General features: G+C 66.3%; 56 protein-coding genes and 2 tRNA genes (1 of these 58 only partly in view). 40 read left to right on the top strand and 18 right to left on the bottom strand.

Features of this window, described 5'->3' with window-relative positions:
- Both KYN89_RS10160 and KYN89_RS10155 read left to right on the top strand, forming a co-directional pair.
- Positions 1-114, top strand: the 3' portion of a protein-coding gene (locus KYN89_RS10160) for an IS1595 family transposase (protein ID WP_222824986.1). The gene continues 816 nt to the left of window position 1, outside the view; the window shows 114 of its 930 coding nt (coding positions 817-930); its start codon lies beyond the left edge, outside the window; its stop codon occupies positions 112-114.
- Positions 115-237: 123 nt separating this feature from the next.
- The gene (locus KYN89_RS10155) at positions 238-381 is read left to right on the top strand and encodes a hypothetical protein (protein ID WP_222824985.1); all 144 of its coding nucleotides are present in this window, start codon (positions 238-240) and stop codon (positions 379-381) included.
- 109 nt (positions 382-490) lie between these two features.
- Here KYN89_RS10155 and KYN89_RS10150 read toward each other — a convergent pair whose 3' ends face one another.
- Entirely contained in the window at positions 491-631 is a 141-nt protein-coding gene (locus KYN89_RS10150) for a hypothetical protein (protein ID WP_222824984.1), read from the bottom strand.
- Here KYN89_RS10150 and KYN89_RS10145 point away from each other — a divergent pair.
- Positions 630-1,283 (top strand): site-specific integrase, encoded by a 654-nt coding sequence (locus KYN89_RS10145; protein ID WP_222824983.1) that lies wholly within the window; start codon positions 630-632, stop codon positions 1,281-1,283. The genes KYN89_RS10150 and KYN89_RS10145 overlap by 2 nt on opposite strands.
- A gap of 111 nt (positions 1,284-1,394) precedes the next feature.
- Here the strand turns inward: KYN89_RS10145 and KYN89_RS10140 are convergent, their stop codons facing one another.
- Positions 1,395-2,012 carry a DNA-3-methyladenine glycosylase family protein gene (locus tag KYN89_RS10140; RefSeq protein ID WP_010238870.1) on the bottom strand — a complete coding sequence of 206 codons (618 nt, stop codon included), beginning with the start codon at positions 2,010-2,012 and terminating at the stop codon, positions 1,395-1,397.
- 172 nt (positions 2,013-2,184) lie between these two features.
- On the opposite strand from KYN89_RS10140, the gene KYN89_RS10135 reads away from it, so the two are divergent.
- The 28 genes from KYN89_RS10135 to KYN89_RS10000 all read left to right on the top strand — a co-directional run bounded on the left by KYN89_RS10135 (position 2,185) and on the right by KYN89_RS10000 (position 31,059).
- On the top strand, positions 2,185-2,502 hold the full coding sequence (locus KYN89_RS10135; protein ID WP_010238869.1) for a 2Fe-2S iron-sulfur cluster-binding protein: 318 nt from the start codon (positions 2,185-2,187) through the stop codon (positions 2,500-2,502).
- Between the two features lie 75 nt (positions 2,503-2,577).
- Positions 2,578-3,588, top strand: coding sequence for a cysteine synthase A (locus tag KYN89_RS10130; RefSeq protein ID WP_222824982.1), 1,011 nt, complete (start codon positions 2,578-2,580; stop codon positions 3,586-3,588).
- Positions 3,589-3,620: 32 nt separating this feature from the next.
- A complete protein-coding gene (locus tag KYN89_RS10125) occupies positions 3,621-3,962 on the top strand; it encodes a hypothetical protein (protein WP_222824981.1) in 342 nt (113 codons plus the stop codon).
- A gap of 9 nt (positions 3,963-3,971) precedes the next feature.
- Positions 3,972-4,742 (top strand): motility-associated ABC transporter substrate-binding family protein, encoded by a 771-nt coding sequence (locus tag KYN89_RS10120; RefSeq protein WP_222824980.1) that lies wholly within the window; start codon positions 3,972-3,974, stop codon positions 4,740-4,742.
- Positions 4,743-5,039: 297 nt separating this feature from the next.
- Complete coding sequence (locus KYN89_RS10115) at positions 5,040-5,570, top strand: division/cell wall cluster transcriptional repressor MraZ (protein WP_010238864.1); 531 nt, start codon at positions 5,040-5,042, stop codon at positions 5,568-5,570.
- Complete coding sequence (gene rsmH, locus KYN89_RS10110) at positions 5,567-6,520, top strand: 16S rRNA (cytosine(1402)-N(4))-methyltransferase RsmH (protein ID WP_222824979.1); 954 nt, start codon at positions 5,567-5,569, stop codon at positions 6,518-6,520. The genes KYN89_RS10115 and rsmH overlap by 4 nt, the downstream gene beginning before the upstream one ends.
- The gene (locus KYN89_RS10105; protein ID WP_222824978.1) at positions 6,513-6,998 is read left to right on the top strand and encodes a hypothetical protein; all 486 of its coding nucleotides are present in this window, start codon (positions 6,513-6,515) and stop codon (positions 6,996-6,998) included. The genes rsmH and KYN89_RS10105 overlap by 8 nt, the downstream gene beginning before the upstream one ends.
- Positions 6,995-8,749, top strand: a complete 1,755-nt coding sequence (locus KYN89_RS10100) for a peptidoglycan D,D-transpeptidase FtsI family protein (protein WP_222824977.1) — start codon at positions 6,995-6,997, stop codon at positions 8,747-8,749. Before KYN89_RS10105 ends, KYN89_RS10100 begins: the two co-directional genes overlap by 4 nt.
- Positions 8,746-10,233, top strand: coding sequence for a UDP-N-acetylmuramoyl-L-alanyl-D-glutamate--2,6-diaminopimelate ligase (locus tag KYN89_RS10095; protein WP_222824976.1), 1,488 nt, complete (start codon positions 8,746-8,748; stop codon positions 10,231-10,233). Before KYN89_RS10100 ends, KYN89_RS10095 begins: the two co-directional genes overlap by 4 nt.
- A complete protein-coding gene (locus tag KYN89_RS10090) occupies positions 10,230-11,699 on the top strand; it encodes a UDP-N-acetylmuramoyl-tripeptide--D-alanyl-D-alanine ligase (RefSeq protein ID WP_222824975.1) in 1,470 nt (489 codons plus the stop codon). Before KYN89_RS10095 ends, KYN89_RS10090 begins: the two co-directional genes overlap by 4 nt.
- Positions 11,700-11,723: 24 nt before the next feature.
- Positions 11,724-12,794: a phospho-N-acetylmuramoyl-pentapeptide-transferase gene (gene mraY, locus KYN89_RS10085; protein ID WP_222824974.1), complete on the top strand. Its 1,071-nt coding sequence runs from the start codon at positions 11,724-11,726 to the stop codon at positions 12,792-12,794.
- Entirely contained in the window at positions 12,791-14,113 is a 1,323-nt protein-coding gene (gene murD / locus KYN89_RS10080; RefSeq protein WP_222824973.1) for a UDP-N-acetylmuramoyl-L-alanine--D-glutamate ligase, read from the top strand. The genes mraY and murD overlap by 4 nt, the downstream gene beginning before the upstream one ends.
- Complete coding sequence (locus KYN89_RS10075; RefSeq protein WP_222824972.1) at positions 14,110-15,330, top strand: FtsW/RodA/SpoVE family cell cycle protein; 1,221 nt, start codon at positions 14,110-14,112, stop codon at positions 15,328-15,330. Before murD ends, KYN89_RS10075 begins: the two co-directional genes overlap by 4 nt.
- Positions 15,327-16,535 (top strand): undecaprenyldiphospho-muramoylpentapeptide beta-N-acetylglucosaminyltransferase, encoded by a 1,209-nt coding sequence (gene murG, locus KYN89_RS10070; RefSeq protein ID WP_222824971.1) that lies wholly within the window; start codon positions 15,327-15,329, stop codon positions 16,533-16,535. The genes KYN89_RS10075 and murG overlap by 4 nt, the downstream gene beginning before the upstream one ends.
- Positions 16,532-17,977 carry a UDP-N-acetylmuramate--L-alanine ligase gene (murC, locus tag KYN89_RS10065; protein WP_222824970.1) on the top strand — a complete coding sequence of 482 codons (1,446 nt, stop codon included), beginning with the start codon at positions 16,532-16,534 and terminating at the stop codon, positions 17,975-17,977. The genes murG and murC overlap by 4 nt, the downstream gene beginning before the upstream one ends.
- A complete protein-coding gene (murB, locus tag KYN89_RS10060; RefSeq protein ID WP_222824969.1) occupies positions 17,974-18,885 on the top strand; it encodes a UDP-N-acetylmuramate dehydrogenase in 912 nt (303 codons plus the stop codon). The genes murC and murB overlap by 4 nt, the downstream gene beginning before the upstream one ends.
- Positions 18,882-19,376 carry a DUF4262 domain-containing protein gene (locus tag KYN89_RS10055; protein ID WP_222824968.1) on the top strand — a complete coding sequence of 165 codons (495 nt, stop codon included), beginning with the start codon at positions 18,882-18,884 and terminating at the stop codon, positions 19,374-19,376. The genes murB and KYN89_RS10055 overlap by 4 nt, the downstream gene beginning before the upstream one ends.
- Complete coding sequence (locus tag KYN89_RS10050) at positions 19,373-20,338, top strand: D-alanine--D-alanine ligase (RefSeq protein ID WP_222824967.1); 966 nt, start codon at positions 19,373-19,375, stop codon at positions 20,336-20,338. Before KYN89_RS10055 ends, KYN89_RS10050 begins: the two co-directional genes overlap by 4 nt.
- A complete protein-coding gene (locus KYN89_RS10045; protein WP_230783944.1) occupies positions 20,289-21,224 on the top strand; it encodes a cell division protein FtsQ/DivIB in 936 nt (311 codons plus the stop codon). The genes KYN89_RS10050 and KYN89_RS10045 overlap by 50 nt, the downstream gene beginning before the upstream one ends.
- A complete protein-coding gene (ftsA, locus tag KYN89_RS10040; RefSeq protein WP_010238836.1) occupies positions 21,224-22,471 on the top strand; it encodes a cell division protein FtsA in 1,248 nt (415 codons plus the stop codon). The genes KYN89_RS10045 and ftsA overlap by 1 nt, the downstream gene beginning before the upstream one ends.
- Positions 22,472-22,611: 140 nt before the next feature.
- A complete protein-coding gene (ftsZ, locus tag KYN89_RS10035; protein ID WP_222824966.1) occupies positions 22,612-24,309 on the top strand; it encodes a cell division protein FtsZ in 1,698 nt (565 codons plus the stop codon).
- 98 nt (positions 24,310-24,407) lie between these two features.
- Positions 24,408-26,024, top strand: a complete 1,617-nt coding sequence (locus tag KYN89_RS10030; RefSeq protein WP_248285172.1) for an SPOR domain-containing protein — start codon at positions 24,408-24,410, stop codon at positions 26,022-26,024.
- 155 nt (positions 26,025-26,179) lie between these two features.
- Positions 26,180-26,686: a type III secretion system chaperone family protein gene (locus KYN89_RS10025; protein ID WP_222824964.1), complete on the top strand. Its 507-nt coding sequence runs from the start codon at positions 26,180-26,182 to the stop codon at positions 26,684-26,686.
- 144 nt (positions 26,687-26,830) lie between these two features.
- Positions 26,831-27,571, top strand: a complete 741-nt coding sequence (locus tag KYN89_RS10020) for a Bax inhibitor-1/YccA family protein (protein ID WP_222824963.1) — start codon at positions 26,831-26,833, stop codon at positions 27,569-27,571.
- Positions 27,572-27,740: 169 nt separating this feature from the next.
- On the top strand, positions 27,741-28,688 hold the full coding sequence (locus KYN89_RS10015) for a hypothetical protein (RefSeq protein WP_222824962.1): 948 nt from the start codon (positions 27,741-27,743) through the stop codon (positions 28,686-28,688).
- Between the two features lie 105 nt (positions 28,689-28,793).
- Positions 28,794-28,869 (top strand) — tRNA-Ala (locus KYN89_RS10010).
- Positions 28,870-29,030: 161 nt separating this feature from the next.
- Complete coding sequence (obgE, locus tag KYN89_RS10005) at positions 29,031-30,125, top strand: GTPase ObgE (RefSeq protein ID WP_222824961.1); 1,095 nt, start codon at positions 29,031-29,033, stop codon at positions 30,123-30,125.
- A 25-nt stretch (positions 30,126-30,150) separates the two neighbouring features.
- Positions 30,151-31,059 carry an NAD-dependent epimerase/dehydratase family protein gene (locus tag KYN89_RS10000; RefSeq protein ID WP_222824960.1) on the top strand — a complete coding sequence of 303 codons (909 nt, stop codon included), beginning with the start codon at positions 30,151-30,153 and terminating at the stop codon, positions 31,057-31,059.
- Here the strand turns inward: KYN89_RS10000 and KYN89_RS09995 are convergent.
- From KYN89_RS09995 to KYN89_RS09950, 10 genes are all read right to left on the bottom strand, one after another.
- Complete coding sequence (locus tag KYN89_RS09995; protein ID WP_346727229.1) at positions 31,056-31,661, bottom strand: hypothetical protein; 606 nt, start codon at positions 31,659-31,661, stop codon at positions 31,056-31,058. The genes KYN89_RS10000 and KYN89_RS09995 overlap by 4 nt on opposite strands.
- Positions 31,662-31,699: 38 nt before the next feature.
- Positions 31,700-32,470, bottom strand: coding sequence for a phosphoadenylyl-sulfate reductase (locus KYN89_RS09990; protein ID WP_222824959.1), 771 nt, complete (start codon positions 32,468-32,470; stop codon positions 31,700-31,702).
- Entirely contained in the window at positions 32,467-32,913 is a 447-nt protein-coding gene (locus KYN89_RS09985) for a DUF934 domain-containing protein (RefSeq protein ID WP_222824958.1), read from the bottom strand. Before KYN89_RS09985 ends, KYN89_RS09990 begins: the two co-directional genes overlap by 4 nt.
- Entirely contained in the window at positions 32,906-34,582 is a 1,677-nt protein-coding gene (locus KYN89_RS09980; RefSeq protein ID WP_222824957.1) for a nitrite/sulfite reductase, read from the bottom strand. The genes KYN89_RS09985 and KYN89_RS09980 overlap by 8 nt, the downstream gene beginning before the upstream one ends.
- Positions 34,582-34,881, bottom strand: a complete 300-nt coding sequence (locus KYN89_RS09975; RefSeq protein ID WP_054524818.1) for a DUF2849 domain-containing protein — start codon at positions 34,879-34,881, stop codon at positions 34,582-34,584. Before KYN89_RS09975 ends, KYN89_RS09980 begins: the two co-directional genes overlap by 1 nt.
- Positions 34,878-35,636 (bottom strand): uroporphyrinogen-III C-methyltransferase, encoded by a 759-nt coding sequence (gene cobA / locus KYN89_RS09970; protein WP_222824956.1) that lies wholly within the window; start codon positions 35,634-35,636, stop codon positions 34,878-34,880. The genes KYN89_RS09975 and cobA overlap by 4 nt, the downstream gene beginning before the upstream one ends.
- 76 nt (positions 35,637-35,712) lie before the next feature.
- Entirely contained in the window at positions 35,713-36,876 is a 1,164-nt protein-coding gene (locus KYN89_RS09965; protein WP_222824955.1) for a mechanosensitive ion channel family protein, read from the bottom strand.
- Positions 36,876-38,129 (bottom strand): cystathionine beta-lyase, encoded by a 1,254-nt coding sequence (gene metC / locus KYN89_RS09960; RefSeq protein WP_248285170.1) that lies wholly within the window; start codon positions 38,127-38,129, stop codon positions 36,876-36,878. Before metC ends, KYN89_RS09965 begins: the two co-directional genes overlap by 1 nt.
- On the bottom strand, positions 38,081-38,929 hold the full coding sequence (locus tag KYN89_RS09955) for a sulfurtransferase (RefSeq protein WP_222824954.1): 849 nt from the start codon (positions 38,927-38,929) through the stop codon (positions 38,081-38,083). Before KYN89_RS09955 ends, metC begins: the two co-directional genes overlap by 49 nt.
- A 42-nt stretch (positions 38,930-38,971) precedes the next feature.
- The gene (locus KYN89_RS09950) at positions 38,972-40,183 is read right to left on the bottom strand and encodes a hypothetical protein (RefSeq protein ID WP_222824953.1); all 1,212 of its coding nucleotides are present in this window, start codon (positions 40,181-40,183) and stop codon (positions 38,972-38,974) included.
- A 126-nt stretch (positions 40,184-40,309) separates the two neighbouring features.
- On the opposite strand from KYN89_RS09950, the gene queF reads away from it, so the two are divergent.
- From queF to KYN89_RS09935, 3 genes are all read left to right on the top strand, one after another.
- Positions 40,310-40,789, top strand: coding sequence for a preQ(1) synthase (gene queF, locus KYN89_RS09945; protein WP_222824952.1), 480 nt, complete (start codon positions 40,310-40,312; stop codon positions 40,787-40,789).
- A 144-nt stretch (positions 40,790-40,933) separates the two neighbouring features.
- Complete coding sequence (locus tag KYN89_RS09940; protein ID WP_222824951.1) at positions 40,934-43,816, top strand: TonB-dependent receptor; 2,883 nt, start codon at positions 40,934-40,936, stop codon at positions 43,814-43,816.
- Between the two features lie 5 nt (positions 43,817-43,821).
- Complete coding sequence (locus KYN89_RS09935) at positions 43,822-44,868, top strand: phytase (RefSeq protein WP_248285169.1); 1,047 nt, start codon at positions 43,822-43,824, stop codon at positions 44,866-44,868.
- A gap of 79 nt (positions 44,869-44,947) precedes the next feature.
- On the opposite strand, the gene KYN89_RS09930 is transcribed toward KYN89_RS09935, so the two are convergent.
- Positions 44,948-45,023: transfer RNA gene (locus tag KYN89_RS09930), tRNA-Thr, on the bottom strand.
- Positions 45,024-45,191: 168 nt separating this feature from the next.
- Here KYN89_RS09930 and KYN89_RS09925 point away from each other — a divergent pair.
- The gene (locus KYN89_RS09925; protein ID WP_222824950.1) at positions 45,192-45,500 is read left to right on the top strand and encodes a TM2 domain-containing protein; all 309 of its coding nucleotides are present in this window, start codon (positions 45,192-45,194) and stop codon (positions 45,498-45,500) included.
- A gap of 3 nt (positions 45,501-45,503) precedes the next feature.
- Here the strand turns inward: KYN89_RS09925 and KYN89_RS09920 are convergent, their stop codons facing one another.
- Together KYN89_RS09920 and KYN89_RS09915 are read right to left on the bottom strand one after the other, a co-directional pair.
- A complete protein-coding gene (locus KYN89_RS09920; RefSeq protein ID WP_222824949.1) occupies positions 45,504-46,385 on the bottom strand; it encodes a hypothetical protein in 882 nt (293 codons plus the stop codon).
- On the bottom strand, positions 46,382-47,704 hold the full coding sequence (locus tag KYN89_RS09915) for a replication-associated recombination protein A (RefSeq protein ID WP_222824948.1): 1,323 nt from the start codon (positions 47,702-47,704) through the stop codon (positions 46,382-46,384). The genes KYN89_RS09920 and KYN89_RS09915 overlap by 4 nt, the downstream gene beginning before the upstream one ends.
- Before the next feature lie 102 nt (positions 47,705-47,806).
- Here KYN89_RS09915 and KYN89_RS15450 point away from each other — a divergent pair, with 102 nt between their 5' ends.
- Both KYN89_RS15450 and KYN89_RS09905 read left to right on the top strand, forming a co-directional pair.
- Entirely contained in the window at positions 47,807-48,643 is an 837-nt protein-coding gene (locus tag KYN89_RS15450; RefSeq protein ID WP_222824947.1) for a PadR family transcriptional regulator, read from the top strand.
- A 78-nt stretch (positions 48,644-48,721) separates the two neighbouring features.
- Entirely contained in the window at positions 48,722-49,180 is a 459-nt protein-coding gene (locus tag KYN89_RS09905) for a hypothetical protein (protein WP_222824946.1), read from the top strand.
- On the opposite strand, the gene KYN89_RS09900 is transcribed toward KYN89_RS09905, so the two are convergent.
- Positions 49,172-50,335, bottom strand: a complete 1,164-nt coding sequence (locus tag KYN89_RS09900) for a glycosyltransferase family 4 protein (protein ID WP_222824945.1) — start codon at positions 50,333-50,335, stop codon at positions 49,172-49,174. The genes KYN89_RS09905 and KYN89_RS09900 overlap by 9 nt on opposite strands.
- Positions 50,336-50,547: 212 nt before the next feature.
- Between KYN89_RS09900 and KYN89_RS09895 the strand changes: the two genes are divergently transcribed.
- The 3 genes from KYN89_RS09895 (at position 50,548) to KYN89_RS09885 (ending at position 54,608) form a co-directional block, all read left to right on the top strand.
- Positions 50,548-51,702, top strand: a complete 1,155-nt coding sequence (locus KYN89_RS09895; protein WP_222824944.1) for a phosphoserine transaminase — start codon at positions 50,548-50,550, stop codon at positions 51,700-51,702.
- Positions 51,703-51,856: 154 nt separating this feature from the next.
- Positions 51,857-53,443: a phosphoglycerate dehydrogenase gene (serA, locus tag KYN89_RS09890; RefSeq protein WP_222824943.1), complete on the top strand. Its 1,587-nt coding sequence runs from the start codon at positions 51,857-51,859 to the stop codon at positions 53,441-53,443.
- A 58-nt stretch (positions 53,444-53,501) separates the two neighbouring features.
- Positions 53,502-54,608, top strand: coding sequence for an ATP phosphoribosyltransferase regulatory subunit (locus tag KYN89_RS09885; RefSeq protein WP_222824942.1), 1,107 nt, complete (start codon positions 53,502-53,504; stop codon positions 54,606-54,608).
- On the opposite strand, the gene KYN89_RS09880 is transcribed toward KYN89_RS09885, so the two are convergent.
- Together KYN89_RS09880 and KYN89_RS09875 are read right to left on the bottom strand one after the other, a co-directional pair.
- A complete protein-coding gene (locus tag KYN89_RS09880) occupies positions 54,605-55,660 on the bottom strand; it encodes a DUF5694 domain-containing protein (RefSeq protein WP_222824941.1) in 1,056 nt (351 codons plus the stop codon). The two genes, KYN89_RS09885 and KYN89_RS09880, sit on opposite strands and share 4 nt — an antisense overlap.
- Before the next feature lie 58 nt (positions 55,661-55,718).
- Positions 55,719-56,427: aldo/keto reductase (locus KYN89_RS09875; protein WP_222824940.1), on the bottom strand; the 709-nt coding region annotated here is incomplete at its 5' end.

Below are 56,427 nucleotides of genomic sequence, written 5' to 3'. Positions count from 1 at the left end.
TATTCCAACCGCACCGCCTGCGGCGTGAACGACGTTGAGCGCACCGACATCGCCCTCAAAGGCATCGCCGGTAAGCGCCTCACCTATCGGCGGACTGACGCACTCGCCGCTTAGTCCGCCATTGGACTTGCCGCGTGTGATCGGGACGAAGCCGAAGCGCTGGATTGATAGCTAAGGCGGACTCGACTCCGGACGTTGGCCGTCGCAATCTCCTAGTTCTCAAGCAAGGAGCGCGACGTGCCAACGATCCCAACCGAAAATCTAATCCTCGGCGAGCTTCAAGACCTCAAAAAGGAAGCGCAAAAGACCAATGAGCTATTGGGGGCTATCTATCAGCATTTGGTCGATTTCATCCCCGACCGGGACAATCCCCTCAAATAGGATGAACTCGGCGTAAAGTTGGGCGCGGGCGAGGGTGGCTTCAACACACTCACCCCGCGCACCATCCCTGCGCGCCCAATCGAGGCAGTCGTAGCGAACAGCCGAGCGCTTACGATCGCTTTCCGTCACCGTCCTCGCGCTCTTTCCGCTTCGCCTTCCCAAGCTCCGTGGTCGGCTCGTTTTTCTTGGGCGGGGTGTTGAGCATCCGCTTTAGCACCTCGTCCTCTTTGTTTTGATCGGTGTCTGTCATGGCTCGTCTCGACTTTAATGCAGCATGTCTAATGCTGGAAGCGCATCCGTCCGACCCGTCTGAAGCTGCGGAAGCAAGAGTCCTCTCCCCAGTCGGTGACGACTTAGCAGGCCTCGTTGGCCACATACTCGTGTCCTGGGGGCAAATGATGGACTCAATGCTTCGCTATACGAATTGCCTCATAGCTTACAACGAGTCTGATCCAATTCGCCAGAAATGGCTCGACTTCAAGCAACTTCGCCGTCGCTATCTTGAAGAAAGCCGGAAGGCGCTGGGAGGAACCGAACTCGCGCTGAAACTGGCTTTAGATGCGGGTGCTAGAGCAAATCATTCGGCCAATTTGAGGAAACAGCTTGCCCATAGCCCACTTTCCTTTGCGACCGAGAATCGTGAGACAGTCATAGTCGCGAGTGTCAAAACAAAATCAGGGAGGCTGAGAACAGTGCCGCTACGCCTCAAACGATTGCAGGGCGCACTCCGAGATATCGAGATCGCTCATGGCCGAATACATCAGCTCGCACTGAGCACGACTGTCCCAGTTCCTTATTCATCGCTTGAAAAATCTCTACTGCAAGAGATTCAGGCCAAGGGTTGGACGCCTCATCCCATCGTAGGAATGCCCTCACCCCCGCCTCAATCATCGCGGGAGTAACCTCAATCTGCACCGGCCTGTCACGCGAGGAATCATCTAGGTTCACTGGACTGCTTTCTCAAGTATATAATGTCCAGGGACATTGACGAACCGTGTCACCCCCCGCGGCGGTCAAAGTGCCGGATTGTCGTAACAATGCCAGGTGAAGATCGCGACCGCGCCCCGATGCGGCCGCCAAGGTTCGGCGAGGGCGCGGGTCGCCTTCTCGTCCGGGCGTTCTTCGTGGCCGAGGATCTTGCCGATCCCCGCCATCACCGCCAGATCGCCCGCAGGCCAGATGTCGGGGCGGCCTTCTGCGAACAGCAGGTAGATTTCGGCCGACCAGCGCCCGATTCCCTTGATCCGGGTGAGCTGGGCAATCGCCTCCTCGTCGTCCTCCGGCAGGTTGTGAAGGTCCAGCTCGCCCGCGTGGACCAGTTCGCACAGGCTGCGCGCATAGCCCTGCTTCTGGCGCGAGAGGCCGCACGCGCGCAGCGTGTCGAAATCGCGTTCGAGCAGGCAGGACGGGGTGAAATCCTCGCCCAGCTCCGCCTCCAGCTTGGTCCACACGCTTGCCGCGGAGGCGACGCTGACCTGTTGGCCGACGATCGTGCGTAGCAGCGTCTTGTACCCGGTCGGGCGGATGCGCGGCTCGGGATAGCCGGCGATCTCTAGCGCGCGCGCCATATCGGGCTCGATCGCGGCCACGCTGTCCAGCCCGCGGCGTATCTGTTGTGCGCTCAGGCCCATGGCCGATCCTTCCGATAATGTGGCCGGGCGCCCCGTACGCTTGGCCAGTTGTCTGTCGCTTTGCTTGCGCATTTGCGTAGCCATCTGCTTGCATTGCCGAAACGCAGCTTTTAGCAGCCGCGTCAACGGCGCGCGCGAGAGCGCCGCCCCGGGACGAGATAAAGGACAGCCAATGCCCAAGCTTACCGTGGTCGACCGCAGTGGAACCGAGCGCACGATCGAGGTCGGCGACGGCCTGACCGTGATGGAGGCGATCCGCGACAACGGCTTCGACGAGCTGCTGGCGCTGTGCGGCGGGTGCTGTTCGTGCGCGACCTGCCACGTTCATGTCGACCCGGCCTTCGGCGACAAGCTGCCCGCGATGAGCGAGGATGAGGACGATCTGCTGGAAAGCAGCGACCACCGCAACGAAACCTCGCGCCTGTCGTGCCAGATCGAGTTCACCTCCGATCTCGACGGGCTGAAGGTCCAGATCGCTCCCGAAGACTGAGGGGCAAGACTGACTTGCAGGCCCGATAGCGGATCGCGGTTGCTGCGCGGGCCGCTCAGGCGCTAAGCGGTTGCCATGAAAGCTCCCGCCCCCCTGCCACGCGCTCTCGACCTTATCGGCAACACCCCGCTCGTCCGGCTCGCAGGGCCGAGCGAGGCGGCTGGCTGCAACATCTACGGCAAGTGCGAATTCGCCAATCCGGGCGGCTCCGTGAAGGACCGCGCGGCGCTGTGGATCATCCGTGATGCCGAGGCACGCGGAGAGCTGAAGCCGGGCGGCACGATCGTCGAAGGAACGGCGGGCAATACCGGGATCGGCATCGCGCTGGTCGCCAATGCACTCGGCTACAAGACGATCATCGTGATGCCCGACAACCAGGCGCGCGAGAAGATGGATACGCTGCGCGCGCTGGGTGCGCAGCTGGTGCTGGTGCCGCCGACCAAATTCGCCAATCCCGGCCACTTCGTCCACACCTCGCGCCGGCTGGCGGAGGAAACCGAGGGCGCGATCTGGGCCAACCAGTTCGACAATATCGCCAACCGCCGCGCGCATATCGACAGCACCGCGCCCGAATTGTGGGACCAGCTTGAAGGCCGGATCGACGGCTTCACCTGCGCTGCGGGGACCGGCGGCACGATCGCCGGAGTCGGGCTGGGGCTGAAGGAAAAGGACGAAAACGTCCGCATCGCGCTGACCGACCCGCATGGCGCGGCGCTGTATAATTACTACGCCAACGGAGAACTGTCGTCCGAAGGCTCTTCGGTGGCCGAAGGGATCGGGCAGGGGCGGATCACCGCCAATCTCGACGGGGCGCCGATCGATACGCAGTTCCGTATCTCCGACGAGGAGGGGCTGACCTGGGTCGCGCGGCTGTTGAAGGAAGAGGGGCTGTGCCTCGGCCTGTCGTCTGGCATCAACGTCGCGGGCGCGGTCGCGCTTGGCCGGCAGCTGGTGGCGGACGGGCGTACGGACGCGCGCGTGGCGACGATCCTGTGCGATAGCGGCTTCCGCTATCTCTCGACGATCTTCAACGCCCAATGGCTGCGCGACAAGGGCTTGCCGGTGTTCGACTGGCTTCGCGATTGACCCGCACCGCGCGGGCACTAGATTCGCTGGCCATGGCCCTGATCCCGCATCCCGAAGCGAAACGCCCCACCGCCGAACCGGTCAACCCGCGCAATGCGGAAGTGATGCAGCGGCTGCGGGTCGGGATCGGCGGGATCGTGATGGTCCTGCTCGTCGTCGGCCTTGCCAATATCATCACCGACCGCGTGTTGCGTACAGAGCAGACCACCGTGCCGCAAGCCGCGCCGACGGTGGAGCCGAGCCCGGCGAAGCCTGCCAGCGATCCGCTGTCCGATGCGGGCGTGGTCCCCGATCTTCCCGAACAGCCCGAGGCGGAACCCGTCCCCGAAGGTCCCGTGCTGCCCGAGCAGGGCGAAGGTGCCCCGGTTGAGTAGGTTCCGGGCTTGAAGAAGGGATGGCTGGCCGTTGGCCTCAGCGCTGCGCTGGGGCTGGGCGCGATGGCTGCCGCCGGCCTGGGTTTCCACGGCTTTCCGGGTGAAGGCCCGGGAGAGCGGGACGGGCGGATCGGCCTGATGAGTTCGCTGCCGCTCTACCGCGCTCCGGAATCGAGCGTGGCCGAAGCGCTCGCCGCGCAGTCGGTGCGGCACCACTGGGTGCGCGCCGTGCTGGAGAAGCGCGGCACGCTCGAGCCGCTCGACGTGCTCGATCCCGACAGCCTGGGGCAGGTCGACCGCCTGCTGCTGGTCCAGCCGCGCGCACTGACCCCGGCGGAGAATGTCGCGCTCGACACCTGGGTGCGTGCGGGCGGAAACGTGCTGCTGGTCGCGGACCCGCTGCTGGTCGGCGAACCGCGCTTTGCGCTGGGCGACCCGCGAAATCCCCAGGCGATCTCGCTCAGCGGCCCGATCCTCGCGCGCTGGGGCCTTGCGCTCGAACCGGGGAAGGATGGGGACGGCGGGGTCCGTTTCGTTTCCATGGGGGATCACGAATTGCCGGTGGCGCTCGGCGGGCGCTTCTCGCTGCGCCCTGCTGCGGGCGGAGGGCAGGGCGAATGCCGCCTGCGTAACGATGCGTTGATCGCGGTGTGCAGCATCGGGGCGGGGCGCGTGGTAGCATTGGCCGACGCGACCCTGTTCGAAAGCGATCCTGCACCTGCCGGGGCCGAGGATATGCTTGCGGCACTTTTGGGGATGGTGCGGGACGACGTCCGCTAGCCTTCTCGAAAATCCATGAATCTGAAAGGCTTGAGCGTCCCGGGTAATCCCCGGGGTTCCGGTCTTTACCCGATCCCAACCTCAGGAATTAACCTTGTACCGCGCCGGAAAATGGCGCAATTTCGTGGTCAGACATTCGAATTCGTAAGGTTTTCAACAACGATTCCTAAATTTCCCCTTTAATCCCCACTCATCCCGCGATAATACAAATCTCGCATCGGACAGGATTCGACCCGCGCGTGGGATTCCACGCGAACCGGGGTGCTTGGCGCACCGCAGGGCGGGGAGGTTTTGTCCTTGGAAAGGCGCTCACAGGGGAAGAGCGAAACCGTGTCGGAGGCGTTTCAGGGATATAGCGGTCAGGCCTTTTCGCTTCGCAGCGAAAAGGGCCGGTTCACGCTGCCTCCCGCCTTCCGCAACGCGGTGAAGGCCTCCACCGAAGATCGCCGGCTGTGCCTCACCAAGCACGAGAAGTGGGATTGCCTGGTCGGCTTCGGCACCAAGCGGGTCGAGGATTTCGAGGCGATCCTCGATCGTGAAGAGGAATCGGCCTACAAGTTCGGGCGCGATTTCGACCGCGACACTCGCGCGATCCAGCTCAACAGCTTCGAGACCATGCCGTTCGACGACAGCGGGCGTTTCATCATGCCCGAATTCCTGCGCGACATCGGCGAGATCGAGGATGCGCTGTTCTTCCAGGGTGGTGGGCGCTTCTTCACCGTCTGGAACCCGGCCAAGCTCTACGAAATGGGCCCCGAAATGGCGATGCCCAAGGCCGCCTGCCGCGCGCTGGAAAAGGACGCGCGCGAGAAGGGCAAGAAGAAGTGAGCGGCCCGTCCCCCCACATCCCCGTCCTGCTCGACGAAGTGGTTGCCGCGCTGCGGCCCGCGCAGGGCGAGCTGATCGTCGACGGCACGTTCGGCGCTGGCGGCTATACCCGCGCCCTGCTCGACGCAGGGGCGACGGTGCACGCCTTCGACCGCGATCCGACCGCGCTGGAGAATGCGCAGGGGTGGCCCGAACTGGCCGAGACCCCGCCGCGCCTCGTCCTGCATCGCCGTGCTTTTGCCGATATGGCGACCGCGCTGGCGGAGCAGGGCATCGCCAGGGTCGATGGCATCGTGCTCGACATCGGGGTCTCCTCGATGCAGCTCGACCAGGCGGAGCGCGGCTTTTCCTTCGCTGGCGACGGCCCGCTCGACATGCGGATGGACCCCGACCTGCCGAGCGCGGCGGACTTCCTCAACAGCGCCGACGAAGCCGAGATCGCCGACGTGATCTACCAGTATGGCGAAGAGCGCCAGTCGCGCAGGATCGCCCGCGCGATCGTCGCCGCGCGCCCGCTGGAGACGACCGGACAGCTTGCCCGGCTGGTCCGCAAGGCGACCGGGCACAAGCCGCACGACAAGAAAGACCCCGCCACGCGCACCTTCCAGGCGATCCGCATCCACGTGAACGGAGAGCTGGCGCAGCTGCGCGGTGCGCTGGCCGCAGCCGAGCGCCTGCTGGCGCCGGGCGGGCGGCTGGTGGTGGTCTCGTTCCACTCGCTCGAAGACAGGATCGTGAAGCGTTTCATGCGGGACGCTTCCGGTCAGGCCGGTGGCGGTTCCCGCCATCTTCCCCTCGCGGAGACGCCGCCGGCCACGTTCGACAAACCGCTCCGTGCCGTGCGCGCGGGCGAGGCGGAGCTGGCACGCAACCCCCGCGCGCGCTCCGCAATCCTGCGTGCGGCCACCCGCACCGATGCCGACCCGAGAGAGGAACTGATCGATGGTTAGAGGTAGCCGTCTGCGGCAGATCGGCTGGGCGATCTGTATCGGCATCGTCTTTGGCGGGTTCATGCTGCTGACCTTCCGGGTCAACGCGGTGAAGAGCGAGGTCGTGCGTGCGGAGCGTCAGATCGTGGCGCTGGAGCAGGAAAAGCTCGCGCTGGAAACCGAGTTCGAAACCCGCGCCAACCAGCAGCAGCTGGCCGACTGGAACGCGATCGAGTTCGGCTATGCCCCGCCGCGCGCGGACCAGTTCCTCGAAACCGAACGCCAGCTGGCGAGTTTCAGCGCCCCGCGCGCGCCCGGCTCCCCCGCTCCGATCCGCTTTGCCCGCGAGATGGAGGCGAGCGATTACCCCGAGCTGGTTTCCCCGCTGGCCGATCACGACGGCGACGGCTCGCAGGACGAAACTTCGAGCAAGGAGGCCGAACTCGCCGCTGCCGCTGCGGGTGATGCCCACCTTGCCCTGGCGAGCCTCGACCGGTGAACGCCTACGCGATCGACTCCATGGTCGCAGCAGGCCCCCTGCGGGTCGCCAACAAGCGGCTTGAAGCTCTGCTGGTCGCGCGCATGCGTGCGCTTTTGCTGATGCCCGCTTTCGGGCTGGTCGCGGTGGTCGCGCTGATGCGGATCGCGTCGTTCGGCGTGCTCGGCGCGCCCGATACGCCGATGTCGATGGAGCAGCGCCTGCTGCCTCCGCGTGGCGAAATTACCGATCGCAACGGCCTGCCGCTGGCGCGCAACTACGATGCCTTCGCGCTGTGGTACAACCCCACGGCGATGAAGGACGGCGGCAGCCCGCTGGTCCACCGCCCGGAGGAAGTTGCAGCAAAGCTGGCCGCGATCTTCCCCGAGCTGGATCAGGCCGATGTCGCCGCCCGCCTTGCCAGCGGGCGCGCGCAATATCTGCGCCGCCGCCTGCTGCCCGAAGAGGCCAACCGAGTGTTCGATATCGGCGAGCCTGCGCTGGAACTGCCGGCGGAAAAGGACCGCTTCTACCCGCAAGGGTCGATGGCGGCGCACGTGCTCGGCTACGTCAAGGATGGCGTGGGCCACCTGGGCATGGAGTCCGTTCTCAACGACCGGCTGACCGACAGCTCGCTGCGCGGCGAGCCGACCGCGATTGCGCTCGACCTGCGGGTGCAGGGCGCGCTGGAGGACGAACTCAACAAGGGCATGCTGTCGGTCAATGCGCGCGGCGCGGCGGGCGTGGTGCTGGATGTCGATACCGGCGAAGTGATCGCGATGGCATCGCTGCCCGCATTTGACCCGAACGATATCAAGACCTCCGACCTGATGATCAGCGATGCCGAGGCGAAGCTCGGCCGGACCCCGCGGGTGTTCAACAGCGTGACCAACCAGGTTTATGAACTTGGCTCCACCTTCAAGCCGCTGACCGTCGCTGCTGCGATCGATGCCGGGATCGTGCGCGACCTGAGCCTGCGGTACGACGCAAAGCCGGTGAAAGTCGCCGGGCGCACGCTTGCGGACAGTCACAACCTCGGGGACACGCTCAATGTGCCCGAAGCGCTGATTCACTCCTCCAACACCGTGACCGCGCGGGTCGCCGACAAGCTTGGCCCCGAACGCCTGCGCGACACGATGCGCGCGCTGGGCCTGGCAGAGCGTCCCTATATCGAACTGCCCGCACGCGGCGCGCCGATCTGGCCGGGCGAGAAATGGTCGCGCGTGACCACCATGACCGTCAGCTATGGCCACGGCATCGCGGTGACGCCGCTGCACCTTGCCTCTGCCTATGCCGCGCTGGTCAATGGCGGGGTCTGGCGTCCGGCCACGCTGTACAAGGTCGAGCCGGGCAAGGAACCTGCCGGTCGGCGCGTTTTCAAGGAAGATACCAGCGCCCGCATGCGCCAGCTGCTGCGGATGATCGCGGTCTACGGCACCGGGCAGAGCGCCGATGCGCCCGGCTACCGCGTCGGCGGGAAGACCGGTTCGGCGGAAAAGCCCTCCGCCGGCGGCTATCGCAAGAAGCTGCTCGTCTCGACCTTCGCCGCCGCCTTCCCGATGGACAACCCGCGTTATGTCGTGGTCGCCATGCTGGACGAGCCCAAGGGCACCACCGCCAGTTCCTTCCAGCGCACCGCCGCGTGGAACGCCGCCCCGATCGTCGGCAAGCTGATCCCGCGCATCGGCCCGCTGCTCGACGTGCGGCCCGACCTCAGCCGTGATATCGACATTTCCGACCTGCGCCCCCTGATCCGGAGCGACATCAAGTGAAGCTGAACCGTCTTCTCGAACAGGCCGGACGCGAGGAACGCGGGGCCGAAGATGCGATCGTGACCGGCTTCGCGATCGATCACCGCAAGGTCGCGCCGGGCACGGTGTTCGGCGCCTTCGCGGGCGCGAAGGTCAATGGCGAGGATTTCATCGACGCCGCCGTGGCAGCGGGCGCGATCGCGGTGGTCGCGCGGCCTGGCGCAAAGGTTGAAGGCGCGCTGCACATCGCAGACGGGAACGTGCGCAAGGCCTTTGCGCAGATTGCCGCGCAGTACTTCACTCCGGTGCCCGAGGCGATCGTCGCGGTCACCGGCACCAACGGCAAGACCTCCACGGTTGAAATGACCCGCCAGCTTTGGCGGATGCTGGGCGAGCGTGCGGCGAGCATCGGCACGCTGGGCGTCACCACCCCGGACGAGAGCGTTTCCACCGGGCTGACCACGCCCGACATCGTGACCTTCCACGCCAACCTGAGCGGTCTGGCGCGCGAAGGCGTCACCCACATTGCCTACGAAGCATCGAGCCACGGGCTCGACCAGTACCGCAACTACGGCGCGCGCGTGGTCGCAGGCGCGTTCACCAATTTCAGCCGCGACCACCTCGACTATCACGAGAGCATGGAAGCCTATTTCGAGGCCAAGATGCGGCTGTTCGACGAGGTGATCGCGGATGACGGCACGGCGGTGATCTGGGCCGATGGCAGCGAGTGGGCCGACAAGGCGCGCACCCGGGCCGAGAAGCGCGGCCTGCGGATCTTCACGGTCGGGCCGGAGGGCGAGGATATCCGGTTGATCGCTCAGGAGCCGAGCCAGCTTGGCCAGAGCGTCGAGATTGCGCGCAATGGTGACCGGCGCACGATCCGCCTGCCGCTGATCGGCCAGTATCAGGCCGCCAATGCGCTGACCGCCGCCGCGCTCGCTCTGGCGAGCGGCGCGGACGAAGCGCGTCTGTGGGATGCGGTCGGGCGGTTGCAGCCTGTTCGCGGACGGCTGGAACGCGCGGTCATCACCCAGTCCGGCGCGCCGGTCTATGTCGATTATGCGCACACGCCGGACGCGCTGGAGGCGGCGATCGCCGCGCTGCGCCCGCATGTGAACGGTCGCCTGATCGTGGTGTTCGGTGCGGGCGGGGATCGCGATACGGGCAAGCGCGGGCCGATGGGCGAAGTCGCCTCGCGCCTCGCGGACGTGGTCATCGTGACCGACGACAATCCGCGCGGGGAAGACCCGGCGGATATCCGCCGCGCAGTCATGCAGGGCGCGGGCGAGAATACGCGCGAAGTCGCCGGGCGGCGCGAGGCGATTGCGCAAGCCATCGAAATCATCGGTCGGGACGATATCGTTCTGATCGCGGGCAAGGGCCACGAAGAAGGCCAGATCATCGGGTCGGGAGACACCATGCGGGTATTGCCGTTCAACGACGTACAGGTCGCGCGCGAGGAAGCATCGCGGATCAATGCCGGATCGCAGGAGACGGGACGATGAGCGTCGCAGCACTCGCCCATCCGCGCATGCGGGCGTGGCCCAAAGTCGCCCGCGACAGCCTGCGGCTCGCCCTGTGGAGCGCCGACGAGATCGCCGAGGCGACCGGCGGGGTTGCTTCTGGCGATTTCCAGTGTGCCGGCGTCGAGATGGACAGCCGCGATGTGCGCCCGGGCGATCTGTTCGTCGCGCTGAAGGGCGAGGCGATGGACGGACACCGCTTCATCGACAAGGCGTTTGCCGCCGGCGCCGCCGCCGCGATCGTCGACCGCCCGATCGACTGGCCGCATGTGCTGGTGGAAGACACCACCGCTGCGCTCCACGCGCTGGCCGCTGCGGCGCGCACGCGCGGCGAGGCGACGCGCATTGCGGTGACCGGATCGGTCGGCAAGACCGGGGTCAAGGAAGCGATCTTCTCCGCCCTCGACCGTGCAAGCCGCGGGCAGGCGCACCGCTCCGTGCGCAGCTACAACAACCACGTCGGCGTGCCGCTGAGCGTTGCGCGGATGAGCCCGCGCGCCCGCTACGGCGTGTTCGAGATGGGGATGAACCACGCAGGCGAGATCGCGCCGCTGGCCGACCATGTGCGGCCCGATGTCGCGGTCATCACCACCATCGCGCCCGCGCATATCGAGAACCTCGGCTCGCTCGAGGCGATTGCCGACGAGAAGGCGCAGATCTTCACCGGCCTCAAGCCCGGCGGCGCGGCGATCATCCCCGCCGACAGCGACCAGTTCGAGCGGCTGAAGGCCCATGCCGAAGCGGCGGGGGCGGAAGTCTTCTCCTTCGGGCGTGCCGATCACGCGCGTGTCCGCCTGCTCGACGCGATCCCTGCGGCCAATGGCGGAGCCTCGCTGGTCACCGCGCAGATCGACGACACACGGCTGTGCTATTCGGTCGCCGAGCCGGGCGAACACTGGATCGCCAATTCGCTGGCGGTGATGGCGTGCATCTATGCGGTCGGCGGCGATCTGGGCGCGGCGGGTATCGCGCTGGGTGAGATGGGCGGCCTGAAGGGTCGCGGTGCGCGCCATGCCATCACGGCGGCGGGCGGCCGTGCGCTGCTGATCGACGAAAGCTACAACGCCAACCCCGCCTCCATGCGCGCAACGCTGACCCAGCTGGGCCAGACCCCCGCCAGCCGCCGCGTCGCAGTTCTGGGCGCGATGGGCGAGCTGGGCGAATTCAGTACACGCTTCCACGAGGCGCTGCTCGAACCGATCGAGGAAGGCCAGGTCGATTACGCGGTGCTGGTCGGTGATGCGATGGAGCCGCTGGTGCGCAAGATGGGGACGGCGCATGCGAATGGCCTTGGCAACCCGCCGGCCTTCGCCCATTGCGCAGGGCCTGCCGAAGCGATCGCCGCGCTGGAAGAATTCGGGCTCAACGCCGGAGACGCGATCCTCGTCAAGGGATCCAATGCCGTCGGTCTGGGCCGTCTGGTCGATCACTTCGTCAGCCGAAGCTAAGCAAGGGACCGGGGACGGCCGACAATGTTCTATTTGATCGCGGAATGGTTCGGATTCGAAGGGTTGTTCAACCTCTTCCGCTACCAGACGTTTCGTGCCGGTGCGGCGATCCTCACCGCTCTGTTTATCGGCCTGCTGATCGGCCCCAGGCTGATCGCGGTGCTGCGCGTGCGCCAGGGCAAGGGCCAGCCGATCCGCGAGGATGGGCCCAAGACCCACCTCGCCAAGGTCGGCACGCCGACGATGGGCGGGCTGATGATCCTGATCGCGCTGGTGCTCAGCCTGCTGCTGTGGATGGACCTGTCGAGCCCCTTCGTCTGGGCCTGTCTCGCGGTGACCATCGGGTTCGGCGCGATCGGCTTCATGGATGATTACGACAAGGTCACCAAGAACAGCCACAAGGGCGTCTCGGGCAAGGTCCGCCTGCTGATGGAGTTCATCGTCGCAGGCATCGCGGCCTATATCATCGTCAGCCAGATCAACACCTGGCTCTACGTGCCTTTCGTGTCCGACCAAGCGATCCCGCTGGGGCCGTTCTACTACATCTTCGCCGCGATCGTGATCGTGGGCGCGGGCAATGCGGTGAACCTGACCGACGGGCTCGATGGCCTCGCGATCATGCCGGTGATCATCGCTGCGGGCACCTTCGCGCTGATCGCCTACCTCGCCGGGCGCGCGGACTTTTCCAGCTATCTGGGCATTCCCTACGTCGAGGGCGCGGGTGAGCTGGCGATCTTCTGTGCCTGCATCATGGGCGCAGGGCTCGCCTTCCTGTGGTTCAACGCGCCGCCGGCCAATGTCTTCATGGGCGACACCGGATCGCTGGCGCTGGGTGGAGCGCTGGGCGCGATCGCGGTCGCCAGCCACCACGAAATCGTGCTCGCCATCGTCGGCGGGCTGTTCGTGTTCGAGGCGCTCAGCGTCATCATCCAGGTCTTCTGGTTCAAGCGCACGGGCAAGCGCATCTTCCGCATGGCGCCGGTCCACCACCACTTCGAACAGCTCGGGTGGAGCGAGACGAAGGTCGTGATCCGCTTCTGGATCATCGCCATCGTGCTCGCACTGATCGGGCTCAGCACGCTGAAGCTGCGGTGATCCTCTCGCCCGCCTGGAAGGGCCGCAAATACGCGGTTCTCGGCCTGGCACGCACGGGCCGGGCGACGGTCGAGGCGCTGCTGGCGGCGGGCGCCGAGGTGACCGCGTGGGACAGCCGCGAGGACGCGCGCGAGGCCTTTGCCGGCCGGGTGACGCTGGCCGACCCGGTCGAGACCGACCTGACCGGGTTCGAGGCGGTGCTGGTGACGCCCGGCGTTCCGCTCAACACCCATCCGATCAAGCCGCATGCGGACAAGTTCGGCGTGCCAGTGATCGGGGATATCGAGCTGTTCGCGCAGGCCCGCGAGCACCTGCCGCCGCACAAGGTCGTCGGCATTACCGGCACCAACGGCAAGAGCACCACCACTGCGCTGACGCACCACATCCTGAAGACCGCGGGCGTGCCGACCACGATGGGCGGCAATATCGGCCTGCCGATCCTCGGCCAGGAGCCTTTGCCCGAGGGCGGCGTCTATGTGCTGGAGCTGTCGAGCTACCAGATCGATCTGACCTACAGCCTCGATTGCGATGTCGCGGTGCTGCTGAACGTGACGCCCGATCACCTTGATCGATACGAGAGCTTTGAGGCTTATGCTGCGGCAAAGGCGCGGCTGTTCGAGATGAACACCATCCGCGAAGATTGGGGTCGAGTGATTGTTGTCGACGATCCAATGGCGGCTACGATCGCATCACGAACGGATTGCGTCTTCGACGTAGGCTCGAAGTGGCTCGCCAACCAAGACCCGAGCCACCTGAGCCTGCAGCTGCATTGGCCAACGCTACAGGGTCCTCACAATGCTCAGAATGCGGCTGCCGCGATCCAGACTTGCCGCAGTCTCGGATTGGACTGGACTGACATCAATCGCGGCCTCCGCACCTTTCCCGGCCTGCCGCACCGTATGGAGCGCGTCGGTGAGCGTGCGGGCGTGCTCTACGTCAACGACAGCAAGGCGACCAACACCGCCGCCGCCGCACCCGCGCTCGCCGCATTCGAAAAAATCCACTGGATTGTCGGCGGGCAGGCCAAGGAGCCGGGGCTGGGCGAAACCGAACAGCACATCGGCCATGTTACCGCCGCCTACACCATCGGCGAGGCGGGCGACGCCTTTGCCGACGCTCTCGCGCCGCATTGCCCGGTCAGCCGCTGCGGCACGCTCGACATCGCGGTTCACACCGCCGCGCTTGCCGCGAAGCCCGGCGAGACCGTGCTGCTGAGTCCCGCCTGCGCCAGCTTCGACCAGTTCCGCGATTTCGAGGATCGCGGCGACCGCTTCCGCGCGCTCGTCCACGCGCTTGCCGATAGCGAGGCCACGCCATGAACATTGCGCCTGCAACCGCAATTGCCAGCGATCTGCCCGTGCGCAGCGGTCCGCGCCTGACCCAGCGCGCGCGGCTGAAGATCTGGTGGCGCGAGCTGGATCATGTCCTGCTCGGCCTGATCGTGTTGCTCATGGCGGTCGGCTGTGCAGCGATCGCCGCCGCCTCGCCCGCGGGCGCGGATCGCCTGTCGAGCGACACCGTCACGCTCGATCCGCTGCACTTCCTGTGGCTGCACCTGCGCTGGCTCGCGGTGGGGATTGCCGCGATGCTCGGCCTGTCGATGCTCAGCCGCGAAAGCGCCCGCCGCTTCGCCATCCTGCTGTCGCTGGGGATGGTCGCCGCACTGATACTGGTGCCGCTGATCGGGACCGAGGTGAACGGCGCGCGGCGCTGGCTGAACCTTGGCTTTTCCTTCCAGCCGTCCGAATTCCTCAAGCCCGGCTTCGCGATCACGCTGGCGTGGATCATGAGCTGGAAGCTCAAAGACCCCAACATGCCGGTGTTCGGTCTGGTGACCGGCGCGCTGGCGCTGGTGGTCGGCCTGCTGATGGCGCAGCCCAACCTGGGCGATGCGATCCTGTTTACCGGCGTGTGGTTCGTGCTGGTGCTGCTGGGCGGCGTGTCCGCGCGCCAGATTGCCGGGCTGATCGCCGCCGGGATCGGCCTGCTGGCGACCGCCTACATGTTCTACGGCAATGCGCGGAACCGGATCGATTCCTTCTTCTCCGGCGGGACCGATTACGATCAGGTCGACCTTGCCCAGCGTACCCTGCTGGCAGGTGGCTGGGACGGGGTGGGCTTCTGGGTCGGGCGCGCCAAGTTCCGCCTACCCGAGGCGCAGACCGACTACATCTTCTCGGTCGTGGGCGAAGAGTTCGGCCTGATCGCCTGTGCAGGCATCGTGCTGCTGTTCTGCGCCATCGTGCTGCGGGTGCTGATGCGCGCCGCGAGCGAGGAGAACTTCTTCGCGCTGCTCGCCGCATCGGGTCTGATCGCGCAGCTGGGCGGGCAGGCGTTCATCAACATCCTCGTCAACCTCTCGCTGTTCCCGTCCAAGGGAATGACGCTGCCGCTGGTCAGCTATGGCGGGTCGTCGACGATCGCGATATGCTGCGGCTTCGGCCTGCTGCTCGCGCTGACACGGCGCAACCCCTTCCTCACACGAGAAACCGCAGGCCTTCGCAACATGCTCTTCGACAAGGAAAAAGACAGATGAGCGGGGCCAATCGACATTACGTGCTCGCCGCAGGCGGCACCGGCGGGCACATGCTGCCCGCCTTCGCGCTGGCACAGGAACTGCACCAGCGCGGCCATCACGTGGCGCTGATCACGGACGAGCGCGGGGCGAATATCCCCGGCAAGCCCGATTTCATGCCCGCGCACATCATGCCGGTCGGCCGGTTCGGCAAGAACCCGATCCGCTGGATCAAGGGTGTGAGCAAGGTGATGGAAGGCCGCAGCATGGCCCGGCAGCTGTTCGACAGTTTCGAACCGAGCGCGGTGGTCGGCTTCGGCGGCTATCCCTCGCTGCCCGCGCTGCTCGCGGCGCGCAGTGCGAAGATCCCCAGCGTGATCCACGAACAGAACGCGGTGCTGGGCCGGGTCAATCGCCTGCTCGCCCCGCGGGTGAACGCGATCGCGACCTCTTACCCGCAGGTGCAGCGGATGAAGTCCAGCTGGTCGCGCAAGGTCCATCTGGTCGGCAACCCGGTGCGGCCCGAAGTGCTCGCGCTGCGTGACGAGCCGTTCCCGACCTTCAGCGAAGACAGCCTGCTCAAAGTGCTGGTGACCGGCGGCAGCCAGGGTGCCAGCGTGCTGGCGCAGGTGGTGCCCGACGGCCTCGCAATGCTGCCGCCTGCGCTGCGCCAGCGCTTGCAGGTGACCCAGCAGTGCCGCCCGGAAGATGTCGGCGCGGTGCGCGAACGCTATCGCAATCATGACATCCCTGCCGAACTCGCGACCTATTTCGAGAACATGGCCGACCGGCTCGCCGATGCGCACCTGTTCATCGGGCGCGCGGGCGCGTCGACCATTGCCGAACTGACCGCAGTGGGCCGCCCTGCAATCCTCGTGCCCCTGCCGATCGCGACCGACGATCATCAGGCGGCCAACACGCGCGAGATCGTGGAAGCGGGCGGCGCGCGGATGATCCGCCAGAGCGCGTTCACGCCCAAGGAGCTGGCACGCCAGATCCAGGTGCTCAGCCAGCGCGCCGGCACGCTCTCCAACGCGGCGCACAAGGCGTGGAATTGCGGACGGCCCGATGCTGTCAGGGAGCTGGCCGATCTGGTCGAAAGCTTCGGCGGTGCCGAATTGATGGATGTGATCCGGGTGGGTCAGAACAATGCACGCGGCGCGTCGCAGGGCCTGCCCGTGGGGCAGGGCGCAGCGCGCGATGCCGCAGAGGAGCCGGCTTCGTGAAGGGTGTCGCAACCGATATCGGGATGATCCACTTCGTCGGTATCGGCGGGATCGGCATGTCCGGCATAGCCGAGGTGATGCACAATCTGGGCTATCAGGTGCAGGGCTCCGACATTGCCGAGGGGCCAACGGTCGAACGGCTGAGGAAGCGCGGGATCGAGGTCGCGATCGGCCACGCGCGCGAGAATGTCGATGGCGTGGCGGTGGTGGTCACCTCCACCGCAGTCAAGCGGACCAATCCGGAAGTCGAGGCGGCGCTGGAAAACCGCATCCCCGTGGTCCGCCGTGCGGAAATGCTCGCCGAGCTGATGCGGCTGAAGTCGACCATCGCGATTGCAGGCACGCACGGTAAGACGACCACCACCAGCATGATCGCGGGGCTGCTCGACTGCGGCGAGATCGACCCGACGGTGATCAATGGTGGGGTGATCGAACAGTTCGGCTCGAACGCACGACTGGGCGATTCCGACTGGATGGTGGTGGAGGCGGACGAGAGCGACGGCAGCTTCCTGCGGCTCGACGGGACCATCGCGGTGGTCACCAATATCGACCCCGAACATCTCGACCACTACGGCGATTTCGACGGTGTGAAGCGCGCCTTCGTGGAGTTCATCCACAACGTGCCGTTCTACGGCGCGGCGATCCTGTGTGTCGACCACCCCGAAGTGCAGGCAGTGATCGCCAAGGTGCGCGATCGCCGGGTGATCACCTACGGCTTCTCGCTCCAGGCGGATATCTGCGCGGTCAATGTGAAGCCCGAGGCGGGCGGTAACCGGTTCGACGTGATGGTCCGCCAGCGCGGGCAGGAAGATCGCCGGATCGAGAACGTGTTCCTGCCGATGCCGGGCCGCCACAACGTTCAGAACGCGCTCGCCGCGATTGCGGTCAGCCTCGAAATGAACTGCTCGGACGAGGTGATCCGCGAAGGTTTCGCCCGCTTCGGCGGCGTGCGGCGGCGCTTCACCCGCGTCGGCACGGTTTCGGTCGAAGGCGGCAGCGCGACCGTGATCGACGATTACGCCCACCACCCGGTGGAAATCCGCGCGGTCCTGTCCGCTGCGCGCGAAAGCGTGGACGCGATGGAGACCCCGGCACGGGTGATCGCGGTGATGCAGCCGCACCGCTTCTCGCGCCTCGGCGAGCTGATGGGCGACTTCCAGGCCTGCTTCAACGAGGCCGATCAGGTCTATGTCGCGCCGGTCTATGCTGCGGGCGAAGACCCGGTCGACGGGGTCGACGCCGGCGCGCTGGTCGACGGGATCAAGTCGCTCGGCCATCGCCACGCGCAGACCATCGCCGACCGCGACGACCTGGTGCACACGCTCGCCCCGCAGCTCGAAGCCGGCGATCTGGTGCTGTGCCTTGGCGCGGGCGACATCACCAAGTGGGCCGCCAAGCTGCCCGACGAATTGCAGGCCGCGCGCGAGCAGGTGAACGCATGAGCGAGACGCTCAGCCTTCCAGCCGAAAAGCTGCCCGATGTGCGCGGAAAGCTGACGCAGCATGCTCCGCTTGCCAAGCTGGTCTGGTTCAAGGCGGGCGGTGCGGCCGATTGGCTGTTCGAACCGGCCGATGTGGACGACCTGTGTGCGTTTGTGCGCGACCTAGACCCCTCTGTGCCCCTCTTGCCGCTGGGGCTGGGATCGAACCTGATCGTGCGCGACGGCGGGGTGCCAGGGGTGACCATTCGCCTCGGCAAATCCTTTGCAAAGATAGAGACTGCAGGCGATCACACGCTCCATTGCGGCGCGGGCGCGCATGGCGTGCTGATCGCGTCCACCGCGCGTGACAATGGCATTGCCGGGCTCGAATTCCTGCGTGGTATTCCCGGCACGCTGGGCGGCTTCGTCCGCATGAATGGCGGTGCCTACGGGCGCGAAACCGCCGATGTGCTGGTCGATTGCGACGTGGTGCTGCGCGATGGATCGCTCAAGACGCTGCCGGTCGCAGAGCTTGGCTACACCTACCGCCACTCCGAATTGCCCGAGGGCGCGGTGGTGGTCGCAGCGCGGCTGAAGGGCGAGGCGGGCGATCCCGAAGCGATCGGTGCGGAGATGGAGCGGATCGCGCAGGCGCGCGAGGAAAGCCAGCCCGTGCGGACCAAGACCGGCGGCTCCACCTTCAAAAACCCTCCGGGCGAGAAGGCATGGCAGCTAGTCGACGCGGCAGGCTGTCGCGGAATGATGCGCGGCGGCGCGCAAGTCTCCGAGAAACACACCAACTTCCTCATCAACACCGGCACCGCGACCAGCGCGGACATCGAGCAGCTGGGCGAAGATGTCCGCGCGAAGGTGCGCGCAAACTCGGGTGTCGAGCTCGAATGGGAAATCCAGCGGGTAGGGCGGCCGTGAACCAGCAAGTCCTCGATCCGGGTGAACAGAAGTGCATTGATGATATTGCCGAACACGGCTGCCATATCCTCAAGGTCTTCGACGCTGACGGGGATCAGCCGAACTTCGCTTATTCAGTCGGTTTTCCCGTTGGTGTGGGGCAACCTGAGGTACTGGTGTACGGGCTCAAGCTGGACCTGATGCAATCGATGATAGACGAACTGTATCGCCAGTGCGCAGCAGGCCTCCAGATGGCAGATAGCCTGAAAGTCGAGAATCTTATCGACGGGCAAGAGTGCATTCTCAAATTCTGCAACGACCGCGCGGCGATCGAAGAGTACCTTGGCTGGGCTCTTTGGTATCATCGTTCGCAGCGCGGAAAAGATGTCGATCAGTTTTATCAGATCGTGTGGCCGGGCGCCGTGAATGGCTTGTACCCTTGGGACAGGGGCGTTTCACAAGAAGTGATCGATGCGCAGCCCGCTCTTTATGAAGGTTGGACAGTCCAATGATCCTCTCCAACAAGCTCCACGTCGCGGTCCTGATGGGCGGCTGGGCCAATGAGCGGCCCGTCTCGCTGATGAGCGGGGAGGGCGTGGCCAAGGCGCTCGAAGCGCGCGGACACACCGTCACGCGGATCGATATGGACCGGCAGGTCGCCGCGCGGATTGCCGAGGCGAAGCCGGATATCGTGTTCAACGCGCTCCACGGCGTGCCCGGCGAGGATGGCACGGTGCAGGGCATGCTCGACCTGATGGGCGTGCCCTATACCCACAGCGGCCTCGCCACCTCGGTGATCGCGATCGACAAGCAGCTGACCAAGCAGGCGCTGGTTCCGCGCGGCATTCCCATGCCCGGCGGGCGGATCGTCAGGACCGACGACTTGTACGAAGGCGACCCGCTGCCGCGGCCCTATGTGCTCAAGCCGGTCAACGAAGGCTCTTCAGTCGGGGTGGCGATCGTCACCGACGAGAGCAATTACGGCAACCCGATCGCGCGCGATGCGAAGGGCCCGTGGCAGGAATTCCCCGAACTGCTCGCCGAACCCTATATTCGCGGGCGCGAGCTGACCACGGCGGTGGTCGGCGGCAAGGCGCTGGGCGTTACCGAGCTGATCGTCGAGAGCGGCTTCTACGATTTCGAGAACAAGTACACCGACGGGCGCACGCGCCACGTCTGCCCCGCCGAAATCCCCGAGGATATTGCCGAGGCGTGCCTGCGCTACGCGATCGAGGCGCACCGCATCCTGGGCTGCAAGGGCACCAGCCGCACCGATTTCCGCTGGGACGACCAGCAGGGGCTGGACGGGCTGTTCGTGCTGGAAACCAATACCCAGCCGGGCATGACCCCGCTCAGCCTGGTGCCCGAGCAGGCGAAATACTGCGGAATGAGCTACGAGGATCTGGTCGAGACGATTATCGCCGATGCGCTCGCAGACAGGGGAGGACATGATGGCGCGCAAGGTCAAGCGTAAGGCAACCGGCGTTCGCCGCGCGGCCACTTCGCGTTCGCGTGCGTCGAAGGCCCGGGCGGCAACGCGGCAGAGCAAGGGCGCGGTCAACACCGCGCTCAACGCGCTGCCGATCAGCCAGCGGCAATTGCAGGGCGGCTTCCTCGCGCTGATCCTCGCGGGCGCGGCGGCGCTGGCGTGGATGGTCGCGAGCGCGGCGGGCGTGCCCGCATTGCTGCACCAGCAGCTCGCCACCAGCGCGGGCGCGGCGGGTTTCCAGATGCGCAATATCGACCTTACCGGGGTCGAGCGGATGAACCGCCTCAAGGTTTACGAAGAGGTGATGGAGCATCGCGGTACGCCGATGCCGCTGCTCAACCTGGCGGCGATCCGCGATGACTTGCGGCGCATGCCGTGGGTTGCCGAGGCGCGCGTCTCGCGCCAGCTGCCGGACAAGCTGGTGATCGACATTCAGGAGCGCACGCCCCACGCGGTGCTGGTCAAGCCCGACCGGCTGGTGCTGATCGACCGCAACGGGATCGAGCTCGATCCGATTTCGGAGAAGGACGCGCAAGGGATGCTGCGCATTTCCGGCGCGGGTGCTGCACAGCAGATTGAGTCGCTCGATCACGTGCTCGCCGCCGCGCCTGCGCTCCAGCCGCAGATCGCCAGCGCGCACCGCATTGGTGAGCGGCGCTGGAACATCGTGTTCAAGACCGGCCAGATCCTCGCCCTGCCGCAGGGTGAGGACGAGGCGGCGGAGGCCTTCATCGATTTCGCCCGGATGGACGGACTCTATCGCCTGCTCGGGGGCAAGGCGACCGTGATCGATCTGCGCGTGCCCGATCGCTACGTCTTGCGGGAGCCCGGACGTGCGGACCGGTTCGCCAACAAGGGGAGTGCGGAATAATGGCTGCAGCACGTATTGCGCGCGTCTTCGGCGCGGTGAACCTTGGGTCGTTCCGCGTCTCCGCAATGATCATGGGCCTGACCGAGGGCGGCGAGATGATCGTGCTCGGCTCCTCCCACCGGGCCAGCGCGGGCGTGCGGCGCGGCTACGTCACCGATAGCCAGGCCGCGACCCACGCGATCCGCGAGGCGGTCGAACGAGCCGAGAAAGATGCCGGCACCGCGATCGAGAGCGTGTGGGTCGGCTGCGCGGGCGCAGGGCTGGGCAGTCGCGTTTCGCGGGTCGAGATCCCGATCAACGGCCGCCGGATCGAGGAAGAGGACGTCGATCACCTGCTGGTCACCGCGCGCGACACGCTGGAGCCCGACGGGCGCATGGTGCTGCACGCGCAGCCCGCGCATTACTCTGTCGATGGCCCGCATGGCGTCGCCAACCCGGTTGGCCTCTATGCCGAACAGCTTGGGGTGGACGTGCACATCCTGCTCGCCGACGGGGCCCCGATCCGCAACATCATCACTGCGGTGCAGAGCGCGCATCTGACGGTCGAAGGCGTCGTTGCCGCACCGATCGCTTCGGCGCACGCTGCGCTCACGCCCGAGGAACGCGAGCTGGGCACCGCCTTGATCGAGATCGGCAGCGACGTGACCAATGTCGCGGTGCTGCGCAACGGCATGGTCCAGGCGATGCGGGCGATCCCGCTCGGCTCGGGCGACATTACCGATGCGATTGCGAGCCGGTTCGGCATTCGCCGCCAGCATGCGCAGCGGCTCAAGTGCGTGTCGGGCTCGGCGCTTGCCAGCCCCAGCGATCATCGCGAGCAGGTGCCGGTCGATCCCGACGATCCGCGCGCCGGTTCGATCAACCGCGCCGATCTGGTGGCGGTCGTGACCGAACAGCTCGGCCGGATCACCGACGAGGCGGGCAAGGCGTTGAAGGCGATGGATTTCGCGGGGGCTCGCGGCGGGCCCGCCGTGCTTACCGGGGGCGGGGCGGAACTGCCAGGCAGTGCGGAGTTCGTGCAGAACGCGCTGGGCCGCCCGGTGCGCATCGGCAAGCCGCAGACGCTGCGCGGCCTGCCGCCGGCCCATTCCTCGCCCGGGTTTTCCACGCTAGTGGGGCTGTGCATTTACGCTGCGCGGGACCCGGTGGACATCCGCACCGTTAAGGCCAAGTACCAGTCGCAGACGCGCGCGCGCGGGCTGGGCTTGGTCAACCGGGTCTGGCGCGCCGGGCGCGACTATTTCTGATCGCCCGGCCATAGAGGCCCAAATGCGCGAGTAATGTGGAAAAGACCGTGGATAACCATTAAGGTTCGCGGCGCTTTCTGCCACACGAATATATTGAGAAATCGGCAAGAGAGCCGCCGGTTTCACGGAGTGAAGACCTTATGAGCATCAATATCGGCCCCGACCCTTCCGACGATCTGCGCCCCCGGATCACGGTTATCGGCGTCGGCGGTGCCGGCGGTAACGCCATCGCCAACATGATGGAGGCCGACATCGAGGGTGTCGACTTCATCGTTGCCAACACCGATGCGCAGTCGCTCAGCACCTCCCCGGCAGAGCACCGCATCCAGCTCGGTCCGGAAAGTACCGGCGGCCTGGGCGCGGGCGCGCGGCCCGAACTGGGCAAGGCGGCGGCCGAAGAGACGGTCGACCAGATCGAGGAAGCGCTCGAAGGCGTGAACATGTGCTTCATCGCCGCCGGGATGGGTGGCGGCACGGGCACCGGCGCTGCGCCGGTGATCGCGGAAGCCGCGCGGCGCAAGAACGTGCTGACCGTCGGCGTGGTGACCAAGCCGTTCCTGTTCGAAGGCACGCGCCGGATGCGGGCCGCCGAGGCGGGGATCGAAGAGCTTCAGCGCCATGTCGATACGCTGATCGTCATCCCCAACCAGAACCTGTTCCTGATCGCCAAGCCGGAAACGACCTTCAAGGAAGCGTTCCGCATGGCGGACGAGGTCCTGCAGCAGGGCGTGCGCTCGATCACCGACCTGATGGTGATGCCGGGTCTGATCAATCTCGACTTCGCCGACGTCAAATCGGTGATGGAAGAGATGGGCAAGGCGATGATGGGCACCGGCGAGGCCGAGGGCGACAATCGCGCCCGCGAGGCTGCCGAACAGGCGATCGCCAACCCGCTTCTCGACGGCGTGTCGATGGCGGGTGCCAAGGGTGTGATCATCTCGATCATCGGCGGCGAAGACATGAAGCTGCTCGAAGTCGACGAGGCGGCGAACCACATCCGCGATCTGGTGGACGAAGACGCGAACATCATCTGGGGTTCGGCGTTCAATCCCAATCTCGAAGGCAAGATCCGCGTCTCGGTCGTCGCGACCGGGATAGACGACGGCGTGAGCAGCCACTCTGCATCGCCGCGCAGCGCGATGGCCTCTGCTCCCGAACCGCGCCCGGCCAAGCGTCCGGCGCTCGATTTTGCCGAGCGTGGCGAATCGGACGAGCGCGGGGCCGAGCCGCAGGGCACCAGCCCGGCAATGCCGCAGTCGTTCGGTGAACCGTCCTCCGGCGGTGCGCGCATGAGCAGCGACTACAGCGAAGACTATCACGAAGACGGGGCCGAGGATGTCGACGGCATCGTCGATCCGCTTGCCGGTCTGCGCAACGAAGATGAAGACGACGCGCCCGCAGCCGCACCCGAACCTTCCGCCGACGCGCCCTTCGCCCGCCCCTCTGGCGAGCGTAAGCCTTTCGACGGTAACCCGGCGGACGATTGGGGCAGCGCGTCGGACGACGACGATACGCTCGATCTGGGCGCGGCGCAGGAAGCGGCCCCTCGGTCCGGCGATGATTCCGACGAGCTGGTGCTCGGCGAAGACGCTGGCGAGGAAGCACCCGAGCCGGAGCCCGCGCCGTCGCGCGGTCGCCGTCGCGGGCTCGTCTCGGGCGAGGGCGATCCGCAGCGCAAGCCTGCGCCCCCGCTGCCGCAAGGCGGTGGCGGCGGCACGCTGTTCGAACGGATGGCCAAGCTGTCCCGCGGCGGAGCACCCGAAGAGGAAGACGACGAGGACGATGATGGCTCCTCGCTCAATATCCCGCGGTTTCTCGGGCGACAGAACAACCAGTAACGGCGACGAACCGCGCCGTTCCCGGCGCAAGGGGCTGTTCAGCGCGCAGCGGCATGATTAGAACCCGCAGCATGACGGGTTGCAAGCTTCTGCGCGCCATGCCGACGGCGCTGTCTCTCGTGCTGGTGGCAGGCGGTGCGCCGGCCCTGGCGCAATCTGCCGATACGGTGTCGCGGGCGGTGGTCCAGCCGCTGCCACCGGCCGCTTCCGACGATCTCAACGCCGCCTTGCTGCGGCTTGCTGCGGATCGGCGCGATGTCGATGCGCTTGTCTCCGCCGGGCTCGCTTCGCTTTCGCTCGACGATATTGATGCAGCGATCGGGTTTTTCGGGCGCGCCAAGGAATTGTCGCCCGACAATCCCCGGATCGCGGAGGGGATGGGTGCCGCCTATGTACGCTCGGGCCGCCCGGTCGAGGCGCTGAGCCTGTTCGAACAGGCCGATCGGGCGGGGATCGGCACCGGCGCGCTGTGGGCGGACCGGGGGCTCGCCTATGATCTGGTCGGCCAGAACGACGCCGCGCAGACTGCCTATCGGCGGGCGCTGCAAGGCAAGAACGACCCGGCGGTGCGTCAGCGTCTGGCGCTCAGCTACGCGATCGCGGGCAATCGCGACGCGTTCGAGGACGAGCTGCGCCCCTTGCTGGAAGAGCGCGACTACAATGCGTACCGCACGCGCGCCTTCGGCCTCGCCGTGCTCGGTCAGGCGGACGAGGCGCTTGAGATCGCCCGCGCCGTGATGCCGCGCGATCTGGCGGGGCGGATGGAGCCCTACCTGCGATTCATGCCGCGCCTGACGAAGTCGCAGCAGGCGGCGGCCGCCAATCTCGGCCTCTATCCTTCGGCCACCCGGATCGGGCGTGACGATCCGCGCATTGCGAGCGCGGCGGGCGCGGCCAGCGCGGCAACACCTGACGCAGCTGCTCCCACACCGATCAGCGCCGGGCAGGGGGCAAGCGTTGCCAGCAGCACGCCGACCGTGCGCGACCTGCGCGATCCGCTCTCGCGCACCTTCATGCGTCCTTCGCGCACACGCGTGGCGATCCAGCTCCCGCCGCCGCCTGTGCGGCAGCCCGAACCAGAGGCCCAGCCCACGCCGGAACCGCAGGTCGCTGCGCAGCAGGCGGGCGAGCTGGCTCCCGCCGTGCAGCAACAGGCACCGGGCGCCGCAGTTCGCGTGGCCGAAACCGCTACTGCGTCGGCGCAGGCCGCCCCGGGACTGATCAGGCCCGAAATGGGCCAGCCCGAATCGCGGCAGGCAGCGCCTGTCTTCGCCGCGGCCCAGAGCCGCCCGCCCGCCAGCCCCCCGGTGACGGGGCCGGTCGATCTGGCGGACGCCTTTGCCGAGTTTGCCGAGCCGACCAATGTCGACGTGGTCGGCGGCGATGTGGTCGATATCAGCGCGATCACGCCCAAGCGGGAGAAGAAGGAGCCGCCGCCACCACCGCCCGCACCGCGCCGGATCTGGCTTCAGCTGGGGATCGGCCAGGATCTCGCGCTGCTGCGCAACGACTGGCGGCTGAAATATCGCAAGATCGATGCGCTGAAGGGCGCGGCGCCCTTCACAACGCCGTGGGGCCAGACCAATCGGCTGCTGGCCGGGCCGTTCGAGAGCCAGGCCGATGCGCGCAAGGCGCTCAACGCGCTGTCCGCCGACGATATCGATTCCTTCATCTGGACCAGTCCCGAAGGCGCTGCGGTCGAGCCGCTGGGCTGATCCGCCCGGCGGTTCATCCCCGGAAAAGTGCTTTTCCCACAAGGCGTGAACAGGGTTAATGCTTTTGCACCGCTGGCTTGCCCGGCAGGTTTGCGTGCGCCCCCGTGCTTCGCCCAAGAGGTGGTCAGAAAGACAGACGGGTATAGGGATCGCCAATGGAAACCGCTTTGAACGACAATATCGGCAGCGAATATGGCGCGCCGATGGATGTGCTCGCCGCGCTGTTCGACGCGCGGGGCTGGCCGCTCGACACCTATGCGCAGGAAGAGCTGGGCGGCGAAATTCAGGGTGCCTGGGTGAAGTATCAGCTGCGCGCGGTGCTGCGGCCTCAGGACGGCGTGCTGCAGCTGATCTGCCTGCCCGATATCCGGGTCAGCAAGGAACAGCTGATGCCCGCCTACGAACTGCTCAGCCTGGTCAACGAACAGGTCTGGCTTGGTCATTTCGATATCTGGAGCCAGGGCCGCGTGCTGGTCTATCGCCACGGCGCGCTGCTGGCGGACGACGGCATGCTGTCGATCAGCCAGGCACAGGCGCTGATCGAAAACGCGGTCGATGAATGCGACCGCTTCTACCCGGCGTTCCAGTTCGCGCTGTGGGGCAACAAATCGCCCGAAGACGCGCTGGAAGCCGCGATGATCGACGCGGCGGGCGAAGCCTGAGCGAAAACCGCAGAAATGCGTGATCCAACCTGAACAGGCGTTAAGCCTAAAATCGACGCGCTGACCTTGAATTTCCGCCGGTTTGTCGCGATATTCACCGGTGAACCGGCGCATATCGCAGCCGGCAAATGGAGTGGCTTGAAAATGGCTAACTGGGACGACCGCACACGGCAGGGTTTCGGCTCTGTGCCGCGCGCCGGGGGCGATGTCGCCTCGCGCACGACCTTCGACGCAGGGCTGCGCAAGTACATGCTCTCGATCTACAACTACATGTGCTCGGGCGTACTGCTGACCGGCATCGTCGCGTTGCTGACCGCGCAGAGCGGTTTGGCTGTGACGTTCGCAAGCGGTCCGCTGATGTGGATCGTCGCGCTGTCGCCGCTGGCGATCGTGTTCGCGATGAGCTTCGGTGCTCAGAAGTTCAGCAAGACGACCTTGCAGATGCTGTTCTGGGGCTTCGCCTTCCTGATGGGGCTGTCGCTCTCGACGATTTTCCTCGTTTATACCGGCGGTTCGATCGCGGCGACGTTCTTCGCGACCGCAGGTGCCTTCGCGGGACTGAGCCTCTATGGCTACACCACCAAGAAGGATCTGAGCGGCTGGGGCAGCTTCCTGATCATGGGCGTGATCGGCATCCTGATCGCGATGGTGATCAACATCTTTCTGCAGTCGGCTGCGCTTGAACTGGCCGTCAGCATCCTCGGCGTGCTGATCTTCGCGGGGCTCACCGCGTACGACACGCAGCGCCTCAAGAGCGACTACGAGCGCCTGCGTGGCACCAGCTGGGAAGGCAAGTCGATCATCCTGGGCGCACTGAGCCTCTACCTCGACTTCATCAACATGTTCCTGTTCCTGCTGCGCTTCATGGGTGCGGCGCGCGACTAGCGCCGGATCCGGCAGGACGAACCCGAAAAGAGACGCCCGGGGCGGATTTTCCGCTTCGGGCGTTTTCACATGCCTCGTAATGGGTTATTGGTGCCGTAACGCGAATGATGGTCGCCGCCACGCTTCCCCCGGAGCGTCCGAGCCGATCCGCGATGGGAGCCTTTCGATTATGTCCGACGACCTGAAGTCGCCGCTGCGCATCACGCTACTCGCTGGCGCGCTGAGCCTGCTTGCCGCCTGCGCGACGCCAGCGCCGCCGCCTCCCCCGCCGCCTCCGCCGCCTCCACCGCCGCCGATTCCCGCACGACCCATCCCGCCGATGGGGGCGGCCGCGACGATGCTGATTCCGCAGGTGGCCCCCGACGGTGTGCGCCAGACCGTCAACGCTTACGTGACGCCCGCGCAGGCGACGTGGAACGTGCGTTCGGCCTTCAACGTGGCCGCGCTCAACTGCCTCGCGCCGCAGCACGCGAACATTCTCGAGAACTACAAGCTGTTCCTGACCAACTTCGACAAGCCGCTGGACAAGGCGAATGACAAGGTCGAGGCGGAGTTTCGCGAGAAATACGGCGACCGCAAAACGGGCCGGGCGGAACTCGATGACTACATGACCAAGGTCTACAACTATTTCACCATGCCACCCGCCAAGCAGGCGTTCTGCGATGCGGCGCTGGAACTGAGCAACGAATCCGTACTCGTTGCGCCGGCTGATCTGGAGAGCTTCTCGGCCAGGGCGCTCGCCAGGTTCGAAGGCGTGTTCGAGGATTTCTTCCGCTCGTTCGAACGCTACCGGACCAATCTCGCGACGTGGGACCGGCTCTACGGTACTCCCGCCGGGCTCTACCCCAGCTACGGGCCGACCACGCAGGTGGCCGACAACGACACCGTGCCCGGTAACGATGGCAGAGTGCTGCTCAACGCGCCGGTCGAAAATCCCGATGGCCAGTCGGTGACAGTCCCGCAGGCCACGCAAGGCGTCGAAGTCGCGCCCAGCACTGCGGCAACCCAGGGCGACCAGCAGCAGCCGGAGACGGGCGCAATCGTCCTTCCCGGGACCGCGACGGCCAGCACGGCGGGCGACCTTCAGGGCCCGCCGGCCCCGGATCCGTCGCGCTGACGAACAGAAACCCGTCGAAAGGCCTTGCGTCTCTCGACGGGTTCGTTATTGGGCGCGCTCTCGTGCAGAAACGCATCGCGTGCTCTGCGCTTACCACACCTGAACGGGGCCGTAGCTCAGTTGGGAGAGCGCGTCGTTCGCAATGACGAGGTCAGCGGTTCGATCCCGCTCGGCTCCACCAGGTGGCGGTATTTTCAGCGGCTCGCACAACCCGGTGCGGGCCTTTTTTGTTGCCATGCTCGGCGCTCCCTCTCCCCGCAACCGGCCAGTGGCCGTGCGCATGGTTGAGCGGAGAGGGCGAAAAACTGGCAATCCCCGTCAATTCGGCTTACCTGCGGCGCAATGCATTTTCTCGATCAAGCCAAAGTCTATCTGAAGTCCGGCGCGGGCGGCCCTGGGGCCGTCAGCTTCCGGCGTGAGAAATATATCGAATATGGCGGTCCCGACGGCGGTAACGGCGGCAAGGGCGGCGATATCGTGTTCGAGGCGGTGGCCGGGCTGAACACCCTGATCGACTTCCGCTACGCGCAGCACTTCAAGGCCAGCCGCGGCGGCCACGGCATGGGGCGCGACCGTACGGGCAAGGGTGCGGACGATCTGGTCGTGCAGGTGCCAGTGGGCACGCAGGTCCTGTCCGAAGACAAGGAAGAGATCATTGCCGACTTCACCGAGGTCGGCCAGCGCATCACGATGCTCCACGGCGGAATGGGCGGACGCGGCAACGCGAGCTACAAGACCAGCACCAACCGTGCCCCGCGCCAGCACCAGCCTGGCGAGCCGGGCGAAGAGATGTGGGTCTGGCTGCGGCTGAAGCTGCTGGCCGATGTCGGGCTGGTCGGCCTGCCCAATGCGGGCAAATCGACCTTCATCAACCAGGTCACCAATGCGCGCGCCAAGGTGGGCGACTATGCCTTCACCACGCTGGTGCCCAAGCTGGGCGTGGTGCGCCACAAGGGGCGCGACTTCGTGCTCGCGGATATTCCCGGCCTCATCGAAGGCGCGGCGGAAGGCGCGGGCATCGGCGACCGGTTCCTGGGCCATATCGAACGCTGCCGGGTGCTGATCCACCTGATCGACATTGCGGGCGACGACCCAGCCGATGCAATGCGCACGGTCGAGGCGGAGCTGGACGCCTATGGCGCGGGGCTGGAAGACAAGCCGCGGATCGTCGCGCTCAACAAGCTGGACCTTGCCGATGGCGAGCTGGCCGAGGCGTTCGGCGACGAGCTGAAGGCGGCGGGTGCCGACGCGGTCTATGCCGTTTCGGGCGCGACCGGCGCGGGCGTCGAGGCGCTGCTCGATGCGGTGCTCGGCTATCTGCCCGATCGCACCGCGCTCGAGCGCGAAAGCGAGGGCGGGGTAAGCCATCCGGCGGAAGAGCCTGCGTCCGATGGAGATAAGCCCGGCGAGGGGGAAGAGACATGGTCGCCGATCTGATTTCTGGATCGGAGGAGCGCGCCGGATGACTCTGGCGCTGACCGGCGGCACCGGATTCGTCGGGCAGGCGCTGCTCGACCTGCTCGAGGACTCCGGGGAGCGGGTGCGCGTGCTCGCGCGCAAGGTGCCGGAAAACCGGCGCGGATTCCGCTGGGTCGACGGCAGCCTCAACGAACCGTTCAAGCTCGCGCATCTGGTCGCCGATGCCGAATGCGTGATCCATATTGCCGGGCTGACCCGCGCGACCAACCCCGACCATTTCGAGATCGTCAACGTCACCGGCACGCTCAACGTGGTCGAGGCGGCGGTGCGTGCGGGGGCGAAGCGGCTGGTGTTCGTCTCCTCGCTCGCCGCGCGGGAGCCCGAGCTGTCGGCCTATGGCGCGTCGAAACGCCGTGCGGAGACAATCGTTGCCGCCAGCGGGCTCGACTGGACGATCGTGCGCCCGCCCGGGGTCTACGGCCCGCGCGACACCGATTATCTGGAGATGTTCCGCGCCGCGACCAAGGGCGTGCTGCCGGTGCCTGCCGGGGGCCGCAGCTCGATGATCCATGTGCAAGACCTCGCGCGCCTGCTGCTCGCGCTGCGCGAAGGCGGGGAGGGCATCACGCACGAGATTTTCGAGCCCGACGACGGGCGCGACGGTGGCTGGACCCATGCGGACATGGCGCGCGCGATCGGCGATGCGGTGGGCAAGACGGTGTTCCCGATCCCGCTGCCCGCCTTCGCGCTCCACGCCGCGGCGATGGTCGACGAACGGGTGCGCGGTCGCAATGCACGGCTGACCCGTGACCGCGCGGGCTACCTCGCGCACAAGGACTGGACGGTCCGCCGCGATCGCGCCGTGCCGCCTGCTGTCTGGAGGCCCGAGATCCTGACCCAGAACGGCCTGCGCGACACCGCACAATGGTATCGCGAAGCAGGGATGCTCTAGCTTACTCCATCCGGGGCTCTGCACGCCGCGGCGCTATAGGCCTCCCGATAGGGCCGGTCCCAGCACCGCTCCATTGCTTCCAGCACGTTGAGGTTGGGCGGCCAGCTTATCTCGAAAACGGTCCCGTCCGCTGCGGTGACATGTCTCTGGTCGCTATCGGGAACCTGTTTGAGGCCTTCGATCGAGCGGCGCAGGCCGTCGCGATCGCGGGCCAGGAATGCGATTGTGCCCGATACGTAGTGGTTCCAGCCGAAATCGGCATCTTCCTCGGGAGGATGGTAGGTTATCCGGAACAGGGCGATTGCCTGATCGGTCTGTCCGGCATAGGCGCGCATCTGCCCTTCGTGCCAGTAGAGGATGCTTTCATGCGCGCGCTTGGCGTAGCGCCATTCGCGGATCAGCTCGGCTGCGGCGAGCTCGCATCCTTCTTTTTTCGCGAGAGCACGCCAGCCGCCATCCATATCCTGATCGAAGGCGTCGCTGTCGAGCGCGAGCATCGCATCGAGATCGTAGGAGCAGTCGGGAGCGGCGCTTGCGGTTGAGGGGCCCGTATCTGCTCCGGGTACGGGCTGGGCAAGGGCGAGGATCAGGGACAGCAACACCGCGCGAGGCTAGCACACGTCCGGCGGCGAGCAAGCATCTACAGGAACGGTTCCTCGCCCGGCTTGTGGATGCCGCATTCGACCTTGTCCCAGCCTTTCCACCGGCCCGAGCGCGGGTCTTCGCCCGGCGCGACCTTGTGGGTGCACGGCTCGCAGCCGATCGAGGGGAAGCCACGCGCTACCAGCGGGTGGCGGGGCAGGTCGTGTTCTCCGAAATAGGCCGCGATCCGCGCGGCGTCCCAATCGATGAGCGGATTGATCTTGAGCCGCCCGGCGGCGTCGGAATGGTCGATCTCGAACCGGGGCAGGTCCGCGCGGGTGGCCGCCTGAAACGCCTTGCGGCCGGTCAGCGTTGCGTCGAACCCGGCCAGTGCGCGGGCCAGCGGGCGGACCTTGCGCAGATCGCAGCAGCCGTCGGGGTCGTAGGACCATCTGAGGCCGGTTTCGTCCCGCGCGGCCAGCTCCGCCTCGTCCGGCGTCAGGATGCGCAAATCGGTCAGACCGAGTTCGGCGATCAACGTGTCGCGATAAGCGAGCGTCTCCGGGAAGTGCTTCAGCGTGTCGAGAAACAGCACCGGGGTTGCCCGGTCCACCTGCGCCACCTGATGCAGCAGCACCGCGCTTTCCGCGCCGAAGCTGGAGACGATCGCGACCCGCCCCGCCAGGCCGCCGGTGAGCACGGCATCGAGGAGCGACGACGTGTCCGCATCGGCGAAGCGCGTGTTGAGCAGATCCGCCTGCTCCTGCGTGAAGCGTGCAGAAGAATCGATCCGGTCGACATCGCGCGCGAGGCGTTGCGGCGCGTTCACCGGTCGTCCCCGTCACCATGCCGCAGCGCCCAGATCGGCGTGCGCGGGTCTGCCGCGCTCTGATACACCTCGGGGAAGCGCGCGAAGGCGGCTTCGGCATCGGCCATGTCGATCGGTGCGTCGGGCGCGAAGGCATCGAACCCGCAGCGGCGCATATAGGCCAGCTGGTCGACCAGCACGTCACCCACCGCGCGCAGCTCGCCCGCAAAGCCCGCTTCGCGCAGGATCCGCGCGGCGGAATAGCCGCGCCCGTCGGTGAAGGCGGGGAAGGCGATGTCGACCCGGGCCAGCCGGTCGAGATGGGCGAGCAGTTCGCGGGCGTCACCGCCCGGTTCGATCCGCACCGCGACCGCATTGGTCTGCTCGGCAAAGGCCTCCAGCGTCACTGCAGGCTCCATGCAGGGCGTATCGTCGCGCAGGCGGATGGTGGTTGCCTCAGGCATAGAGCGCCTCCTTGAACGGGGCCATGCCGATCCGGCGGTAGGTGTCGAGGAAACGCTCTCCATCCTCGCGTTCGCGCAGGTAGACATCGGCCGCGGTCTCGACCGCGTCGACGATGCCACGCTCGTCGAAGCCGGGGCCGGTGATCTTGGCGAGGCTGGTATCCTCCGCCTCCGATCCGCCGAGCAGCAGCTGGTAGTTCTCGGTGCCTTTGCGATCGACGCCGAGGATGCCGATGTGGCCTGCGTGGTGGTGGCCGCAGGCGTTGATGCAGCCGGAGATTTTCAGCTTCAGCTCACCCAGCGCGGCTTCCTTGCCATTGGCAGCGAACCGCTCCGAAATGCGCTGCGCGATCGGGATCGAGCGGGCGTTGGCGAGGGAGCAATAGTCGAGACCAGGGCAGGCGATGATATCGCCCATGAGATCCGCGTTGGGCGTACCCATGCCGGCGTCGCTCAGGGCCTGCCACAGTGCCGGCAGGTCGTCCTTGGCGACATGCGGCAGCACGACGTTCTGCGTGTGCATCACGCGCAGTTCGTCGAAGGAGTACTGCTCCGCGAGGTCGGCCAGAACGCGCATCTGGTCGGCGGTGGCGTCGCCGGGAATGCCGCCGACGGGCTTGAGGCTGACGATGGCCGAGACGTAGTCCGGGTTCCGGTGGGCGTGGGTGTTGTGGCGCGCCCAGCTTTCAAACCCGTCACCCCGGACCTGATCCGGGGGCCCGCTTTCTTCTCGCACCGCGCCCTCAGCGGGATTCCCGCCTTCGCGGGAATGACGAAGGGGGGAGGGCAGCTCGAAGAAGCCCTTGATCCGCTCCAGCTCGGCGAGCGGCGGCTCGACGCCCTGCTCCAGCAGGTGGGCGAATTCCTCCTCGACCTGGCGGGTATATTCTTCCGCGCCGAGTTCGTGGACGAGGATCTTGATCCGCGCCTTGTACTTGTTGTCGCGCCGTCCGTAGCGGTTGTAGACGCGCAAGGCGGCCTCCGAATAGGTCACCAGCTGGTCGAGCGGTACGAAATCACGGATCAGCGGCGCGATCATCGGGGTGCGGCCCATCCCGCCGCCGACATAGAACTGCGCACCAAGCTCCCCGTCACGCCCCACGATCCGGATGCCGATATCGTGCAGCCGCATCGCCGCGCGATCCTGCTCGCTCGCGATCACGCAGATCTTGAACTTGCGCGGCAGGTAGCTGAACTCGGGGTGGAAGCTGGACCACTGGCGCAGCAGCTCCGCATAGGGGCGCGGGTCCGCCACCTCGTCCGCCGCAGCGCCCGCGAAATGGTCGGAGCTGATGTTGCGGATGCAGTTCCCGCTGGTCTGGATCGCGTGCATCTCCACGCTCGCCAGGTCGGCGAGGATGTCGGCCGCGTCTTCCAGCTTGATCCAGTTGTACTGGATGTTCTGGCGGGTGGTGAAATGGCCGTAGCCGCGATCGTACTTCTCCGCGATCGTCGCCAGCATCCGCATCTGCCCACCGTTGAGCGTGCCGTAGGGAATGGCGACGCGCAGCATGTAGGCGTGCAATTGCAGGTAGAGGCCGTTCATCAGCCGCAGCGGCTTGAACTGGTCTTCGGTCAGCTTGCCTGCCAGCCGGCGTTCGCACTGGTCGCGAAACTCGGCCACGCGGGCATCGACCATGGCCTGGTCGTATCGGTCGTAGGCGTACATCAGATTACCTGCTCGATCGCTTGCGGATCATCGGGTTTGAGAGTGAGGTCGGGGCGCACCGTCGGGCCGAGTGCGCGGACGCGCTCTTTGATATGCGAAGGGCGCGGCGTGCCGTCGGGGCCGGGTGCGGCCTCGACCACGTAGGGCACGTTGACGCGGCGCGCGGCTTCCTCCCGCGTGGCGATGGCCTCTGCGTCATCGCCCGCGTCGACCGCGTCCTCGATCAATGTGGACCAGCCATCGCCGGTCCACCAGGTGACGGCGCCGGTCTTCAGGTCGTTGCCGGTGATGAGGTTCACTGCGCTGCCTCCATTGCCCGGGCGGCGATCTGCGCGTCGGTGCGCGCGGTGACCTCGCCGATCACGATCAGCGCCGGGGAAGTGACGCCTTCGTTCTCGACGAGGTCGGGCAGGCCCGCGAGGAGCCCGCGCAGCACGCGCATGTTGGGGCGCGCGCCATTCTCTATCACCGCGACCGGCATGTCGGGGGAGAGGCCGTCCGCCATCAGTTTGTTCGCGATGTCGCCGGCGGTCTTCACGCCCATGTAGATCACCAGCGTGCGGCCCTTGCCGGCAAGGCCCGACCAGTTCTGGTCGCTCAATCCCTTGCACTGGCCGGCCACGAAGCTGACGATGCTGGAGGCGTCGCGGTGCGTCAGCGCAATCTGGGCGGCGGCCGCCGCGCCGTTCGCGGCGCTGATGCCGGGCACGATCTCTACGTGCACGCCAACGGCACGCGCCGCCTCGGCTTCCTCACCGCCGCGTCCGAAGATCAGCGGATCGCCGCCCTTGAGCCGCACCGGAGAGCGCCCGGCCTTCGCCTCGCGCACCAGCAGGGCGTTGATGTCTTCCTGCGGGAGGGTGTGTTTGGAGCGCCGCTTGGCGACCGAAATCAGCGTTGCGCCTTCGCGCGCCATCGCCAGAATCGCGGGGTCGACCAGCCCGTCGTGCACGATCAGGTCCGCCCCCTCGATCAGGCGTGCTGCGCGCAGGGTGAGGAGGTCGGGGTCGCCGGGGCCTGCGCCCACGAGGTAAATTGTGCCGGTATCTGCCATGCGAGGGTACATGGCGGGAGCGGCGGATGCGCGCCAACCAGAATGGGTTCGCGTGCGGCTAGCTATTCTTTAGCGCCTATTCCTTGGCCTGGGGCTTGTCCGATTTCGCGCGAGTCTGCTGGAGCGCCGCGATCAGCTGGTCCAGCCCCTCCGCATTGCGCAGATTGATATCGCGCTGGGGGAAGGGGATCTCGACCTCGTGTTCCTGGAACAGGTGCCACAGCTTCTTGAGCACCGCGCTCTTCACGTTGCCCGTCCCCGCCTCGGGGTCGGTGATCCAAACATGGATAATGAAGTTCACGCTGCTGTCGCCATACCCGTCCAGCCAGACGGTCGGCGGGGGTGACTTGAGCACCCGGTCGCACGACAGCGCGGCCTCCAGCATCAGCTCTTCCGCCTTGTCGATATCCGCGTGGTAGCTGATCCCGACCGGCACCTGCATCCGCACGTTGCGGCTGGAATAGGACCAGTTTTCGACCTGATTGATCATCAGGTTCTCGTTCGGGATCAGGTATTCCTTCTGGTCGCGGGTGGTGATCGAAACCGCGCGGATGCCGATTTTGCGGATCTGGCCGAAGGTGGAGACGCCCGCCTGATCCGCGATCGCGATCACGTCGCCCGGTTTGATCGACTTGTCCATCAGCAGGATGATCCCGGCGATCAGGTTGCCGAAGGTCTTCTGCAGGCCGAAACCGATGGCAAGGCCGAACGCGCCGGAGAACACGGTGAGCGCCGTCAGGTCTATCCCGAGCAGATCGATCCCGATCAGGATCGCCATCCCCCACACTACAATGGTGATGATCTTTTCAGCCAGCAGGCGGCGGGTCTGGTCGAGCCGGGTGACGCGCGCCAGCCCGAGATGGGCGAACTTGCTGCCGAAGAAGGCGAAGGCGAACACGCCGACAACCACGGCGAGGAACACGATCCCGTCCCACACCGAAATGTGCATCGATCCGACATCGATCGCCATCCCGTCGAGCGACTGGATCACCTGGCCGACGGTGCGGTTCTGCTCCCCGACCGCCTGAGCGATCTCGTCCGCAGCCTTGACGGATTCGGTCGGGCTGGCGGTCGGCGTGGGGGTAGCGGCAGCGCCGCTTGCCGCGTCGCCGGGCACCGGTTGCAGGATCACCTGCTCGCCAGCCTCCAGCGTATCGGGGCTACCCTTGGGTGTGGGGCTCGCGCTCGCCTCGGGGTTGAGAACCGCCTGGGTTGCGGAAGTGGGGCCGACGCCGGACATCAGCTATGCTTGATCGTGGCGAAGGCGCGGTCAAGGTCCGCGATCAGGTCATCCGCATCTTCCAGCCCGATGGCGAGGCGAATGCCGAGGTGATCTTCCTCGTGCCAGCCGGGCTTGGGCCAGGCACTCGCGCTGCGGATGCGCGCGGCATCGAAGGGCAGGGCAAGGCTTTCGAACCCGCCCCAGCTATAGCCGATGCCGAACAGCTCCAGCGTGTCTACGAAAGCCGCGCGCTGTTCGCTGGTGTGACCCGCCAGCACGAAGCTGAACAGACCGCACCCGCCGCTGAAATCGCGGGCCCACAGTTCGTGGCCGGGCGACCCTTCCACCATCGGGCACAGCACATGCGCAACCTCGGCGCGGTCTTTGAGCCAGTGCGCGATTTTCAGCGCGCTGGCGGTGCTCTGCCTGAGGCGCAGCGGCATGGTGCGCAGGCCCCGGGCGACCAGCGCGGCATCGTCGGGCGAGACCACCTGGCCGAGGCTCTGTGCGGTATGGCGTAGCTTGGCGTAATACTTGGCCCCCGCGCTGGCAGCGCCCATCATCACGTCCGAATGGCCGCCCGCATGTTTGGTCAGCGCGGTGATCGTGATGTCGCAGCCATGCTCCAGCGCGGGAAAGCCCAGCCCGGTGGCCCAGGTATTGTCGATCAGGACGGCTGCGCCCCTATCCTTCGCGATTGCCGCCAGGCGCGGGACGTCGGGCACTTCCATCGTCAGGCTGCCCGGGGTCTCCAGCATCACCGCGGTGGTCCGGTCGTCGAAGGCGATTGCGTAGGCGTCGTGATCGGCGGGATCGAAGAAGCGGGCTTCCACGCCCCACCGCTTGAACAGGCCGGATGCGATCGAGCGCGTGGGTTCGTAGACATTGTCCTGCACCAGCAGCACGTCGCCCGGTTCCAGCACGCTCATCATTGCGCCTGCCAGCGCGGCGGTGCCGCTGGGATAGAGCATGGTGCCCTCGGCCCCCGGCTCCAGCTTCGTCAGCGCCTCGGCCAGCGACCACTGGGTCGGCGCGCCCCGGCGCCCATAGTGGAAGTGACCGTCCTCGTTGTGCGCCAGCGCGGCGATCCGGTCGGCTTCGCTCTCATAAAGATGCGTGCTGCCGCGCCAGATCGGCGGATTGACCACCGGTCCGGTCCACTCCTCGCGCCGCCCGGCGAGGACGGCGGCGGTGCTGGCTCCGGTCGGTTTGTCGATCTTGCTCAGCGGGCTTCTCCGGTTTCCTTGGGTGTGTCGGGGTCTGCGCCCCATTCGCTCCAGCTGCCGTCGTAAAGCGCGGTCTGCGGAGCGCCTAGGAGGCGCAGCGCGAACAGCAGGACCGACGCGGTTACGCCGCTGCCGCAGGTGGTCACGATCGGGCGGTCGAGATCGAGCCCTGCCTTGTCAAACAGCGCGCGCAGCGTCTCGGGATCGCGAAACGTGCCGTCGTCCGCCAGCACATCGCGGAAGAACAGGTGCCGCGCGCCGGGGATATGCCCGCCCGGCAGGCCGTGCACGGCGTCTTCGACGCTGCCGGTGAAGCGGCCCGCGTCGCGCGCGTCGACCACCTGCTCGCGGTGATCGTCGAGATTGGCGAGCATCGCCGCCTTGTCGCGAATATCGGTGATCCGCACCGTGGTCGCCGGGCGATCCATCGCGGCGGTCTCGGGCATCCCGCCTTCCAGCGGCCGGCTCTCGGCCTTCCACTTGGCCAGCCCGCCGTCGAGGACCGCAATATTGCGCAAGCCTGCGAGGTCGAGCAGCACCCATGCCCGGCACGCGCTGCGCAGATCGGAATCGTCGTACAGCACGATCCGCGTCTGCGGGCCGATTCCGCGCTCGCCCAGCCAGCGCGCGACCCGTTCACCGTCGGGCACCTTGCCGGGCAGGGCGGAGGCGGGATCGTGCAGCCCGGCGAGGTCGAGGAAGCGGGCGCCGGGGATATGCGCGGTTTCGAATTCGGCGCGCGCATCGCGCTCGGCCATCGGCAGGTGCAGCGAGGCATCGAGCACCGCGAGGTCGGGCGCGGCCAGCTCTTCGGCCAGCCGCTCGGTCGAAACGAGCTTGTCCATTGCCAGCGCGGATAGCCGGTCGGCCCCCGGCTTGTCGAGCGCTCAGGCGAGCGCGCGGGTGGTCAGCTGCGAATAGGTGCGCGGGCCTTCGTCGAGCCGGAACGGCGCAGGGCGCGCGGCGCTGCCTGCCGGTTTGTTGCCGATGACGAAGGTGTGCGCGGACGGCTTCTGCTCCGCAGTGCGCACGGTCAGCCGCATCAGCGGGACGAACACGGGCACCTGGCCCTGTTGCAGCGCGCGCACCTCGCTCAAGGGAAGCCGCAATTCCCCGCGAATGACCGCCCGCTCGCCCGGATCGAGATGGTCGATCGTGTGCAGTTCGGGGTAGGAATGGTCGGGATCGGCGACCTGCTGCGAGGTCGGCACGCGCCCGTGGGCGGTGGTCAGATCGCCCGCGATGCGGACCTGCGAGATCGGCGCGCGCCCGCGATTGACGATCGTCAGGCGGTACGCGACCGTCGCGTTGACCACGCTGCGGCTGAGCGTGGTGGCATGCGCTTCAATGCCCAGCGAAGCCGCTTCGAGGCGCGAGAGCGCGCTATGCTTGTGGATTTCGCGCAGCGGCGGGCCGGAAAGGTCGGCCGGAGCGGCTTGCACCTCGGCCCGGGCACGACTGCGCCGACGGGCCGCGAACAGGATAACCGCGCCGAGCAGCAGCGCGAGCCCCGCCATCAGCGCACCCCACAGCCAGCCCGGCGTTCCTTCGTTGTCTGACGATGCGTCAAACGCGTCGACAGGCTGCGCCGTGTCATCGGGCACGGTCTCGGGCAGAACATTGGCAGGCAGAGCGGCGTCGGGTTCGGGAGCGGTTTCCTGCGCACCGGTGTCGACTACGCCAGTATCGCCCGGTGCAGAGCCAGCCCCGGAATCCTGGCTGTCAGTGCTCGCGCGGGAAGGCGCGCTGGCTCTCGGCGCGGGTTCGGCCAGAACTTCGCGGGTGGAAACGGGCGCATCGCTGGTCGGCAGGTTCGGGCGGGCCGAACGGGTGGCGCTCGGCTGGGGGCGCGTAGTTTCGGACGCGCGCGGAGATGCGCTGGGGCGCGGCGTGACGGCTGGCGTCGGCGTGGCCGTCGGCGGCAGGATCACGCGCGGCGCGCTGCGGTTCTCTCCCTCCAGATCGATCGGCCCCTGCGCCTGCGGGCGCGCGGTGGGGGTCGCGTCGGGATCGGGGGGTAGCTGAAAATCGCTGGCGGACTGCGCATGGGCAGCCGTGGCGGCGAAGAACAGCAGGCAGGGGAAAAGGGCGCGTCTCATCAATTCGGACTTCGGGGCAGGAGAAAGATGCCCGTACACCGGGCAGGGCGGCGCTGAATAGGCGGTGAATCGCCGCTACGCAAAGGCTTGCTTGTGCCACGCGCGCGATGAAGGCAAGGACGCGGCATGAGCGACACACCCCACGACCCGCAAACCGGCAGCACCCCGCGCTTTCTCGGCCAGTCGACCGGCCTGCCTACAAGCCCCGAAGAAGCCGAGCTGGATTACGTGCCCAATCCGCGCGAAGGCTCGCTGTACATGGTGCGCTTCTCCGCGCCCGAATTCACCTCGCTGTGCCCGGTCACCGGCCAGCCCGACTTCGCGCATCTGGTGATCGACTATGCCCCGCAGGCGACGATCGTCGAATCCAAGAGCCTCAAGCTCTTCCTCGGCTCTTTCCGCAACCATTGCGGTTTTCACGAGGATGTGACCGTGGGCATCGGCCAGCGGCTGTTCGACGAGATGGCCCCGCGCTGGCTGCGGATCGGCGGCTACTGGTATCCGCGCGGCGGCATCCCGATCGATGTGTTCTGGCAGAGCGGTCCGGTGCCCGAAGGCCTGTGGGTGCCCGAACAGGGCGTCCAGAACTATCGCGGTCGTGGCTGACGGCTCCGGCCCGGCTACTTGACGATTATGACACAGCCGACCGGCTGGTTCGCGGATTCTCCGAACTGACGCAAATGCGTCAAGCAGGCGTAAAACTCCCCTCCTAACGGCGCCCCACAGGGATCAAGCCTAGGGGTTTTACAGATGAAGAAGATGCGTTTCGCCACGCGGGTTGGCATCATTTCGCTCGCCACCGCTCTTGCCGCACCGGCAATCGCGGGTGAGGTCGGCGGCTATGTCGTCGATGGAAGCGATACGGTCGCGCTGCGTTCCGCCCAGGTGCGGATCGTCGAACTGAACCGTTCCGCCACGACCGATCGCGACGGCTCGTTCCTCTTCACCGACGTTCCCGAAGGCGAATACACGATTGAGGCGAGCTATGTCGGTGCGCAGACCGTCAGCGAGACGGTCAGCGTGCCCGCGACCGGAGAGATCGACGTCACGCTGCAGCTGTCGCCGGTCGATGGCGACAATGCCATGATCCTGGTGGTCGGGCAGCGCGCCAACCAGGCAAGCGCGCTCAACATAAAGCGCGAGGCGGACGGCGTCAGCGACGTGATCACCCGCGATGCGATCGGCCAGTTTCCCGACCAGAACGTGGCCGAATCGTTGCGCCGCGTCCCCGGCGTCAACGTGCTCGACGATCAGGGCGAAGGCCGCTTCGTCAGTGTGCGCGGGCTTGACCCCGATCTCGTCTCGACCTCGCTCAACGGCGTGCGCGTGCCCTCGCCCGAAAGCGATGTGCGCTCGGTCGCGCTCGACGTGATTTCCAGCGACATCATCGAATCGATCGAGGTGAAGAAGTCGCTGACCCCCGACATGGACGGCGACACGATCGGCGCCTCGGTCGAGATCGAGACGACCAGCGCGTTCGACCGCCGCAAGAGCCTGCTGACCGCCAAGATCGAGGGCAGCTACAACGACTACGCCGACCATATCAGCCCCAAGGGCAGCGTCGATTTCGCCACCCGGCTGGGCGACAATGTCGGCGTCTCGGGCGGCCTTTCCTATTACAAGCGCAAGTTCGAAACCGACAATATCGAGGCGGACGACTATTCGGACGCGGGGATGATCTTCCCCACCGAGGTCCAGTATCGCGACTACGACGTGGAGCGTGAACGGATCAGCGCCTCGCTCAACTTCGATTTCCGCGCCGGCGACAGCACGAAGCTGTACGTCCGCGGCATCTACAGCCAGTTCGACGACCAGGAATATCGCCGCCGCACGACCTTCGATCTCGGCGATTTCGAGGATTTCGGTCCCACCACCATCACCGCCAACGGCGCGACCTTCAGCGACGCAACCATCGACGATCCGTCCGAACCGGGCGAGGATCTGCGCCAGCGGATCGGGGTCGAGCGTGACATCAAGGATCGCCTCGAATCGCAGAAGATCCGCTCGATCGTGGTCGGCGGCGAAAGCGACTGGGGCGACTGGTTCGCGGAATACTCGGGCAGCTGGGCCAAGTCGTCCGAAACCGAGGAAGGCAACGTCGACCCGGCCGAATTCCGCCAGCGCTTCTCCGACGACGGGCTGACCCTGGGCTTCGACTATTCGGACCAGCGCCGCCCGATCTATTCGGTCATCGCCGATCCGGGCAGCTTCTACGACCCATCCGAATATGAGCTCAACGATATCGAGCTGACCGCGCTGTCCGACGCGCAGGACGAGGAATACGCCGCCAAGTTCGACCTTGGCCGCCGCTTCGCGATGGATCGCGGGGAGTTCACGGTGCAGGCCGGCTTCAAGGGCCGCTGGCGCGACAAGACCTATAACAAGGAGGTCGAGTTCTACGAATACGACGGCCCGGGCACGTTCTCGCTGGCCGACGTTCTCGGCACCCAGACCTACCGCATTACCGACATCTCGCCGGTCGCCAGCTACACCGGGGCGAGCGACTATTTCCGCGCCAATTTCGACGATTTCGAGCTCCAGCCGGTTGATAGCGATTTCGACAGCGCGGTGGAGGATTATTCGGTCTCCGAAGACATCCTCGCCGGGTATCTGCTCGGTCGATACGACAGTTCCACCCTGCGCGTGATCGGCGGGGTGCGGTTCGAGAACACGCGCAACTCCATCCTCGGCAACACGGTGACGCTGATCGAGGAAGACGGCACGCTGCCCGGCGGCGGCACGGCGAGCGAAGACACCGTCATCGTCAGCCCGGTCGCGTTCGAGAAGGACTACGACAGCTGGCTGCCCAGCCTCAACATCCGCTGGGAAGCGCAGCCCAACCTGATCCTGCGTCTGGCCGGGTACAAGAGCTTGGTCCGCCCCAAGCTCAGCAAGCTCGCCCCGCGCTTCGCGGTCGAGCAGAACGACGATGACGAGCGTGAAGGCGAATTCGGGAACCCCGCGCTCGATCCCTATCGTGCGTGGAACTTCGACGCCTCGCTGGAATACTACATGAACAGCAACGGCGCGCTGACGGGTGCGGTATTCTACAAGGATATCAAGGACTACATCGTCGACACCGTGCAGCGGGACGGGGTCTTCAACGGCATCGCCTACGACGAGGCGGTGATCCCGATCAACGGCGACGAAGCCAAGGTCTTCGGGTTCGAAGCCAGCTTCGCCCAGTCGCTCAGCTTCCTGCCGAGCCCGCTGGACGGGCTGCTGGTGCAGGCCAACTACACCTATACCGATGCGACGGGCACGGTGTTCACCGATGGCGACCAGAACGACCCGCGCGAAATCCCGCTGCCCGCGACCGCGCGGCACACCTTCAACGTGGTGCTCGGCTACGACAAGGGGCCGCTCGATATCCGCCTGGCGGGCACCTATCGCGATCGCTACCTCGACGAGATCGCCGACGAGGCCGCGCTCGATCGGTATGTCGACAACCACTTCCAGCTCGACCTGAGCGCGAAGTACAAACTGACCAAGAACATCAAGCTGTTCTACGAATGGGTCAACATCAACAACGCCAAGTACTACGCCTACAACAATTTCGGCGGCCAGCGGAATCCCTACCAGTTCGAGGAATATAGCTGGACGATGAAGGGCGGCGTAAGGGTGACCTTCTGATGCGGATGCGTTCTAAATTTTTCTCCGCCGCCGGCCTTGCGCTGGCGGTGGCAGGCTGCGCCACCGTGCCCGTGACGGGCGATCCTGCGGTATCGGTCTACGCCACGGCGGAGACCGCGCCGGTGGGCACCGGAAACGAGGACGCGGCGGACGATCCGGCGATCTGGTTCAACCCCGAAAGTCCGGCGAAGAGCCTGATCGTTGGCACGGACAAGAAAGCCGGGCTGCACGTCTACAATCTCAAGGGCGAAGACCTGTTCTTCCTCGATGCGGGACTGCTCAACAATGTCGATCTGGTCACGCTGGCGGACGGCACGGTGCTGGTCGCGGCGAGCGACCGGACCGATCCCGACAATTCCGCGATCGCGCTGTTCCGGCTCGACACCCAGAGCGCGCGGCTCGAACCGCTGGGTTCGGTGTCGAGCGGCGCTGGGGAGGCTTACGGCCTGTGCCTGTGGACCCCGCCATTTACGAACGCGGGCGACGCCGTGGTCGCCTTTGCGGTGCTGAAGGACGGGACGATCAACCAGGTCCGGATTCGCGAGGACTGGACCGGCAGGATCGAACACACGATGAGCGTGCCCAGTCAGGCCGAAGGCTGCGTGGTCGATGCGCGTAATTTCGGACTTTATGTGGGCGAAGAAAACGGCGGCATCTGGCGCTTCCGCGTGGGCAGATCTGACCCGGTGGGCGAACTGCTCGCCCCGATCGACAACCGCATGCTGGTCGCCGATGTCGAAGGCCTCGCGCTGATGCCCGAGGGGCACAGAGGCGGATACCTGATCGCATCCTCGCAGGGCGACAATGCCTACGCGGTGTTCCGCCTTCCCGGAATGGAGCCGGTCGGCCGTTTCCGGATCGCGCAGGGCGCAGTCGGCGCGACCGAGGAGACCGACGGGATCGATCTGCACGCCGGAAGCTTTGGCCCTGACTATCCAGCAGGCCTGTTCGTGGCGCAGGACGGCATCAATCCGCCGTACGCGCAGAACTTCAAGCTGGTTTCGTGGGCGGCCATTCTGGAAGCGCTGGAGACGTCGCCGAAGGCCGACTGACCCGGCACCGGGAGTGGGGTAGGGGGAGCTGCCGGCCAGCTTCCCCGGCCATCCGCCATCGCGGCGACAGCCGGGCCTGTGGTGCCGGTTGCAGGAATCGAACCCGCGACCTTCGGTTTACAAAACCGCTGCTCTACCAGCTGAGCTAAACCGGCCCTTGGTGCCGCAGCGCCTTGGGGCAAAATGCGGCTCTCGTAAAGCCTGTCGATGCCCGTCGATCAGAGGTCGATCTTGGGGCGCCGTTGGGCGAGCGCGACCCGCTTTGCTTTGGCAAAACTGCCCCGATCTGGTACACAAGGGCAGGTAACGCCGAGGAAACAGACGTGGATCAGAACCTTCGTACGCAATTGCAATACGACGCCCGGAAGAAGTCGGTCGCGGCGGCCTATATCCTGTGGCTGTTCCTCGGTTCGTTCGGCGCGCACAGGTTCTATCTCGGCCGTACGGGCAGCGGAGCGGCGCAGCTGGCGCTGTTGCTGCTGGGCTGGATTCCGTTCTTCCTCGGCTGGTTCGTGCTCGGCGTGTGGTGGCTGGTCGATGCCTTCCTGATCCCGGGGCAGGCCGAACAGAGCAACCTGCAGACGCTCGACCGCCTGAACGAAGAGGCATCGCTGCCCGCGATCCCCGCCTGAGGATCAGCGCGCGCCGAAGGTCCAGCCTTCGGTCTTTGCCAGTCGCCGGTCGAGCGCGGGTGGAGCCCAGAGCCTCACATCCTCTCCATTCAGGCGTAGCCATGCAGCGGTGAGCAGCGCGTCGGCGCTGTGATCGTCGATCGGGCCGGAGCTCGCGACCGGGCCGGAGCCGAGCGCGGCCAGCGCCTCGTTCAACACCGCGTGATCTCTCAGCTTGCGTCCATGATGTCCGGGCAGCGCGGCGAGCGAGGCAAGCGCGGTGTATATCTCCACCAGCACGGAACCTGCCTGCGGCAATGGGTCTACCGGCCAGACCGGCAGCGCGCCGCCCAGCCGGTGGAGCAGCCGCATTCCCGTCAGGCTCGACTTGCCGACCTGCGCCGCGCCGACGAGGTTGAAGTTGGAAACCGGACGGCATCCCATCGCCCGCTGCGCCTGCTCCGCGACGCGAAAACGCCCTTCGCGGCTGGCGGCATCAGGCGCGTGGAAGCGATCGCCTTCGTGAGCGCCGCCATGGCGGAAATAGCGCGCCAGCTCGCGATGGCTCAGCACGCCGCCTGCTTCGAGATGCGGATCGTCGGCGCACAGATGGTCGATCAGCGCCCATAGCGCCTTGGCGTGCGGCGGAGAATGCTCCCAGCCGGGGAAGAACGCGCCGCAATCGGCGAAGGGCAGCGCGATGCCCAGGTCCATGCCGACCAGCGTATCGGGCGGCAGATCGTCGCGCAGCAGGCTGAGCACATCCTCGCGGCTCCACGACTGGTCGCGGCGCAGCAGGCGGGGCGGGCCGCCGCCCAAGTCCGCCAGCGCCAGCGCGATCCCCTTGTGCCGTTCGCCTTTCGCGCCCGACCAGTCGATCGCGAGGAAGTGGGAAAAGCGGCTCAATCGCGTCCCTTGCGCCGCGCAGCCCAGAACTCCATCCGCTCTGCCACGCGCTTTTCGAACCCTCGTCCGGTCGGCTGGTAGAACCCCTGCGGCTCCATTTCGTCGGGCCAGTAATTATCGCCCGAGAATGCATCCTCAGCCGAATGGTCGTAGGAGTAGCCCTCGCCATAGCCGATGTTCTTCATCAGCTTGGTCGGCGCGTTGAGGATGTTCTTGGGCGGGGTGAGGCTGCCGGTTTCCTTCGCGCTGCGCCACGCGGCCTTCTGCGCCATGTAGGCCGCGTTCGATTTGGGTGCGGTGGCGAGGTAGATGCACGCCTGCACCAGCGCCAGCTCACCCTCCGGGCTGCCGAGAAACTCGTAGGCGTCGCGCGCGGCGATGCACTGGGTCAGCGCGGCGGGGTCGGCCATGCCGATATCCTCCACCGCCATGCGCACCAGCCGCCGCGCGAGGTAGCGCGGCTCCTCGCCCGCGGTCAGCATCCGCGCGAGGTAGTAGAGCGCGGCGTCCGGATCGCTCCCGCGAACCGCCTTATGCAGCGCGGAGATCAGGTTGTAGTGCCCGTCGCGGTCCTTGTCGTACACCGCCACCCGGCGTTGCAGGAAGCTGCCGAGGCCGGCTGGGTCGAGCGGCTGGTCGAGCCCCGCATTATACAGCGTCTCCGCCTGGTTGAGCAGGAAGCGCCCATCGCCGTCGGCTGAAGCGATCAGCGCGGCGCGCGCGTCGTCGGTGAGGGGGAGGGGGCGTTCCAGTTCCTCGGCGCGGGTGAGCAACTCGCCCAGCGCTTCGTGCCCCAATCGCTCGAGGATCAGCACCTGCGCGCGGCTGAGCAGCGCGGCGTTGAGGGCGAAGCTGGGGTTCTCCGTGGTCGCGCCGACCAGCGTGACCGTGCCGCGCTCGACGAAGGGCAGGAAGCCGTCCTGCTGCGCGCGGTTGAAGCGGTGGATCTCGTCCACGAACAGCAGCGTCTTCTGCCCCGCTTTGGCCGCAGTCTCCGCCTCGGCGAAGGCCTTCTTCAGGTCCGCCACACCGCTGAACACAGCGCTGACCGCCGCGTAGCGCATACCCACGCTATCGGCGAGCAGGCGTGCGATGGTGGTCTTGCCGGTGCCCGGCGGGCCCCACAGGATCATGCTGGAGAGGCGACCGGCGGCGACCATGCGTCCGATGCTGCCTTCCGGCCCGGTCAGGTGTTCCTGCCCGACGACTTCGGAGAGGGTGCGGGGGCGCAGCCGGTCGGCGAGCGGCGCGTCTTCGCGCGGCTCGGCAGGGGCGGTGGAGGAGGGCGCGGGCGCCTCGTTTTCGAACAGATCGGCCATTGGTCGGCTGACATAGGGGTTCGGTCGGAAAAATGCAGCGGCTACTTGTAGCGATATATCCAAGATATATCTTAGCTATATCGTACACACAGGAGAACGCAGATGTCCGATGACCACAAGCGCGAGGATGACGAGCCGATCGAAGGCCGCATTCCCGATCATCCCGAAGGTGGGGATTTCGACGACGGGTTCGAGGGCGAGACCGACGAACGCGATACGCGCGGCGGCAAACGGCGCGGCGATGGCTTTTCCGCCGATGCCCTGTTCGGCAGCGATGGCGTATTCGGCAGCGACGGCGTGTTCGGGCCCGGCGGCCCCTTCGGTCGCAATGGCCCGTTCGGCCCGCGCGGTCCCTTCGGCGACTCAGGCCCGTTCGGCGCTGGCTGGGGCGGCGGCGCTGGCGGTGGACCGCGTGGCAACCGTGCGCGCTGGAAGATGGCGGGCGGCCATGACGCGGGCCATCGCGGCCAGCACCGGCGCAAACGGATGTTCGGCCCCGGCGAATTGCGGCTGGTCCTGCTCGCGCTGATCGCGGGCGAGCGCAAGCACGGCTACGAGCTGATCAAGGAGATCGAGGATTTGACCGGCGGCGAGTACGCGCCCAGCCCGGGCGTGATCTACCCCACGCTTTCGCTGCTCGAAGACGAAGGCCTGATCGCGCCGGTCGAGGCCGAGGATACCCGCAAGGCCTTCCGCGTCACCGACGCCGGGATGGCGGAACTGGAAGAGCGCAGCGATGAAGTCGCGCGGTTGATGCAGCGGCTCGGGAAGCAGGGAGAGAAGGCGAAGCCCAGCGGCTCGCCCGATCTGCTGCGCGCGCTGGGCAATCTCGCCACGGTCATCACCAACCGCGCCGCCAACGGCCAGTTCAGCGGCGCGAGCAAGGACAAGGTCGTCGACCTGATCGACGAACTGGCGCGCAAGATCGAACGTCTCTGAATGCTCGCACACTTGTCGCCCGGGCGCGGGGGTGTATCCTCCGTGTCCGGGTCGCACCTCCAAGGGGGCAGAGGCGAAATGGACAAGCATCTGAAGGCGCGCACGCCGTGGCACCTGTGGGTGGTCGGCATCGTGTCGCTCGCATGGAATGCGTTCGGCGCGAATGATTATCTGCAAACGCAGCTGGGCAACCTCGCCTATTTCGAAAGCATGATGGACGGGATCGAGGCGACACCGCAGCAGGCGCTCGCCTACTTCCAGAGCTATCCGGCCTGGGTCCACGGGGCCTGGGCTGTGGGCGTTTGGGGGGCAGTGCTCGGCTCGCTGCTGCTGTTGCTGCGCACCCGCTTCGCGGTGTATGCCTTTGCGCTGTCGTTGCTGGGGCTGGCGACCACTACCGTCTACCAGATGGTGGTCGGGCAGCCCGACTGGGTGCAGAACACCACCACCACGATCATTACCATCGTGATCTGGTCGATCGCGACCTTCCTGCTGATCTACGCCGCCAGCATGCGCTCCAAAGGGGTGCTACGCTGAACCATCGCAGGGCGGCTTGGCCTCGACCAGTCGCAGATAGGTATCGACCATCGAGGCGTTGATCGCCTCCCACGTGTAGGGCTGGCTGCGTTCGAGCCCCGCGGCGCCGTGGCGCGCGCGCAGATCGGCGTCGAGGCAATAGGGGGCGAGCGCGTCGGCAAAGCCCTTCACATCGCCCGGCGGCACCAGCATGCCGCTTTCGCCATGCGCGACCAGACCCGAACTGCCGGTCGCGTCGGCCGCGACCACCGGCAGCCCGCATGCCATCGATTCGAGCGTGACGTTGCCGAAGGTCTCGGTGATCGAGGGGTTGAAGAACACATCCCCACTCGCGACCGCGCGGCCCAGGCATTTGCCGCCCTGGTGGCCGACGAAAATCCCGCCGGGCAGCGCCTTTTCGAACCACCCGCGCGCGGGCCCGTCGCCGATCACCATCACCTTGTGCGCGATCTGCCGCTTGCGCAGTTCGATGATCGTGTCGACGAACACGTCGAGCCCTTTTTCCATCACCAGCCTGCCGAGGAAGGTGATGACCACCTCGTGATCGGCAATGCCCAGTCCGCGCCGCCATTCCATGTCGCGCGCGCCGGGGTGGAACACCTCGCGGTCGATCCCGCGGGTCCAGATACCGATATCCCGGTTCATCCGCTGGCTGCACAGCACGTCGACCATCCCGGGCGACGGGGCGACCAGCGCATCGCACTTGCGATAGAACCGCCTCAGCAGCGATTCGATGACCGGTTCGAGGAAGCCCATCTTGTAGTAACGCGGATAGGTTTCGAACCGGGTGTGAACCGATGCCAGCACCGGTACGCCGTGCTCGCGCGCCCACTCGACCGCCTGCTGGCAGGTGCGATCGGGACTTGCGACATGCACGATGTTGGGGCGAAATTCCTCAAATGCGCGCCGGGTCTCGCCCTTCAGCCCGAAGGTGAAGTGGTATTCCGGACGGAACGGGATGGGCAGGGAGGGGACCGAGACGAGGTCCCCAACTGCCTCTACCTGCGGGTTTTCGACCGTCGGCGCAAAGATTCGCACCGCACCGCCCTGGTCGAGCAAATGGCGGACCAGGCGGTTGAGCGCCTGCGTCGGCCCGTCGCGGACCATGTTGTAATTGCCGCTGACCAAGGCAACGCGAAGATCGGTAACGTCCATCGCTGCCCGCCTTAAGGCTCGCGATTGCACTTGGCGAGGGGGTGGAGGCACTGTCTCGCCATCTTCGGGCCCAGCTGCCTTCGCGATGCGAATGCGATGATGCCCGGCGAGAGTTTTTCAGTTTCACGTTGACTTGCTGCAGCGCAACTTTATTGCCGCCGACGGGCCACGCGGTCCCAACGCCGCGCGAGCTCTCTGCAAGGAGAGAATACATGACTGCTACCAAGCCGACGCTCCGTCCGGAGCGCCCGTTCTTTTCGTCCGGTCCGACCGCCAAGTTTCCCGGCTGGTCGCTCGACAAACTCCAAACCGAATCGCTGGGCCGTTCGCACCGTTCTTCGGTCGGCAAGGCGCGCCTGAAATACGCGATCGATCTCTCGAAAGAGCTGCTCGGCGTGCCCGACGACTATCTCGTCGGCATCATGCCCGCGTCGGACACGGGCGCGCTCGAATGCGCGATGTGGACGATGCTGGGCGCCGGCCCCGCGACCGTCGCCGCGTGGGAGAGCTTCGGTAACGTGTGGATTCAGGACGCGGTCAAGCAGCTCAAGCTGCCCGACCTGCAGGTCCTCGACGCGCCTTATGGCGAAATTCCCGATCTGAACTCGATCCCGCAGGAAAACGATGTCGTTTTCACTTGGAACGGGACGACGAGCGGCGCGCGCATTCCCAACACCGACTGGCTGGCAGCTGATCGCAAGGGCATCACCATCAACGATGCGACCAGCGCCGTCTTCGCGCAGGAGATGGACTGGGCCAAGCTCGATGCGACGACCTATTCCTGGCAGAAGGTGATGGGCTCCGAAGCGCAGCACGGGATGCTGATCCTTTCGCCCAAGGCGGTCGAGCGGATCGAAAGCTACGATCCCGAATGGCCGCTGCCCAAGCTGTTCCGCCTGAAGAAGGGTGGCAAGATCAACACCGCGATCTTCGAAGGCGCGACGATCAACACGCCGTCGATGCTGGCGACCGAGGATTACATCGCCGCGCTCGAATGGGCGAAGTCGATCGGCGGGCTGCCCGCGATGATCGAACGCGCGAATGCCAATGCCAAGGTGCTGACCGACTGGATCGAGGCGACGCCCTACGTGCGCAACATGGTCGACGATCCGGCCAAGCGGACCAATACCGGCGTGTGCTTCGTCTTCCAGGGCGAATGGTTCGACAGTCTGCCTGAAGACGAGCAGGCCGCGGTGCCCGGCAAGATCTACAAGATGCTGGAAGCCGAAGGCGTCGGCTACGACTTCAATGGCTACCGCGATGCGCCGCCGTCCTTGCGCATCTGGTGCGGCGGCACGGTCGAGAGCGAAGACATCGCGCGCCTGATCCCGTGGATCGAGTGGGCCTTCGCCGAGCTGCAGAAGTAGCTCCGCGCCTCCTCCAGCTATCCCGTCACCCTGAACTCGTTTGTGCCTCGCACAGCTTCGCTTCCAGGGTCCAGTTCTCCATCATCGAGCCTTCGTTCGAGAAGGCTCGGTGGATGCTGAAACAAGTTCAGCATGACGATTTGAGGGAAATGAAATGTCCCAGAAACCCAAAGTCCTGATTTCCGACAAGATGAGCCCCGACGCCGCCAAGATTTTCGCGGAGCGCGGGTGCGAAGTGCACGAGAAGACCGGCCTTTCGCCCGACGCGCTGAAAGCGATTATCGGCGAATATGAAGGCCTTGCGATCCGTTCCTCCACGAAGGTCACGCCCGAGATTCTGGAGGCCGCGACCAATCTGAAGGTGATCGGCCGCGCCGGGATCGGGGTCGACAATGTCGATATCCCTGCCGCCAGCGAACGCGGCGTGGTGGTGATGAACACGCCCTTCGGCAACTCGATCACCACCGCCGAACACGCCATCGCCATGCTGCTCGCACTCGCGCGGCAAATCCCGCAGGCGAACGCGCGCACGCAGAAGGGCGAATGGCCCAAGAGCGATTTCATGGGCATCGAGCTGACCGGCAAGACGCTCGGCCTGATCGGCGCGGGCAATATCGGCTCGATCGTCGCCAGTCGCGCGCAGGGTCTGCGGATGAAAGTAATCGCCTATGATCCCTTCCTGACAGAAGAGCGCGCGGTCGATATCGGCGTCGAGAAGGTCGAGCTGGACGACTTGCTGCGCCGCGCCGACTGCATCACGCTGCACACCCCGCTGACCGACGAGACGCGCAATATCCTCTCGGCGGAAAACCTCGCCAAGACGAAGAAAGGCGTGCGGATCGTCAACTGCGCGCGCGGCGGACTGATCGACGAGGCGGCTTTGGCCGAAGCGCTCGACAGCGGGCATGTGGCGGGCGCGGCGCTGGACGTGTTCCAGACCGAACCGGCGAAGGAGAGCCCGTTGTTCGGCAAGCCCGGCTTCATCTGCACGCCCCATCTGGGTGCCTCGACCCGCGAGGCGCAGGAGAATGTCGCGCTTCAGGTGGCCGAGCAGCTGAGCGATTTCCTGCTCACCGGCGCGGTCACCAACGCGCTCAACATGCCCAGCCTCAGCGCCGAGGAAGCCCCGCGGCTGAAGCCCTACATGCAGCTGGCCGAAAGCCTCGGTTCGCTGGTCGGGCAGCTGGCGCATGGCAGCCTGCCCAAGATCGCAATCGAGCTGGAAGGCGACGCGGCGGAGCTCAATCCCAAGCCGATTACCGCCGCGGTGCTGGCGGGGCTGATGCGCCGCTTCTCGCAGAGCGTGAACATGGTCAACGCGCCGTTCCTCGCCAAGGATCGCGGGATCGAGGTGCGCGAAATCCGCTCCACCCGCGAAGGGACCTATCAGACGCTGATTCGGGTGACGGTGGAAACCGACGCGGGCAAACGCTCCGTCGCGGGCACGTTGTTCGGTCGCGAAGCGCCGCGTCTGGTCGAGATCTTCGGGATCGGGATCGAGGCGGAGCTGGATGGCCACATGATCTACGTCGTCAACGACGATGCGCCCGGCTTCATCGGGCGGATCGGCTCGCTGCTGGGCAATCGCGGGATCAACATCGGCACCTTCAACCTCGGCCGCAAGCAGGCCGGGGGCGAGGCGGTGCTGCTGCTGAGCCTCGACCAGCCGGTCGACGACGCGCTCATCGCCGAGGCCGAGGCGCTGGAAGGCGTGCGCACGGTCACCGCGCTGAGTTTCTAGAACCGCTTTTCGTCATCCCAGCTTCCGCTGGGATGACGAGGGCGTTAGGGGCAGGCGCATGACCACGACCGACGACCTGCTGCCCGAAGGGCTGGCCGACAACCTGCCCGCCGATTCCGCCATGCTCGGCCGCGCGATGCGCGCCGCGCTCGATGCGATGGACGCGCATGGATATGACCGGGTCAGCCCGCCGCTGGTCGAGTTCGAGAAGTCGCTCGGCCACCGGATGGATGGGTTGCAGACGCGCGCGATGTTCCGCTTCGTCGACCCGGCTAGCCTGCGCACGCTTGCGCTGCGCAGCGACATCACCCCGCAGATTGGGCGCATCGCGGCGACCGCGCTGAGCGCGCGCGTACGGCCCCTGCGGTTGTGCTACGCAGGCGAGGTAACGCGGATCGCGGCAGACCAGCTCGATCCGGTGCGCCAGCGCCTGCAGGTCGGCGCGGAGCTGATCGGATCGGACAGCGTCGCCGCCGCGAGCGAGGTGGTGCTGACCGCGCTTGCCGCGCTGGAGGCGGTCGGCGTCGAAAACCTGTCGGTCGATTTCACGCTGCCCGATCTCGTCACCACGCTGGCCGCAGGGCCGTTCCCGCTGGACGAGGAACAGGCCGATGCGGTCAGGCGCGAACTCGATGCCAAGGATGCGGGCGGGTTGAAGGCGGTCGGCGGCGATGCCTACCTGCCGCTGATCCACGCCGCCGGGCCTTTCCCCGATGCGCTCGACAGGCTGCGCGCGGTGGATGCGGGCGGCGCGCTGGAAAGCCGGATCGCGGGGCTGGAGCAGATCGCCGCAGCAGTGGGCAACCGCGCGCGGATCACGCTCGACCCGACCGAGCGGCACGGGTTCGAATACCAGAGCTGGTTCGGCTTCACGCTGTACGCAGGCGATGCGCGCGGCGCGCTGGGCCGGGGCGGCACTTACCTGATCCGCGGGACGGACGAGCCCGCGACCGGTTTCTCGATCTATCTCGGCCAGGCGCTCCCGCTGCTGCCCGCAGCCGAGCCGCGCGCGATGCTCTACCTGCCGCTGGGCCACGACGGCGAGGGGGCTGCGCGGCTGCGCGGCGAGGGCTGGCGTACGCTCGCCGCGCTGTCCGATGATGAAGACCCGTGCGCGCTCGGCTGCACGCACCGGCTGGAGAGCGGCGAGGCGATCCCGCTCTAGTCGCCGCCGAGCACGGCCTGCGTATCGGCCAGCTCGATATTGCTCATCATGCCCAGATAGCGGTCGTAATAGGGCTTGTGCGACACGCCCACGATGGCGAGCGTGCGCGTGTCCGTGCCGATCACCTGGCGGATATTGGCGACCATCCGCAGGTTGCGCGTCTCCCAATAGGCAAGATAGGTCTGTCCTGCATCGCTCGGGGTCCGCGCCCCCGCCGCCGCGCCGAAATCGCCCGCCATCGCCAGCGCGAGCGAGGCGGGCGAGTTATACCGCCGATACCATTCAAGGATCGGCATAGAGCCATCCTCCATCGCCGCGTCCCATTCCTCGTATTCGGCGATACGCTGCTTGGTCGGCGCATTGTCCCAGATCGCGCTGATTTCAGGACCATAGGCTTCCGCGTCCTTGGGGTCGCTGCCGCTCATCTGGTCGTCTACGCGATAGACCCGGTCGAGGCCGAGGCGCACCGCCAGCCGGGCGGCGAGGACGACGTTCTCGTTGTGGCGGGTGTCGTACTTTTCGAGAAAAGCGACCAGTTCGGCGGGCAGGTCGTCGCCCGCCGCACGCTCGGCTTCGGGCAGGCGGAGCCATTGCACCAGCGCCGATTCCGGCTCCCCGATGGCGAGGAACAGGCCGACCAGTCGCCGGCGTTCGGCAATGGTGCGCTGGTCTCCCGGCTTGGCGAGCAGGTCCATCACCCCGAATTGCACGTCGCGTGCGCTCACGCCCAGCGCGGCGCGTGCCGGGCCGGGATCGGGGCAATAGGTCTCCGCATTGCCGGGGTCGAACAGCCGCAGATTGTCGCACTGAACCCCATCGATCCCCTCGATCGCGATCGCCTCGGGCGCCCATTCTTCCAGCGCGTCGAGCAGCGGATCGAACCGTTCCAGCGGGAAATCCTTGGGCAGGGACGACAGGTGCGACGTGCCCAGCACCAGCACCGGGGTAAGATCGCCCCGTTCCTGTGCCGCCTCATCGACAATATCGACCAGATCCGCCGGAAGCGGCGCGGCCGCCTGCGCGAGAAGTGAGACGGCGAGCAGAAACGACATGGGCGACCTCCGTTAGAAGGTCGCCCATGTGCTATAGAGTGTTAATACGGTCAAGCGGTCAGTCGTTGAACTTGCCCGGTTCGGGGCCCATTCGGCCGTCCTCGCTGTCCAGCGCGTCGATCTTCGCCATTTGCTCGTCGCTCAGTTCGAACGACAGCGCGCTGTAGTTGTCGCGAATGTGATCGGGATTGGTCGAGCGCGGCAGGACGGAAAAGCCGTGCTGGATGTGCCAGCGGATGATGACGGCACTGGCGGACTTGCCGGTCTCGTCGGCGATCGCCTTGATCGTGTCGTTATCCATCCCGTTGCCTTGGCCGAGCGGCGACCAGCTCTGGGTGACGATGCCCATATCCTGATGCACCTTGCGCATTGCGCGCTGCTGGAAGCTGGGGTGCAGCTCGATCTGGTTGAGCGCGGGCACCACGCCGGTTTCGTCGACGATCCGCTTCAGGTCTTCCTCGCGGAAGTTGGACACGCCGATGGACTTGGCCTTGCCCTGGTCGCGCAGTTCGATGAATGCCTTCCAGGTCTCCACGAACAGGCCCTTGTCGGGGCAGGGCCAGTGGATCAGCAGCATGTCGACATGATCGCGGCCCAGCCGTTCCAGACATTTGTCCGCGGCTTTCAGCGTGCGGTCGTAACCCTGGCTTTCATTCCAGATCTTGGTCTGGAGGAAGATGTCGGCCCAGTCGCCGATCCCTTCGCCGACGCCTTTCTCATTCTTGTAGATCGCGGCGGTGTCGATCAGCCAGTAGCCGGTTTCGAGA

This window comes from Alteriqipengyuania abyssalis, assembly GCF_019857185.1.
In the GTDB taxonomy this organism is placed as follows: Bacteria; Pseudomonadota; Alphaproteobacteria; order Sphingomonadales; family Sphingomonadaceae; genus Alteriqipengyuania; species Alteriqipengyuania abyssalis.
This window is presented reverse-complemented; position numbering and strand designations above follow the sequence as displayed.

Coding starts and splice junctions, on each gene's coding strand:
- KYN89_RS10145 (WP_222824983.1), top strand. CDS start 630: ATGGCTCGTCTCGACTTTAATGCAGCATGTCTAATGCTGGAAGCGCAT.
- KYN89_RS10150 (WP_222824984.1), bottom strand. CDS start 631: ATGACAGACACCGATCAAAACAAAGAGGACGAGGTGCTAAAGCGGATG.
- KYN89_RS10140 (WP_010238870.1), bottom strand. CDS start 2,012: ATGGGCCTGAGCGCACAACAGATACGCCGCGGGCTGGACAGCGTGGCC.
- KYN89_RS10135 (WP_010238869.1), top strand. CDS start 2,185: ATGCCCAAGCTTACCGTGGTCGACCGCAGTGGAACCGAGCGCACGATC.
- KYN89_RS10130 (WP_222824982.1), top strand. CDS start 2,578: ATGAAAGCTCCCGCCCCCCTGCCACGCGCTCTCGACCTTATCGGCAAC.
- KYN89_RS10125 (WP_222824981.1), top strand. CDS start 3,621: ATGGCCCTGATCCCGCATCCCGAAGCGAAACGCCCCACCGCCGAACCG.
- KYN89_RS10105 (WP_222824978.1), top strand. CDS start 6,513: ATGGTTAGAGGTAGCCGTCTGCGGCAGATCGGCTGGGCGATCTGTATC.
- KYN89_RS10090 (WP_222824975.1), top strand. CDS start 10,230: ATGAGCGTCGCAGCACTCGCCCATCCGCGCATGCGGGCGTGGCCCAAA.
- mraY (WP_222824974.1), top strand. CDS start 11,724: ATGTTCTATTTGATCGCGGAATGGTTCGGATTCGAAGGGTTGTTCAAC.
- KYN89_RS10075 (WP_222824972.1), top strand. CDS start 14,110: ATGAACATTGCGCCTGCAACCGCAATTGCCAGCGATCTGCCCGTGCGC.
- murG (WP_222824971.1), top strand. CDS start 15,327: ATGAGCGGGGCCAATCGACATTACGTGCTCGCCGCAGGCGGCACCGGC.
- murB (WP_222824969.1), top strand. CDS start 17,974: ATGAGCGAGACGCTCAGCCTTCCAGCCGAAAAGCTGCCCGATGTGCGC.
- KYN89_RS10050 (WP_222824967.1), top strand. CDS start 19,373: ATGATCCTCTCCAACAAGCTCCACGTCGCGGTCCTGATGGGCGGCTGG.
- KYN89_RS10045 (WP_230783944.1), top strand. CDS start 20,289: ATGCGCTCGCAGACAGGGGAGGACATGATGGCGCGCAAGGTCAAGCGT.
- ftsA (WP_010238836.1), top strand. CDS start 21,224: ATGGCTGCAGCACGTATTGCGCGCGTCTTCGGCGCGGTGAACCTTGGG.
- ftsZ (WP_222824966.1), top strand. CDS start 22,612: ATGAGCATCAATATCGGCCCCGACCCTTCCGACGATCTGCGCCCCCGG.
- KYN89_RS10030 (WP_248285172.1), top strand. CDS start 24,408: ATGCCGACGGCGCTGTCTCTCGTGCTGGTGGCAGGCGGTGCGCCGGCC.
- KYN89_RS10025 (WP_222824964.1), top strand. CDS start 26,180: ATGGAAACCGCTTTGAACGACAATATCGGCAGCGAATATGGCGCGCCG.
- KYN89_RS10020 (WP_222824963.1), top strand. CDS start 26,831: ATGGCTAACTGGGACGACCGCACACGGCAGGGTTTCGGCTCTGTGCCG.
- KYN89_RS10015 (WP_222824962.1), top strand. CDS start 27,741: ATGTCCGACGACCTGAAGTCGCCGCTGCGCATCACGCTACTCGCTGGC.
- obgE (WP_222824961.1), top strand. CDS start 29,031: ATGCATTTTCTCGATCAAGCCAAAGTCTATCTGAAGTCCGGCGCGGGC.
- KYN89_RS10000 (WP_222824960.1), top strand. CDS start 30,151: ATGACTCTGGCGCTGACCGGCGGCACCGGATTCGTCGGGCAGGCGCTG.
- KYN89_RS09985 (WP_222824958.1), bottom strand. CDS start 32,913: ATGCCTGAGGCAACCACCATCCGCCTGCGCGACGATACGCCCTGCATG.
- KYN89_RS09980 (WP_222824957.1), bottom strand. CDS start 34,582: ATGTACGCCTACGACCGATACGACCAGGCCATGGTCGATGCCCGCGTG.
- cobA (WP_222824956.1), bottom strand. CDS start 35,636: ATGGCAGATACCGGCACAATTTACCTCGTGGGCGCAGGCCCCGGCGAC.
- KYN89_RS09965 (WP_222824955.1), bottom strand. CDS start 36,876: ATGTCCGGCGTCGGCCCCACTTCCGCAACCCAGGCGGTTCTCAACCCC.
- metC (WP_248285170.1), bottom strand. CDS start 38,129: ATGGGGCGCAGACCCCGACACACCCAAGGAAACCGGAGAAGCCCGCTG.
- KYN89_RS09955 (WP_222824954.1), bottom strand. CDS start 38,929: ATGGACAAGCTCGTTTCGACCGAGCGGCTGGCCGAAGAGCTGGCCGCG.
- KYN89_RS09950 (WP_222824953.1), bottom strand. CDS start 40,183: ATGAGACGCGCCCTTTTCCCCTGCCTGCTGTTCTTCGCCGCCACGGCT.
- queF (WP_222824952.1), top strand. CDS start 40,310: ATGAGCGACACACCCCACGACCCGCAAACCGGCAGCACCCCGCGCTTT.
- KYN89_RS09940 (WP_222824951.1), top strand. CDS start 40,934: ATGAAGAAGATGCGTTTCGCCACGCGGGTTGGCATCATTTCGCTCGCC.
- KYN89_RS09935 (WP_248285169.1), top strand. CDS start 43,822: ATGCGTTCTAAATTTTTCTCCGCCGCCGGCCTTGCGCTGGCGGTGGCA.
- KYN89_RS09915 (WP_222824948.1), bottom strand. CDS start 47,704: ATGGCCGATCTGTTCGAAAACGAGGCGCCCGCGCCCTCCTCCACCGCC.
- KYN89_RS15450 (WP_222824947.1), top strand. CDS start 47,807: ATGTCCGATGACCACAAGCGCGAGGATGACGAGCCGATCGAAGGCCGC.
- KYN89_RS09905 (WP_222824946.1), top strand. CDS start 48,722: ATGGACAAGCATCTGAAGGCGCGCACGCCGTGGCACCTGTGGGTGGTC.
- KYN89_RS09900 (WP_222824945.1), bottom strand. CDS start 50,335: ATGGACGTTACCGATCTTCGCGTTGCCTTGGTCAGCGGCAATTACAAC.
- KYN89_RS09895 (WP_222824944.1), top strand. CDS start 50,548: ATGACTGCTACCAAGCCGACGCTCCGTCCGGAGCGCCCGTTCTTTTCG.
- serA (WP_222824943.1), top strand. CDS start 51,857: ATGTCCCAGAAACCCAAAGTCCTGATTTCCGACAAGATGAGCCCCGAC.
- KYN89_RS09885 (WP_222824942.1), top strand. CDS start 53,502: ATGACCACGACCGACGACCTGCTGCCCGAAGGGCTGGCCGACAACCTG.
- KYN89_RS09880 (WP_222824941.1), bottom strand. CDS start 55,660: ATGTCGTTTCTGCTCGCCGTCTCACTTCTCGCGCAGGCGGCCGCGCCG.